Here is a 54,041-nt window from a genome sequence, read left to right as displayed (position 1 = left end):
AGGCCATGCACCAGCAATATTTCGGCCCGCCCGGCTGCTCGAACAGGTTCTCGAAATCGGTGCGCGTTGATCGCGTCACCTCAGTAAAGAGGATTTCGCCCCATTCAGCCTTTCCTGGCGAGCCGCTCAAGCGTTTTGGCATCGGAAAGCTCCCTTGCAGCGTCCTTGCCGATCCAGCGTGCCGTCTTGTCGGTCGAGGCAGCCAGCTTTTGTGCCAGCGCAAGGGCAGGGCCGTGCAGATCCATCGATCGCTTGCCGATCGAACGAAGCGCCCAGTTCACCGCCTTTTTCACGAAATTACGGCCGTCGGTGGCTTGCGCTTCAATGATCGACAGGAAGTCGAGGAAGGTGGCCTCTGGTTCGTTCTTCCGGTGGACCACCGACCAGGCCATCATGGCAAAAGCCGTACGTCGAACGAATTCCCGGTCGTCGACCGCGAATTCGACGATCAGTTCCCTCCAGCAATCCGTGTCGACAAAGAGATCGGAGACGCCGTCAACGATATCCCATGAGTCGAAAGTCGCCGCCCAACGTCTTGCATCCGCGACAGAAAACCGCGTCGGATCGGCCGTGACGGAAGCGATGAACTGCGCTTCCATGATGCCCGACTGCCACAGCTCGAACGCACGTTCATGGTTGCGCTTGATTTTCTTGGCAATCTGCCGCTGCACGCCGTGCGAGATACCGAGCGCACGTTCGATCTTGATGCCGTAGCGCAGCATGCCAAGGCGATTCTCCTCCGAGCCGATCGAGCGCAGATGGGCGACAATTTCCTCGGCGCTGGACTGAGGCGACAGCTCGGCCACGACAAAGCCTATTTTTCCAATCGCGCCAGCAGCGAAGACGTATCCCAGCGCTTGCCACCCATCCCCTGCACATCCTTATAGAACTGATCGATAAGTGCCGTCACCGGCAGCTTGGCGCCATTGCGGTCGGCCTCCGCCAGGCAGATGCCGAGATCCTTGCGCATCCAGTCGACAGCGAAGCCGAAGTCGTATTTGCCGGCATTCATCGTCTTGTGGCGATTCTCCATCTGCCACGAGCCGGCCGCGCCCTTGGAAATCACCTCGATGACCTTTTCGATGTCGAGTCCGGCTTTTTTGCCGAAATGGATACCCTCGGCCAGCCCTTGGACAAGACCGGCGATGCATATCTGGTTGATCATCTTGGTGAGCTGACCGGAGCCGGCCGGGCCCATCAGCCCGACCATGCGGGCATAGGCATCGATGACGGGCTTTGCTTTATCGAAGGCTTTCTGCTCGCCGCCGACCATAACCGTCAGCACGCCGTTTTCGGCGCCGGCCTGACCGCCGGAAACCGGTGCGTCGAGGAACGAGAACCCGCGCAGTTGCGCCTTCTCCGCCAGTTCGCGCGCGACTTCAGCCGACGCCGTGGTGTTGTCGATGAAGATAGCTCCCGTCTTCATCGTCTGGAACGCACCCTCGGCCCCGATCGTCACCGCACGCAGGTCGTCGTCATTGCCGACACAGGAAAAGACAAAATCCTTGCCGTCGGCCGCTTCGGCCGGCGTGTTGGCGACACTGCCGCCATGCTGGCCAACCCATTGCTCGGCCTTTAACTTGGTGCGGTTGTAGACGGCGACGTCGTGGCCGCCCTTGTTCCTGAGATGCCCGGCCATTGGATAGCCCATGACGCCAAGACCGAGAAATGCCACCGATGCCATGTTTTTCGAATCCCTTATAAGCCTGCTTCGGCCTTCTTAGCGGATCAGGCAGAGCTATGGGAGTCAGCGGTGCAGATGTATCGTGATGCGCCGTTCTATCCACTCGACCGCGTGGCGCAGTATCTCGACAATGATCAGATAGATGATCGCCGCCCAGACATAGGACTGGAAGTCGAAAGTGCGCGAATAGGTGAGCTTCGTGATGCCCATCAGATCATAGACGGTGATGATCGCGACAATCGCCGAGCCCTTGATCATCAGGATGATCTCGTTGCCGTAGGGTCGCAGCGCCACGATCAGTGCTTGCGGCAGTATGACCTTCCACATCGTCTGCAATTTGTGCAGGCCGAGCGAGGCGGCGCCCTCCCACTGGCCCCTGGGCACGCTTTGGATCGCGCCGCGCAGGATTTCCGCCTGATAGGCGGCAGTGTTGAGCGAGAAAGCGAAGATTGCGCAGTTGAACGCCTCGCGGAAAAAACCCCAGAGGCCGACCATCTCGAGTTGCGGCCTGAAGGAGCCTACGCCGTAATAGACAAGGAAGGTCTGGGCCAGCAGCGGCGTGCCGCGGAAGAAATAGACATAGGCATAGGCAAGACCTGAAAGAACCCGGTTCTTCGACATGCGGGCATAGGCGATCGGCACCGACAGGATCGCACCGAGCACGATCGAGATGGCGACAAGCAGCAGAGTGATGCCAAGTCCCGATACATAGCCGGGCGCGTATTTCGCGAAAAGCTCGCCGTTCCAGGCGAGAATGAGGTAGGCGGCGATCCCGGCGAGAAAAGCGATCCACAGACAGACCAGCGCGTAGCCGAGAATACGTTGCCGGGACCAGCCGCGTGGCAGAGCCGGCGGTCGGTCGATGGCGGCTACGCTCATCGCTGCACCTGCTGGCGGCTGACCGCACGTTCGATCGCGTTTATGCCGAAGGACGATATGATGGCGAGGAGCAGATAGATGAGGGCGGCGACACCGAAAAATAGGAAGGCGTGCTTGGTGACGCGGGCGGCGACGCCCGCTTGCCGCAATATGTCGGTAAGACCTATGGCGGACACCAGGGCCGTGTCCTTGAGCAGGATGAGCCACAGATTGGCAAGGCCCGGTAGCGCGATACGGATAAGCTGAGGTAGGACCACAAGTCGCATCGTCTGCCAGCCCGACAGGCCAACAGAATAGCCGCCCTCATACTGTCCCTTCGGGATGGCGCGGAATGCGGAGAGGAAGACCTCGCTGGCGTAGGACGAGAAGACGACGCCGAGCGCGATCATGCCGGAAACAAAAGCGTTCACTTCGACCGCGGCGGTAGGGTCATACAGGCGCATCACTTGCTGGATGCCGATTTGCGCGCCGTAAAAGATGATGAACAGCGTCAGCAGCTCGGGCAATCCGCGAAAGATCGTGGTGTAGATGTTGCCGGCCAGCCGCAGCGACGGCTCGTCGGATTGCTTGGCCAGTGCGACCAGAAAGCCGATCACCAGACCGACAGGCAGGGTCGCGGCTGCAAGCGAAACGGTGATGAAAACGCCATAGGCAATGTCGTCGAGCCAGCCTTCGGGGCCCCAACTGAGCAGCGTCCAAACGCTTTGCATCCGCCTGCCTGTTCTCCTTTATGGGCTCTTTGAGAGCAGCGCGGCGTCACCCTTCGTGCGCCGCCCCTTGTGCGAACGGCGGGAATGTCCCGCCGTTCGCTATCAGATCCATAAGGATCAGGACTCGCCGCCGTAGACGTCGTACTTGAAGTACTTGTCGTTGATTTCCTTGTACTTTCCGTTGGCGCGGATGGCGTCGATCGCCGCATTGAACTGGTTGACCAGCTCGGTCTCGCCCTTACGCACTGCGATGCCGGCGCCCGGACCATGGATCTTGATGTCAGGCGCGATCGCGCCGATCACCTTGCAGCAGGCGCCCTCCGGCGTGGCAAGCCAGCCTTCGAGAACAGTGATATCGTCGTTGACCGCATCAACGCGGCCATTGGCGAGATCGAGCTGGTATTCCTGCGCGGTTGGGTAAGGCTTGATCGTGCTGTCGGTATAGGTTGCGGTCGAATAGTTGAAATGCGTGGTCGAACCCTGCACGCCAATGGTCTTGTCGGCCAGGTCCTCCTTGGTCACGCCCTTGATGTCGCTGTCCTTGGGCGCGACGATTGCCGGTGGCGTGTTGTAGTATTTGTGGGTGAAGTCGACCTTCTCGGCACGCTCCGGGGTGATCGACATCGATGCTACGATTGCATCGAACTTGCCAGCCTGGAGCGCCGGGATGATGCCGTCCCAATCCTGCGCGACGAATGTGCACTTCACCTTCATCTCGTCGCAGAGTGCCTTGGCGATGTCGATGTCGAAGCCCACCAGCTGGCCGTCGGCGGTCAGGTTGTTGAACGGAGGGTAAGCGCCTTCAGTGCCGATCCTCAAAGTCTTTTCCTGAGCCTGGGCAACGCCCAGCGTCAGCAGCGCGGCCGATGCGGCGAGCGCTATACGCAATGCAATACGCATGATGGTCCTCTCTGTATGTCCCGGCCGTCGTTCCAAACGGCTCTGTGGGCGGTGCTTTTGACCGCCCGCTGGCGCGATACTCCCACTCTTTCCCCAAAAAAAGCAACTGCAAAAACCGTTGCTTCCGGGATTTGCATTCGTGGACAATGATGACGTTGGGGCAGGCATAATAGCGGCGAAAAAGGGCCCCTTCGCAAATGCCCTCAGCGCTTCAAGCCTGTCGCGCGCTCGATGAAGTCGGCTATCGATTTCGTGTCGTCGAGATCGAAGACAGGCAGGCTTTCGCCCGCTATGGCGAAGTCGGCGGCGATGGCGACGATATGCGGATCATTTGCCGAAAGCGGTGCCCGGTCCTTGGCCTCCAGCCGCCGTGTCTCGATCTTGCTGTGCGCCTCGCGCTTGTAGCCTTCGACCAGCACGATGTCGGAGGTGCCGAGCCGCGACAGGATCGTGTCCAGCGTCGGCTCGTCCTCGCCGCGCAATTCATGCATCAGGGCCCAGCGCCTGTCCGACACAATGGCGACTTCCGTGGCTCCGGCCTGCCGATGGCGAAAGCTGTCCGCTCCCGGCTTGTCGATGTCGAAATCATGATGGGCGTGTTTTACCGTCGAGACTTTCCAGCCACGCCGGACAAGTTCGGCGACCAGCTTTTCGGTCAGCGTCGTCTTGCCGGAATTCTTCCAGCCCGTGATGCCGAAGACGCGTCTCATCATGGCCTCATGGTCTGCAACAGACGTTCGGCTTCGGCAAGGTCGTCGGGCGTATTGATGTTGAAGAAAGGATCAATCTCGTGCCCACCGGAGTTCCACATCGGAAATTCGACATCGACAAAGCCGTGCCGCTCGATGAAGGCGAAAACCCGCCTATTGTCTTCATTGACCAGGAAACGTCGCAACGCGTCGTGCAGACCAAGCGGCCAGAGCGCGAACGTCGGATGCCGCTTGCCACCCGAACTGGCGACAGCGATCGCGCCGGGACGTTCCTTGACCACCGCGGCCAGCCGCCCGACCACATCCTCGGGAAAGAACGGCGTGTCGCCAGTGACAGTGACGACCACACTGCAAGCCATGGACGCCCACTCGAGGCCGGCAAGGATGCCGGCAAGCGGCCCCGCGTAACCCTCTACCGTATCGGCAAGCACCGGCAGTCCGAACTTGGCAAAGCGTGTCGGATCGCCGTTCGCGCTCAGCGCCAGCGGTCCGACTTGCGGGGCAAGGCGCGCGACGACATGGTCGAGCACGCGGCGGCCTCCCAGCGCAAGCAAGCTTTTGTCGCCACCACCCATTCGCCGCGACTGGCCACCGGCCAGAATGATCCCTGCAATATCTCGGTTCATCGTCTGCTGTCTTCTCGCCGGCCCCAAATCGTCAGGTTCCAGCGACCCTCGGGGCTCGTCTATATGCCGTCCGGCGCCATATCAGGTCCAGCGCTTTCGGCGGCTGTCTTTCGCCGGCCGACGATCCGTTCGCGGTAAAGTGTGTAGAGGCCGGAGCCGACGATGACGGTGGCGCCGAGTATCATCGGCAGGTCGGGGACGTCACCGAAGATGAACAGGCCAAGCAGGATCGACCAGAGCAGGGCTGTGTAGCGGAACGGCGCGACGAACGAGATGTCGCCCACCCGCATCGCCATGATGATGAACTGGTAACCGATGACCACGAGCACTGCCGCAGCGCTAGCAGCGCCGTGCTTTTTCCCGTCATCGGTGTCCACCCACCCATTGGCGAAAGCAGTGCCGCGCCCAGCACTGTCATGGCAAGTGCTGTGGCGGTAGACACCAGCAATGTCGGAACGGCCTGCGGTATTCGCGTGGTGGCGAGATCACGCACCGCGCAACAGGCGACGCAGGCCAGCGCCAGCAGCGAATAGATGCTGAACCCCTCGAGGCCGGGCCGCATAATGATCAGCACGCCGGCAAAGCCGATGGCGATGGCCAGCCAGCGCCGCCAGCCGACGCCTTCATTGAACACAAGTGCTGCGCCCATCGTCACCGCAAGCGGCAGCGCCTGCAGCACGGCCGAGACGTTGGCAATTGGCAGATGGGCAAGAGCAATGAGAAACGACACGGTAGCACCGGCTTCGCCGGCGACACGCACCGCAACCATCGGCTGCAACATCGAGCCGGGCAGGGCAAGCGCACCGCGTTGCCAGGCAAGCAGGCCTATAAAAAGCGAAGCGAAGGCGCCGCGGATCAGCATGACCTGCGCCATGTTCATGGATTCCGACGAGAATTTGCTGATCGCGTCGTTAAGGGTGAAGCCACTCATGGCCACCATCATGAACAACGCGCCGCGCAGGTTTGGCGAAAGAGGCAAGGGCATTACCGGTTGTGGTTCTGCATCAAGCCTCTAGCAGCCGGCTGCAAAACAGCAACGTCAAAGGGCTAGTCCACAGCCGTTCCGTGGCCCGTTACATCCTCCTCGCAAGAGCGGCAGGATTTATTTCGGCGGTGTGAGCGAGAAGATCAGCCGCCGGTGACGCTCATGTGCCGCGACACCGATGGACGGTTGGTGCGGCGGTCGATGATGAAATCATGGCCCTTCGGCTTGCGGCCAATGGCTTCATCGATGGCGTCGGCGACCAGCTCATTGCCTTCGGAGGCACGCAACGGCGCGCGCAGGTCGGCGGCATCTTCCTGGCCGAGGCACATATAGAGCGTGCCGGTGCAGGTCAGCCGGACGCGGTTGCAGCTTTCGCAGAAATTATGCGTCATCGGCGTGATGAAGCCGAGCTTGCCACCAGTCTCGGCGACGTGGACGTAGCGGGCCGGACCACCGGTCTTGTAAGGAATGTCGGTCAGCGTGAACTGCCGCTCCAGTGCTGCGCGCAGCAGCGACAGCGGCAGATACTGGTCGGTGCGGTCGGCATCGATCTCACCCATCGGCATGGTTTCGATGACCGTCAACTCCATGCCGCGGCCGTGCGCCCAGCGCAGCATTTCCGGCAGCTCGGCGTCATTGAAATCCTTCAGCGCCACCGCATTGAGCTTTACCTTCAGCCCCGCCGCCTGCGCAGCGTCGATGCCATCCATGACCTTGTCGAGATTGCCCCAGCGGGTGATCTGGCGGAATTTTTCCGGGTCCAGCGTATCCAGCGAGACATTGATGCGCTTGACCCCGCAATCGGCGAGCTCAGCGGCAAAGCGGGAAAGCTGCGAGCCATTGGTGGTCAGCGTCAGTTCTTCCAGCGCACCACTTTCGAGATGACGCGCAATCTGGCGCACGAGATGCATGATGTTCTTGCGCACCAGCGGCTCGCCGCCGGTAAGACGCAGTTTCCTCACACCCTTCTCGATGAAAACCGTGCACAGCCGGTCGAGCTCTTCCAGCGACAGCAGATCCTTCTTGGGAAGGAACGCCATATCTTCGGCCATGCAATAGGTGCAGCGGAAATCGCAGCGGTCGGTGACCGACACGCGCAGGTAGCTGATCGTGCGACCAAAAGGATCGATCATGTCCATGCTCGTGCGTTTCCCGTGGCTGCGAACGGCATCGTTATATATGGCTATGTGATACGATCCAACCTGCTATTCAAGATAAGAGGTCTCGATCTTTGGTAACATCGCGCCGCCGACAGATTGCGTCGGAAGTTTCGAAGCGGCCTTTTCCCGTTGCGCGAAGCGGCGTAGGGAAAGGACAGATGATGCGGAATCTATCACCATGACGGCGCCGAAGGAACTGAGGGTCTCGAAGGACCGCAAGCTGCTTACCGTGACCTTCCCTGACCATCAGCCGTTCGAATTGCCGGCGGAGTTTCTGCGTGTTGTCTCGCCATCGGCCGAAGTGCAGGGCCATTCGCCCGAACAGCGCGTGACCGTTCCCGGCAAGCGCAATGTTGCGATCCTGAAGATCGAGCCGGTCGGCAACTATGCCGTCCGCATCACCTTCGACGACTTCCACGATACCGGCATCTTCACCTGGAATTATCTGCATACGCTGGGCCATGAGAAGGAGGCACGCTGGGCCGCCTATCTCGCCGAGTTGGAAGACAAGGGGCTAAGCCGCGATCGTTGAATGGTTCCCGCACGACGCCCTGGTCAACGCAGGATCGCCAGTATTTCGCTGGTGTCGTGATAAAACGGCGTGCCTTCGATCAACCGGTCATCCTTGAAGCATAAACCTCTTTCAGGTCGAGCCAAATGCCATTCGCAACCAGTGCATAGTGAAACAAGAAAGATACGGTTTTCGGAGGAACTAATGCATTACACACTTTATGCTGCGCCAGGCTCATGCTCTTTTGCGCCTCACATCGTCATGGAGGAGATTGGACGACCATATTCGCTAGCGTTGATGTCTCCCGGCCATCCCGAAACCAAAACCGACGAATTCCGTCGATTCAATCCGAAAGGGCGAATCCCTGTTCTCATTGCCGAGAATTTCACTCTCACTGAAGCGCCGGCAATTTTGTTGCACCTGGGCCTGACGAACCCAGACACGGGCCTCCTGGGAGCGGATGCAGCAAATGTCGTCCGTTCCATCGAATGGTTTAACTGGCTATCCAGTGCGGTTCACGCGGTCGCCGTCCGAATGATCTGGCGCGCCGACTTTTTCTTACCGGATGAAACGATGTACGCTCCGTTGGTTGAAAGAGGAAAGGAGCATTTGGCCTCCGCATTTGCTCTTATAGATACCAAGATGAAGGACCGAGTTTGGGCAATAGGAGAGTGCTACTCAATCGTTGATCCATATTTGCTCGTATTCTATCGGTGGGGAAATCGTATGGCCATTGATATGCAAAATACTTATCCAGCTTGGACCACTCATACTCGTCGACTGGAGGAACGTGCGGCTGTGCAACGAGCTATAGCGCAAGAAGGAATATCCCTCTGGGAGTAGCTGTTGCATTGCCGAATCCAAAGATTGGCAAGGCCACCGATCAATACTCGCTCGTGCTTTAATCTGGTAGCGTTGTTTATCGGGAAACCAACGCTATGGCCTCGATAGGGCAAGGACTGCGGCTCATGCACGACAATCTCGGCATGAAATGCGCTAGCAAGCGTGTCGAGGCTCGCCGGCCCTGATTGCAGGAAGCGCATTTCAACCTCGAACATGTTTTCAAGAAGTTCCATGGCGGTGCGTCGCCGATCGAGTGGTTTATCCATTTCGGTCTCCGTGATCAGTATCGTACGGTTGACGCGACTTGCCCCTTATATCGTTGGTTCGACACCCGTTTCCAGACAACCGAAAAGACGTGCAGCACGTGTCGTCAAAACGTCACGGATATGGAGTAGCGGCGGCGGATACTCGGAGACGAAAACATGCCCGTTATCACCACGGTCGAACAGTTCGAAGCGCTCTATGGCCTGCCCGGCGAGACCTCGCTGGTCAAGGAACTCGACCATGTGATCCCTGAATACGCTGCCTTCATCGAAGCCTCGCCCTTTGTCGCGCTCGCGACCAGCGGGCCGGAAGGGCTGGATTGCTCACCGCGCGGCGATCTCGCCGGGTTTGTTCGCATCCACGATCCGAAAACCCTGATGATGCCGGACCGGCGCGGCAACAACCGTGCCGATTCACTGAAAAACATCATTCGCGATCCGCGCGTCGGCCTGTTGTTCCTGGTCCCAGGCTCCGGCACGACGCTGCGCGTCAACGGCCGCGCCCATATCACCACCGACGCCGCGCTCTGCGCCTCGTTCAGCGTCGACGGCAAGCCGGCGCGCTCAGTCACGGTCATCGATGTCGATTCGGTTTATTTCCAGTGCGCCCGCGCCATTGTCCGGTCGGAACTGTGGAACCCGGCGAGGCATGTCGATCCGAAATCGCTGCCGACACCTGGAACAATCCTGGAAATCACCAGCCGGAAAGGCATCGACGGCGAGGCCTACGACAAAGAGTGGCCGGAGCGCGCGAAAAAGTCGATGTGGTGAGCGGATCGCTACCGGCCCCGTCACGCTTCCTTGAGAACGTCGGCAATCTTGCGCATCTGCTCGCCGATCATGTCGCATTGCTCCGGCGTCGACTGGCTCATCGCTTTCTCGATCAGCGCCATATGGACCTTCAGCGCCTGCATCAGAAGTTCCGTGCCGGCTTCGGTCAAGGTAAGCCGCAGCACCCGCTTGTCCTTCTGGTCACCTTCGCGGCGCAGCAGGCCGCGTGTCTCGAGTTGCGGCAAAAGCATGGTGATGTTGGAACGGCCGACCAGCAGCCGGCGGGCGAGATCATGCTGCGACGTGCCGGGATGGCGGTAAAGGTTCATCAGCACGTCGAGTTGCGCCGGCTTGAGGTCAAGCGGCGCGAGCTTCACCGCCAGCGTGCGCTCCAGCACATGGCAAGCGCGCGCCACCGCGACCCAGTTGCGAAACCGCGGGTTGTCCCAGGGTAGCTCTTGTTTAATGTTCATGTTTGAACTATTATTATGTTCATGCTTGAACGAATGGATGGATCGCCACTATGGCATCATTTGGATTGAAGGTCATCCGGGGCGTGTTTGCTGCCGCCGAACATGTGGCTCCCCGCCTTACCGGGCGCGCGGCGTTCGAACTGTTCTGCCGCACGCCGAACGCCAAGATCCTCAGCGACGGCGAGCGACGCGCCGTCGACCGCGCCGCCGGCTTCATGGCCGAGGCGCGCCATCATCGGCTGAAGACCAAAAACGGGTGCGTCATGGTGCATGAATTCAGGCCAGAGCCGGGCAGGCGGGCCGCCGGCACGGTGCTCGTCATCCATGGCTGGCGTTCGCGCACCGAATATATGCGCACGCTGATCGAAGGCTATCGTGACGCCGGTTACAAGGTTGTCTCGCTCGACCTGCCGGGCCACGGCCAGTCGCAGGGCCGCCGACTCACACTGGTCAGTGCTGTCGAAGCCGCACGGCTGACCGGCGAATGGTTCGGCCCGTTCGTGGCGGTCGTCGGCCATTCCTTCGGCGGTGCCGTCGCCGCCAATGCCGTCGTCGGTTCGGTCAAGAACATTGCACCGCTGGCGGCCGAGCGGCTGGTGCTGATCGCGGCGCCGAGTTCCCTACCGGCGATCTTCAACGATTTCAGCCGCATGCTCAGTGTCGGCCCACGCTCGCAGGCCGCCATGGCCGACCGGGTCGAACGTATCGCCGGCCGGCCGCTGCACGAATTCGTCGGCGACCGCCAGCTCGCCCGCACGCCGGTGCCAACGCTGGTCATCCATGCGCCGGACGACCGCGAAGTGTCCGCCGACCATGCAAGGCTCTATGCCGGCGCCGGCGACCATGTCAGGCTTTACTGGGCGGACGGGCTCGGCCATCGCCGCATTCTCGCCGACAAGGGCGTGGTCGAGCGCGCGATCGGCTTCGTTGCCGAACACCGAGAACCGTCGCTGCTGCATTGACCTGAATATCTCGTTTTCTCCGTACCGGATCGGGAGTTCGGTCCCCATCGCGGTCGGCATTGTCACGCTGCGCCCGTGCCGGCCATCACCTTCCACGCGGCCATAGCCCCGGCCACCGTCGCCAAAAGGGCGGCGCGCGATGCGCCGTCGCGCGCCTGGATCGACATGCCGTGCTGCACGGTCGCATAGAACGTCGCAGCCATGCGGCAATCGAAGTCTGCCGGCAATTCGCCTTCCGCGACGCCACGTTCCAGCCGTCTCAGCAGGGCGGTGTGGCTTTCGGCGCGGCGGCCGCGCAGGTCATCGCAGATGGCGCCGCTGCTTGAGTCCTGGTGGAGCGCACCGAGCGCGATCAGGCAGCCTTGCGGACGATCGGTCTGCGAATAGGCCTTGGCCGTCTGGCGCAGAAAACGCTCGACCGCCTGGCGCGCCGTCGGCGCCTTTTCCAGTGCGGACCAGATATCGGTGCCTTCGACCTGCGTGTAGAGCTCGACCGCTTCAAGGAAGAGCGCCTCCTTGTTGCCGAAGGCGGCGTAGAGGCTTGGCGAGTTGATGCCCATCGCCGCGGTCAGGTCGCTCATCGATGCGCCCTCATAGCCCTTGGCCCAAAAGACCTCCATTGCGCGCCGGAGGGCAGTGGTTCGATCGAAGGTGCGGGGGCGGCCTCGTTCCGTCATGGCATCCTTTCTGTGTTGATTGATACATAAATCTGTTGACGCATCCGGGCAAGGCTGGCAGACATTTATGTATCGATCATTACAGAAAAGGAATAAACGAATGTCTCCCATCGACTTGAATGGCAAGGCCGCGCTCGTCACCGGCGGCAGCCGCGGCATCGGCGCGGCGATTGCGCGAAGGCTCGCGGCCGACGGCGCCAGCGTCGCGCTTACTTACGTGAATGGCGAGGAGCAGGCCCGTGCGGTCGTGGGAGAAATCCAGGCAGCCGGCGGTCGCGCCATTGCCCTCAAGGCCGACAATCGCGACGCTGCCGCAATCCAAGCGGCGGTCAGCGAGACAGTGAAGGCCTTCGGGCGGCTCGACATCCTCGTCAACAGCGCCGGCATCTGGCGCACCGCGCCGATCGATACATTGCCGCTCGCCGACTTTGATGAAACCATGGAGGTCAATGTCAGAGCCCCGTTCGTGGCCTCGAAGGCTGCGGCAGTGCATATGGGCGAGGGCGGCAGGATCATCTCGATCGGCAGCAATCTGGCCGAGCGTGTCACTGACACCAGCCTCAGCGCCTACTCGGCCAGCAAGGCGGCATTGGTCGGCTTGACCAAGGCATTGGCGCGCGACCTCGGTTCGCGCGGTATCACCGCCAACGTCGTTCATCCTGGCTCGACTGATACCGATATGAACCCGGCAAGTGGCCCGCACGCCGAGCATCAGCGACAGAAGATGGCGACGCCTCGCTTCGGCAAGGCTGAAGAGATCGCCGGCATGGTCGCCTGGCTGGCGGGTCCCGAAGGGCGCTTTGTGACAGGCGCCGCACTGACCATCGACGGCGGCGCCAACGCCTGACCCGTCACCGTTTCCCGGAACCGGAGCGAACCCAATTCGTTCCTGACGTCACGGTGTTGTGAAACTGTTCTGCAACAGACCTTCCGAAATTTATGGAAGCTTAACGAAATCGGTATGAATCGGTGTAGTCGCGTCTTACATCCGCCATGCGGTGGGCGAGACCGTCAAGCGATGCGGAACGGGAGCCGGTTGCAGCCGGAGCGGGTGATTCATGAAATTCCTCGGAAACAAAGCAACCGTGCTGCCGCTTGCGGCGGTCGCGGCAATGCTGGCCTTCGGCATGCCGCAGGCAGACGCGCAAGGGCTTTTCGAGAGGCTTTTCGGCGGTGGTATCAGGCGCACGCCGCAAGGTGATTTCCCCCCGCCGCCGTCAAGGCAGAAGCCACGATATAAGCCAAATGCAAAGGCGCCCGCTGCCTCTCGTATCAGCAGCCCGTCCTATTACACCTACAAGAGCGATCCACTCGTGCGCGTCGACTTCTCGACGCTGACGGCAACGCCGGAGCCGGCGATGCCACAGGATGCCGCCTTCCAGCCATCTTCCGCCACCGGCGCCGCCTTCCGCGAAGCGATCGCCGGGCTCGGTGACTACGAACTCTACGCCGAAAAAGACATCGCCAAGGCGCTCATCGCCTATTACTCGGCCAATCCGGATTTCATCTGGGTGACGGGAACCAGTGTCAACAGCCGTGCGCAAGATGCGGTGAGGGTGCTTGGCGAGGCGGCGAGCTATGGCCTCACACCTGCCGACTATACGGTAGAAGTGCCTGTCGCCAGCGCATCGACGACCGATGCCGATGCGCGGCTGAAGGAACTCGTCCGCTTCGAGATGGCACTGTCGGCGCGCGTCCTGCGCTACGTTCATGACGCGCAAAGCGGCCGTGTCGATCCCAATCGCATGACCGGCTATTATGATTTCCCGGCCAAGCCGCTCGACATGGAAGGCGTTCTGAAAACGCTGGCACGCACTCAGCAAGTGCGCACCTATCTCGAATCACGACACCCGCAGAATGTGGAATATCAGGCGCTGCGCGTCGAACTGGAATCGCTTCAGGCCAGCGCCGAAGACGAGATCGTCGTCGATCCCAAGCTGTTGCTGAAGCCAGGCGAGACCAGCCCCGAACTGCCGAAGCTTCTGGCGAAGATCGCGCGCAACCTCGACGACGAGATGGGCGGCGCCTATGGCGAGGTATTGGCCCGGCTCGCTACCAGCGAGGTCTATGACTTGGAACTGGTGCCGGTTATCAAGGCGGTGCAGAAGAAGGCCGGCATGAAGGGCGACGGCGTCATCGGTCCGCGCACCGTGGCGGCGCTGGCCGGAACGTCCAAGGTCGACAAGATCCAGAAGGTAAAGGTCGCGCTGGAAGAGTTGCGTTGGCTGCCATCCGATCTCGGCAGTCCGCGCGTCTTCATCAACCAGCCGGCTTTCACGGCGAGCTACATCGAAAATGGCGAGGAGAAGCTGAAGACCCGCGCCGTCATCGGCAAGACCACCAATCAGACATCCTTCTTCTACGATCAGGTAGAGCAGGTCGACTTCCATCCTTATTGGGGCGTGCCGCAGTCGATCCTCGTCAACGAGATGCTGCCCCGGTTACGCCGGGATCCCGGCTATCTCGACCGCGCCGGCTACGAAGTGGTCAATGCGCGCGGCAAGCGCATTCCCTCCTCCTCGGTCAACTGGGGCGCCTATGGCGCGAAGATACCTTATGGCGTGCGCCAGCTGCCGAGCGAGGCCAACGCGCTGGGCGAGCTGAAGATCCTGTTCCCCAACAAGCACGCAATCTACATGCACGACACGCCGCAAAAGTCGTTTTTCCAGCGTGACATGCGCGCACTCAGCCATGGCTGCGTTCGTCTGCAGGATCCGCGTGGCATGGCGGCTGCCGTGCTTGGCACCTCGGTCGACTATATCGCGGAGAAGCTGAAGCACGGACATTCGACCGAAAAGGTGGCGCGCACGATCCCGGTCTATGTCGCCTATTTCACCGCCTGGCCTGATATGTCCGGCAATGTCGAATACTTCCATGACGTCTACGACCGCGACACGCGGCTGCAGCAGGCGCTGGACAGCACGGAAGCGGTGCGCTCGCCGGCAAGCTGAGACTAAGCCTTGGTCGATCCGTCCCAACCTTGGGAGAGCGGGCGTCGGAAGCCGGCTTCGCGCCCGGCGATCAGCCAGTAGACCAGACCGGCGACAAGACCGGCGGCGGCGGCGATGCCGATATCGGCCCAGCGCTCGGGGCTGATGTCCTCCGGCGCGCTGGGCCAGATCAAGGCGAAGCCGGCACCCGCTGCTGCGGCGCCGAAGACCATATGCAGCAGGAAATTGCGCAGCGAAAACAATTCGGCGATCAGCGCGAAGATCAGCGTCTGCAGGCCGGTCAGCACGATCGTCAGGAAATAGATGAACATGCCGAGCGGCGGCACGACCAGCGCCGCGATCGGGGTGACCCCCATGAAATCGAAGTACGCCGGCGCATCGGGCAGCGAACTCAATGCACCATAGATCGTGGCCACAGCGATCAGCCCGACCAGCACCGCAACGAAATAGCCGGCGAGCATCATCAGAACGCGTTTCGCCACATGCTTTACCGTCGCCATGCCCACCCCCGTGCGGCTCAATGATAACGCTGCAGTCAGCCATCAAAGGCGCATCGGCGCAAGGGGACACCGAAAGGCGTGCAGGAACCCCTTCCGAGAGATCGTCGCGAGGATTCCTCAAGAGAAGCCGGCCGCGCATCGCCTGGAGGAAGATGGCCGCGATCTATTTCGGCTCGGCGGTCACGGGATCATAGGTGATTTCGACTTTCGCCTTGTCGGTCGTGTAATAAGTAACGGTGTAGGCGCCGCTGTCCCAGTCGACCTCGTCGACGTACCGAAAGTCGTCGCGCTGCTCGACCTTGGCGATTATTTCCGACAGTTTCCTGGCATTCTGGGGCGGCAGCGGGCTTTCGTCCGCCGCAAATGCCGATCCGCCGACAAGCAGCACGGCGGCCGCCAAAACAAATCTGGACATGGCTTTCCCTCACACTTCGACGAGTACAAACTCGCGTCCATGCAAGTTTGTTCCGGGGTTCTGGATGCACACTCGCGAATCGCGCCGATGCATCGCGTTGTCGTTGCTCACGTTACGGCGTCTGCAGCGCTCATCCCTCCTCGGGGAAGAGATGGGCCAAGGCCGTGTCGAATGCGAGTTCCAGAGTGTCACCCGGTTGAAAGATCTTGTCTTCATTGAAGGCCGCAATGAGCTCGCGATCGTCGCGAAGGGTCAGGTCCACAACCGTCTCGCTGCCCAACCGCTCGGCATGTGCTACCACGCCATGCAGCATGCCTTTTCCAGATTGCACCGCCCGGAGGTGCTGCGGACGGATGCCCAGGGTGGCTTTACCGTCTTTCCGGAAGGGGCGTCTTCTGGTCGCTACCCTGATCGGCTCCAGGGATCGGTTGCCGACAGTTGCCGCTTCGCCATCAAGGTCGAGGACGTCGACTTTCAGGAAATTCATCGACGGGGCTCCCAGAAAGCCGGCTACGAACCTGTTGGCCGGCTCGTGATAGAGTTCCATCGGCGCTCCGATCTGCATGACTTGACCGTCCTTCAGGACGACGATCCTGTCAGCCAGCGTCATCGCCTCGACCTGGTCGTGGGTGACATAGATCATCGTTGTGCCGAGTTGCCTGCGCAGCCGGCCGATTTCCATGCGCATGTCCATGCGCAGCGCGGCGTCGAGATTGGAAAGCGGCTCATCAAACAGGAATACGGCCGGTTTGCGCGTGATTGCGCGCCCGATAGCGACTCGCTGGCGCTGGCCGCCTGAAAGCTGACTTGGGCGGCGGTCGAGCAAATGTTCCATTTGTAGGATGCGCGCGGCCTCGGCGACCTTCTGCTGCTTTTCCTGCTTTGAAGCGCCTGCGATCGTAAGACCGAACGCGATATTCTCGCGCACGGTCATGTGCGGGAAGATGGCATAGCTCTGGAAGACCATCGCGACACCGCGCTCCTTGGGTGGGAGCTCGTTGACCACCCGGCCTCCGATCTCGAGGATGCCTTCGGTCATGTCCTCGAGCCCGGCGATCACGCGCAGCAAGGTGGACTTCCCACAGCCGGACGGTCCGACAAAGACGACGAACTCGCCATCGTTGATGTGGATATCGACGCCTTTGATGACGTCGACGCGGCCATAGGATTTCTTGATGCCCTTGAGCGAGACCTCAGCCATGAGCGATGGCTCCCGTTTCCTGGTTCATGTGTCGCAATTCGGGTCACCGGTCGTTTTTTCGTCCTTGAGGAAATAGCCGTGCCAGCGCTTGCCGTCATGGGCATACACGCTGTCCCAGACCCGCTGTCTTTAAGCGCGACACCCATGTATTCAGCCCTTCACGCCGGTAGAGGCGATCGATGCGATGAAGGCGCGCTGCAGGAAGAGATAGAAGATCAGCACCGGGACGGTGATAAGGGTGAGATAGGCCATGACCTCGCCCCAGGCGACGTTGAGTTGAAAGAAGTAGCCGAGACCGACCATGACCGGGCGATAGTTTTCCTGCTGCACCACGATGAGCGGCCAGAGATATTGGTTGTACATGACGAGGAACTTCAGGATGGCGGCAGTCGCCAGAACCGGTCCTGAAAGCGGCATGACAATGCGATAGTAGACCTGCCACCAGCTCGCGCCCTCCACCCGGCCCGCCTCGATCAACTCGCCCGGCAGCCCTTTGAAATACTGCACGAACAGGAAGATCGTCAGGCCCTCGGCGATCCAGGGGATGATCTGCACCCGGTAGGTATTCAGCCAGCCCCATTGCAGCCCCTCAAGCCCGATCCAGGGCAGTTTCGAGACCAGGAGCAGGAGCGGGATAGCGATGGTCTCGAAAGGGATGATCAGCGTGGCGATGACGATCGAGAACACCACGTCGCGCCCCTTCCACTGCAGGAAAGCGAAGGAGAATGCGGCCAGCGAACAGATCAGCAAGGAGAGAAGGACGGTCGCACCGGTGACCAGAACCGAGTTCAAGACGAACAGGCCGACCGGCGCTCGCCGAAACGCTCCAAAATAGTTGTCGAGGCTGATGTCCCCGACGGGAAGAAAGGCACGCAGGCTGGAGGTGTCCGCGAGGAGCTGATTGTCGGGCTTGAAGCTCGAGTTGATCATGAACACGAGCGGAAAGATGAAGATCAGCGCGATCAGGCACAGCACCAGGTAGCGGACGAAGAGCCTCAGGCCGTAATTGTCGGGATCAAAAGCCATCTTAACGCTCCCGAGTCAGCCAGCGCTGGATGAGTGAGATCGCGAGCACGATCGCGAAAAGGATGACCGAGATGGTCGAGCCGCCCGAGATGTCCTGCTTGCCATAACCGCGCTCGACCGCCTGGAAGACGAGGGTTTGGGTGCTGTCTCGCGGGCCGCCGTTGGTCATCACGTCAATCTGGGCGAAGAGCGCGAAGCCCTGCATGGTGATCACGACCAGGACGAGCACGGCGGTGTTGCGCAGGCCCGGCCAGGTGACATAGCGGAAGGTCTGCCATTTCGAAGCCCCCTCGATGGCGGCGGCCTCGTAGAGCGTGGGGCTGATCGTCTGCAACCCGGCCAGCCAGATGACCATATGGAAGCCGACGGCCTGCCAGATCGACATGGCCATGATCGCGGGTAGCGCAGTCGAGGAATCGCCCAGCCAGTCGACGGGCTGAAAGAGGCCGAAGCTGAGACCCTGGAGGATGCTGTTCAACAGCCCGTTCTGGCCGTCATAGATGAACCGCCAGAGAAGCGAGACCACGACGATGGAGACCACCACCGGCATGAAGTAGATGGTCCGGAATACGCTGATGCCCCTGAGCTTCTGGTTGATCAGCAAAGCAAGCATAAGCGCGAGGCCGCCCTGCACCGGCGCCACGACCAGGACGAACAGGAAGGTGTTTACCAGCGCCTTCATGAACACAACGTCGCTGGCGATGACGACCATGACGTTCTCGCCGGACTGCCAGCGAAACCACTCACGCATGCCGCGATATTGGGGATAGTCGTCGCTACGGGTGATCGCACGCAGGCGAGGGTACTGGAGTTCGCCGGCCTCGTCTCGGACCACTTCGCCAGCATCGTTGCGCTCTGGCTCGAGGGTCACCACTGCAAGGCCCAGGAGCTGACGATAGTTTTCCAACCCGACGAACTGGGTGGGGTTCGGTGACAGCAGCCGCTGATTTGTCAATGAGAGACCGATCGCGAAGAAAAACGGCAGGACGATGAATGTGAAGATGAGTGCGAAGCCCGGCAGGGCGAATGTCCAGCCCGTCCGGTTCGACAGGGTTAGTTTCGACGCCATTTGCGATATCCGCCCAGGAGGCCAGAAAGCGTGGAGTCCGCGGCCGGCGAGGACCCCGTCGCGACAGAATTACCGATGGCCGTAGTCGCCGTTGCTTTCGATGTCGGCGTCGATCTCGTCGACCGCCGCATCAAGCGTGTCGGCCACATCGGCACCATTGGCAATGTCGGCCAGTGCCTTGGTGAAGACTTTGGCCTGGACCACGTAGCCCGGGGTCACCGGGCGCACCAGAGCTTGTGCTTTAGAGAGGTCGAAGAACATCGCGAGCGGGCCGCCATCCTTGTAGTTCTTTGTCATCTGTGCCGCCGAGGGCGTGGGCGGGATCAGGCCGATGCCGTCGGAGAAGGCGGCCAGATATTTGTCCTGCGCGGCGAACTTGATGAACTCGGCAGCACCTTCCGGATGCTTGGATTTGGCCGAGACGCCGAACTGCCATGAGCCCGCGCCGATCTTGTTGCCCGCGCCGAAGTCGGGTGCTGGAAGGAAAACAACGTCATCCACGGCCGCCATCGTCGCCACCGCGCGCCAGTTGCCGTTCCACTGGAAGGCGAACTTGCCGTCGATGAAGCCGGTCTGCTGATCGGCGGGGTCCTCACTGGTGCCAGGCGCATAGCCTCCGCTGAACAGCGATTGCCACCACTTGCCAAAGGCCTGTGCAGCCTCGCCGTTCAGCGCGCCTTCCGCGGTCCGGTAGGTCGAACGGTCGACGATGTCCCCGCCGAAGCTCTGCAGGAACGGCGAGAAGGCATAGGAATACCACTCGGCTTGGTCGTTCATGCCGAGATCGAGGGCAAATTCATACTTGCCGGAGGCCTTGGCGGCATCGAGCGCGGCCATGAATTCCTCACTCGACCAGGGCTTGTCGACGCTCGGGGTACGCAGGCCCAACTCGTCCAGTGTCGATTGGCGTGCAAAAAGCGCCACCGCCGCGTCCCACAGACCGACCGAATAGAGCTTGCCGTTCCACACACCTTTGGTGCCGGGCAGGAAGTCGGCGAATTCGCTCTCGTCGATCGGCAGTGGCTGCAGATAGCCGGCCCAGGCCCAATTGGGCATGATGGGCCCGTCCACATCCAGGATGTCGGGCAGGTTGCCCGCCAGCGCCGCCGCCGCGACGGAATCGTTATAACTCTTCTCTGGGAAACTCTCGATGCTCACCGTCCAATCGGACTGGCTGGTGTTGAAGTCTGAGATGATCTGGTTGAGCGTTCGCGACTCCACCTCGTTGCCGGCGCCGTGATACCACATGGTCAACTTCGTCTGCGCCAGCGCGGGCATACACAGGCAGGCAGACGCGATCATCACACCGGCGAGGTGTTTTGTCAGGTTCATTGGCTATTCCTCCCTTTTGACGGACGCTGACTGAATTCAAGGTGCATCCCCGAGGCCCGCCAGGACACCGGGCCGGAAGCCAGCGTCTTGGTTTCGGGTCGGCCGCTACGGGCCCTTGATGGGATTCAGCAATGTTTGCGGAAGCCGGAAGCATTTGCAACTGCGCTGTTTCACCTGGTCGGAGCAGGAGGTCGACGGCGATTTCCTCTCGTCAATTCCCGGGATACCACTATTGAGATAGCAGCTCACCTAGGACGATTTCGTCGTCCGTCAACTTTCTCCTAGGCCGCGTTCAATATGCAGCTTGAGTGATTCCACAGGGTGGATAGCGCTTAGTGATGTGTACCCAGCTGCCTGGCGAATCGCATGAACCGGGTCGTGGCAAACCTGGCGATGAGGCGGAACTTCGGAGCGAAAGCGGTTGCGAAGCGGATGGAAGCTTTGTTCCGGAAGCGGATATTGGTGGGCGATGCAGGGATTGAACCTGCGACCCCACCCGTGTGAAGGGTGTGCTCTCCCGCTGAGCTAATCGCCCGCTCGTTACCCGAAGGCCAAGCGCGCCGCGATATAAGGGAGGCAGCCCGGGGAAGTCAAGGCGATGTCCTGGCGTTCCGACGAAGACCGAATGCAACCCCCGCCGGGAGCGGCCGGTCGCCATCGCTCAACGCCCCGCAGCGGCAATCAGGCGTTCTGCCAGGCCAAGCGTCAGCGCATCGAAATGCGAGATCACCGCTGACGGTTCGAATTCGCGCACATGGCGGTCGGTATAGCCGAAATCGACCGCCACCACGGGAATGCCGGCGGCTTTCGCTGTATCGATGTCGGTCTGCGAATCACCCACCATCAGCGCAAGATGTGGATTGCCGCCGGCCAGGGCGATGGTTTCGGTCAGATGGCGCGGGTCGGGCTTGCGGAACGCAAACGTGTCCTGACCGCAAATCGCTGCGAAATGCTTCGCCAGGCCGAGCGCCTCGATCAGTGCCACCGAGTTGGCTTCGTATTTGTTCGTGCAGACGGCCAAGAGATAACCGGCTGCCTCGAATCGGGCGATCGTCTCGACGACGCCGGGGTAGGGGCGTGATTTGCCCGGGATGTTATCGGTGTAATGATCGAGAAACAGTTTCAGCAGCCGATCATGCTCCTGGCTTTCCAGCGATCTCTGCTGCGCGGCATGGGCGCGCTCGATCATCACCCGTCCGCCATGGCCGACGAAGCGCCTGAAGCCGACCTCATCGACGGCTGCGAGTTCGCTGGCGGCAAGGCTGTGGTTGAGGCTGTCGAGCAGGTCCGGCGCTGTGTCGATCAGCGTCCCGTCGAGGTCGAACACGATGATCGGTCGGGTCATGGCCTGTCCTGTGGCGATTGCTTCGTTGGCAGGCGATAGCCGCTGCGATCCATTCAGGCAAGCCGGCTCAGTCAATCCACAGCCAAGGTCTTTGACCGGACTTGCAAAAATGCTAGGAGCGCCGAAACAAATTTTTTGGGGCGCGACACGCAGCATGGATGCGAGGCAACTGAAGGTCGAAGCCGCACGGGCAGCACTTGCCCATGTGAGCGACGGCATGCGGCTGGGCATCGGCACCGGCTCGACGGCGGAAGAGTTCGTGCGGCTGCTCGCCGAAAAGGTCGCTACCGGCCTCACTATTGTCGGCGTGCCGACCTCGGAGCGCACCGCCATCCTTTGCCGCGAGCTTGGCGTGCCGCTGTCGACGCTGGAGGAAACACCTGAACTCGACCTTACCGTCGACGGCGCCGACGAGATCGATCCGGCGCTGACATTGATCAAGGGCGGCGGCGGTGCGCTGCTGCGCGAAAAGATCGTGGCGGCGGCTTCCGCCCGCATGATCGTCATTGCCGACCGTTCGAAGATGGTCGAGACGCTCGGCCGTTTTCCGCTCCCCATCGAGGTCAACCCATTCGGCCTGCGTGCCACGGAAATCGCGGTCGCCGCGGCGGCCGGAAGGCTCGGCCTTTCCGGTCCCGTCACATTGAGGATGACGGAGCGCGAGCCTTTTGTTACAGACGGCGGCCATTTTATCCTCGATGCATCTTTTGGCCGCATTCCGGATACAAGAGCGCTTTCGAATGCTCTCCATGCCATTCCGGGCGTGGTCGAGCATGGTCTTTTCATCGGGCTGGCATCAACGGCTATCATCGCGGGCGACGGCACCCAAACCGTCTATGCCGCCCGAAAACCAGGGAGTTCTATCGATCATGATGTTGCATAACCGGGTTCGCCGTTTTTCTGCCGTTCTGGCAGCCTCAGCCGTCTTTGCGTTTTCATCGCCGGCGTTTTCGCAGGACGTCACCGACGGGCATCTGAAGGCGGCGCGCGCCGCGGTCGCGGCTATCCACGCCACGGACCCGTTCGACAACATCCTGCCGCAGGCCGCCGCCGCGCTTCAGCAGCAGCTTATCCAAAAGAATCCGGACATGCAGGAGCTGATCGGCAGGACCATCAGCGAAAAGGCGATGGCGCTGGCCTCGCGCCGCGCCGATCTCGAGAAAGAAGCAGCCATGGCCTATGCCAAGGTATTTTCCGAAAAAGAGCTTACCGAAATCGCCGCTTTCTACAATTCCGATTCCGGCAAGAAGCTGCTCGACAGCGGCCCGGCCGTGACGCGTGAACTGCTCAAGGCCGCCGATATCTGGCAGAACGGTGTCGCTCGCGATCTCGCCCAGCAGGTCGGCGAAACGCTGGCCGCGGCGGCAAAGGCCGCAGCACCGGCAAATGCCGCGGCTCCTGCTGACGGCACGCAGCCGGAAGCACCGAAGAACTGAGCATATTTTCCGGCGGCGTTATCGCTGCTGGACCGGAAGCCCGGCCGCCGTTGCGCACATCCGACAGCATGCGTGGCGTGGTGGTCCGGGCTTTTCTTTTGATGGTTTGCAGCCTACCTGTCTCAGACATTTTGAAGGGCAAGGAGCCGCACCATGGCCGGTTACGACTACGATCTTTTCGTTATCGGCGGCGGCTCCGGCGGGGTGAGGGCGGCGCGCATTGCGGCAGCACTCGGCAAGCGCGTCGGCATTGCCGAGGAATACCGCTATGGCGGCACCTGCGTCATTCGCGGCTGCGTGCCGAAGAAGCTCTATGTCTATGCCTCCCAGTTTCCCGAACACTTTGCCGACGCCGTCGGTTATGGCTGGACCGTGCCGCAGGCGAGCTTCGACTGGCAAACACTGGTTGCCAACAAGGATCGCGAGATCAGCCGGCTGGAGGCTATCTACAGGAAGAATGTGCAAGGCGCCGGCGGCGAGACGTTTCAGTCGCGCGCCATGCTGGTCGATCCCCATGTGGTGCATCTTCTCGGCGAGGACCGCACCGTCACCGCCGACCAGATTCTTATCGCCACCGGCGGCCGCCCGGCACCGCACCCCGCTCTGCCCGGCCATGAGCACTGCATCTTTTCCAACGAGGCCTTCGACCTGAAGGAATTGCCGAAGGCAATCATGATCGAAGGCGGCGGCTATATTGCCGTCGAATTCGCCAACATCTTTCACGGCCTCGGCGTCGACACCACGCTTGTCTATCGCGGCAAGGAGATCCTCTCCCGCTTCGACATTGATCTGCGGCGCATGCTGCACGAGACGATGGAAAAGAAGGGGATAAGGATCCTTTGCCATGCTGTATCCGAATGGGTGAGGAAGCGCCCGGACGGACGGCTAGACGCCGTCGTCACTGGGGGCGAGGTGCTGACGATCGATCAGGTCATGCTCGCCATCGGGCGTCTGCCCAACACCGAGAACATGGGTCTGGAAGGTGTCGGCATTGAATTGTCGAAGACCGGCGCGATCCATGTCGACAAATACTCCCGCACTAATATCGACAACATCTGGGCGATCGGCGACGTCACCAACCGCGTGCAGTTGACGCCAGTGGCGATCCACGAGGCGATGTGTTTCGTCGAGACCGTCTTCAAGGGCAACCCGACCGCGCCCGACCACGATACGATCGCCACCGCTGTCTTTTCGCAGCCCGAGATCGGTACGGTCGGCCTGTCGGAAGACGAGGCCATAAAGCGTTTTTCCGACATCGAGGTCTACCGCGTCACCTTCCGCCCGATGCGGCATACACTGTCCGGTCGCGACGAAAAGATGCTGATGAAGCTGGTGGTCGACGGCGCCTCGAAAAAGGTGCTCGGCGCCCATATCCTCGGGCCGGATGCCGGCGAAATGGCGCAGCTTCTCGGCATTCCGCTGAAGGCGGGGCTGACCAAGGATGACTTCGACCGCACGATGGCCGTGCATCCGACCGCGGCGGAAGAACTCGTCACCATGTACAAGCCGACCTACCGGGTGAAGGACGGCGATCGCGTCTGACGCGCCAAGAACCCATCGCGGCAGCGAGATTGCCGCGATGGAAGCGCGAGAGTTGTTACAGCAGCGTGCCGCGCAGGATCACCAGCGCCACCGAAAAATAGATCACCAATCCGGTGACATCGACAAGCGTGGCGACGAACGGGGCCGACGCGCTGGCCGGATCGAAGCCGATCCGCTTCAGGGCGAACGGCAGCATCGATCCCGACAGCGAGCCGAAGGTGACGATCCCGACCAGTGCAGCACCGACGGTTGCGGCGATCAGTTGCCAGTGCGGGCCGTAATCATAGAGGCCTAGATACTGCCACAACGTGATGCGGCAGACGCCGACGACGCCGAGGATCGATCCAAGCACCAGTCCGGCCGGCAGTTCGCGCAGGGCCACCCGCCACCAGTCGTCAAGGCCGATCTCGCGTAACGCCAGCGCTCTGATGACCAGAGAGGTCGCCTGCGAGCCGGAATTGCCGCCGGAGCTCATGATCAGCGGAATGAACAGGGTCAGCACAACAGCCTTCTCCAACTCGCCTTCATAGCTCTGCATCGCATTGGCCGTCAGCATCTCGCTGATGAACAGCGCGCACAACCAGCCGGCGCGTTTCTGGATCATGGCGAGAAAACTCATCTTCATGTAGGGCTCTTCCAGAGCCTCCATGCCGCCGAAACGATGGACGTCCTGCGTCGTCTCTTCGATCATCGTGTCGATGATGTCGTCGACGGTGACGATGCCGAGTATCTCCCCGTTCTCGACGACCGGGACAGCGAGCAGGTCATATTTGGAGATGAGGTGCGCAACCTTTTCGCGGTCGGTCAGCGGCGAAACGGTCACCGGCAAGCGATCTGGAGCGATCGCCACGATCGGATCGTCCGGCTCGCCGGTGATCAGCCGGCGCAGCCCGGTCGAGCGCACGAGGACGTGCGTCCGCGGGTCGACGACATAGATCGCGTAGACGGTCTCGCGGGTCCGCTCCACTTTGCGGATATGGTCCAGCGTACGGCCCACGGTCCAGTCCGAGGGCACGCTGACATATTCCGTCGTCATGATGGAGGCGGCGCTGCCTTCGGGATAGCCAAGAATCGTTAGCAGCGTCGCGCGCAACGGCGGCGCGAGGCCGTCGAGCAGCTCGCTACGTGCCGGCTCCGCCAGATCGCGCGATATGTCGGCGGCGCGGTCGACCGACATGGCGGCGAGGAGTCTACCCGCTTTGACACGAGGCAGCGCCTCGACGAGCTCGGACGCGCCATCAAGCTCGGGCTGGTCGAATATCTCGACCAGCCGCTCGAAGGGCACTTCACAGAGCAGTTCCGTCGCTGTTTCGCGAGGCTCCCGGTTCAGTGCCTCGACAATGTCGGCGACATGATCGTTTGCGAGGATACGGGCGATCGCGGTGGCATCGCCGCGCGCTACGAGGGAAGATTCGTTCATGGCTCACTCCTTGCCGCCCGGCAGGACGTGAACCGGTCAGGTCACGTTCAGGCGGACGGCGGTTGCGTTCGACTGTGACTGTCGCCAGGCATGGCGCGGTGACCTTTCTGCTCGCGGGTCAAGGCATGACCCCGAAAATCGAATTCGGCTTTCGGAAGAGGATCATGCCCAAAATCAAAAGTGCTACAGCGTCATTTGCGCTGCAAGCTGGCGGAACATAGGAGGGCGCCCGGCCGAGTCAATCGCAATGGCGGCTGAAAACGGCTGCGGATGGGTCAGATGGCAAGACTGTGATCGCTGTCGGATGCGCTGCGGCGAGGCAGGACCCGACAATGGGCATCAATCGTCATGTCGCCGCTATTTCTGCCTGATGCGGCGAGGGAAGCGCAGCCATTTTTCCTCGACCGGCCTTGGGTGCGCGAGGATGGTGGTGAGCTCGACCGGCAGGCTTGGCGCCAACGGCTTCTTGGTCGCGACACCGTCCGCGATGGTAACGATGCTGTGGTAGAATTCGGCGCCCGAAAGCGACCTTGGCGGCACGGCCTCGTGCATGATTGAGATCACCGTGACGTCTGGACAATTGTCCTTGATCGCCTGATGGAAAGCGATCTTCCCTTCGGGATCGAGCGCGCCGGTCGCTTCGTCGAGGAACAGCAGGCCCGGCTGTTGCAGGACGATACGAGCGACAACCAGCTTCTGTTTCTGGCCACCCGAAAGCACCTGGTCCCAGTTCATTCCCTCGCGGCTTTCATCAGCCATGTGTTCGATGAAATCGCCAAGGCCCGCTCTGTGCAGAGCCGACGCAACCTGCGCGTCGGTGTGATCGTGCTCTGAGCCGGGCAGGCAGACCAGTTGCTTCAGCGAGACCTGCTGCAGCTTGACCTCCTGGGCGGCATAGAAACTTTCGACCCCTTCCGGGAATACGATGGTACCGCGGCCATAGGGCCACAAGCCGTTGATCGCCTTGATCAGCGATGTCTTGCCGCAGCCTGATTCACCCTTCAGGAACGTCCACTCGCCGCGTCGGAAGCGCAAATTCGCGGCGCTCAGGAAGGGCGAGGCGTCCTCGCCCTGATGGGTCAGCTCCAGCTTCTGGATGGTCAAGCCGAAAACCGGGTTTTGGCGGTCGTAGCGGAAATCGGAGTAGCCGGTGAGACTGTAGAATTCCTGCGGATGCTGGACATTTTCGATCGCGTTGGCGAGTTCAGTCACGCGTTGGCTGTTAGCCCGCAGCGCCGCGATGGAAGGCATGACATGGATGAACCACGAGCATTGACTGATCAGCGAGTTGACCATCTCTGAGCCGGTTATGTAGCCCTTGAGGTCGAAACGGTTGTGGATGTAAGGCACGAGGCCCGGCCCATAGGCGACAATGCGGGCGCCGATGAAATTGTAGATCAGCTCGAACGAACGGTAGCCGGTGTTGACGATGTTCAGCCGCGCCCAGGTGCGGTCGATGTCGACATAAAGCCGGTCGTGCATCGTCTTTTGCACATTTTCGCCCTGTGACGCGGCGACGTGGAAACTACGGCGCAGGAACGTGGTCAGCTCGCCGCGATAACTGCCTTCGGACTGCTGCATCCTGATATTGAGCCGTTCCAGCAGTCTGCCGACCTTCACCGCGATCCAGGTGTTCAGTGGCACGTATATGGCGACCGCCAGGAAAGCCAGGACCGCGCTGCCATAGCTGCCGAGGAACTCAAGCCCTTTCACCTCTACCGAGGTTTCAAGCAGTTTCTGGCCGACGAAATAAAGCGATGTGGCGACAGCCATGACCCCAATGGCGAGGCCGATGGCTCCGCCGGTCATGTCCTTGATCGATTCCTGGACGCGCTGGTCGATGTTGTCGGGAGCGGCGGCGCCGGAGGACCCATGCTGGGCGTGGAAATGCGTATGGTTGGTGTCGAGAAGCGCTTCGTTGAAACGGCTGTCCAGCCAGCCGCGCCATTTGCGATGCAGCGTCGCCGAGACAAAGGTGCGGATGCCGGTAAAGCCCGCGTCCTTGAGCACGACCAGAAGGATGAGCATGCCGGCGTTGGTAAGCAGCGATGCGAGCGGCGTGGTGTTCGCGGCATCGTGATAAAAGGCAATCGAGTTGACCAGTTCCCCGGATGCTTCGGCGAACCAGACGCCAGCCTTGCTGGAGAGCGCGGTGAATAGCGCGATGACCAGCGTTAGCGTCCAGGCCTCCACCCAGCGGTCCGAGAACCAGTAGGCCCGCATCAGTCCCCAGAAGCTGCGCATCGAGGAAACCGGTGTCAGGAGCGGCGGCCTTGCGGCACCGCGGAGCCATTTTTCCGATATTGAATGTCGCTCTGGTCTACCGACCCGAATCACTATCCGCCCAAACCTCTTTTAGTTTTGTTACAGACAGTAACACCAATTGATCATTTTCCATTATCTTTTCTCGGCCTACCGGTGGATTGACCCACTCGGCGTTGCCATCAAGCAACAGAATTCAGGACCGCCATGTCATGCGGTCTCGTTCCCGAAGGCATATTGTCCCTATAATTTCAATGGCTTGTCGGCCCACATATGCGAACGCGAGCACTTTCCCTTAGGGAAGCCCTTCACACAGCTTTGTGAAAAGTCGATCAGCCGATTTTATGCTGCGGAAGACAGAGGCGCGCAAAAACGTGCCGTCTTCGACACGTCTTTGTTGGCATGTCGACCTGGCGGCGGCCGAAAAAGTGACCGGAAATGGCGCTGGCTGAAGCGCTGCTGCAGCGATGTCGCCAAGCTCGCCCACGGAAACAGCCGGAGCTAGGGGCCGTTTCCTGCAAGTCAGCCAGCCAAGGGATTGACCCGCACCAGCAGCAACGGCCACCGATTTTTAAGGTGACGGTGTATTCAGTTCGCCTTCTCCATCTCACCCCGCGCCTTGGCCGCCGCAACCTGGCGAATGGCGTCGGTGAGCGTATCGATGTCTTGCGCGCCCATCACCGCATACTTGCCTTCAAGCAGGAAGCACGGCACGCCCGTAATGCCCATGTGCGAAGCGGTGGCGATTTCGGTGCGCACCGCCTCGACATCGGCGTCCGTCGGCAAAAGCGTCTCGACCACGGATGCATCCATGCCGGCCTCGCGGGCGGCGTTGATCAGCACGAGATGGTCGCCGAGATTGGCGCCTTCCTCGAAATTCAACTGGAACAGACGTCGCACCAGCCGGTTCTGCACGACCTCGCCGACGGCACCAGCCCAGCGGATGACACGGTGCGCGTCCAGCGTGTTGGGCGCGACCTTGATGGCGGCGAAGGCGAAGTTGATCCCCTCGGCTTCGCCCAGTGGCTCGATGCGGGCGTGGATCTCGCGGATGCGTTCGTCGCTGCCGAACTTGGCCACCATGTATTCGCGGCGATCCTTGCCTTCGGGGGGGATGGTCGGGTCGAGCTGGAACGGCCGCCAGCGTATATGCACGTCGATATCGCTTGCCGCGGCAATCGCCTTGTCGAGCCGCTTCTGGCCGATGAAGCACCACGGGCAGACGACGTCGGACACGACGTCGACGGTGATGGAGTTCAGTTCGCTCATCATGATCTCCTGTCAGGAGGGGAAGCTTTTCTTTTGGGCATGACCTCATCCGGAGGTCGGCAAGCAGAACCGGGGGTCTAGTTTTCGCTGACGCGGACCTTCGGTTCGGATTGTGTTCAGTTCGCCTTGCGCCACCACGTCGGCAGTCGATAGCCTGATATGGGCGTCTTTTCAGGATGTTCCAGGTAGCTCCAGTAGGCAAGCCATTGCTGCGTGTTGTGCTGCATCGGAACCATGTAGTTGCCGGAGATCAGCAACCTGTCGAGAACCCGGACGGCGGCAACATAATCTTCGCGGCTGCGGGCGTCGAGCATCGCCGTAAGTGCGGCATCTATTGCCGGATCGGCGACGCCGGCGAGGTTGAATGACCCTTCGGCATTGGCGGCAGCGGATCCCCAGCGCCCGACCTGCTCGATGCCGGGCGACAGCGAGTTCTCGAAGCCGCTGGTGCCGATCAGCACCTCGAAATCGAAACGTTGCTTGCGCGACTGGATCTGGTCGCCGTCAAGGCTGCGGATGGTGACATCGATGCCGATCTTCGCCAGCGTGCGCTGGTAGATGGCGGCAAGACGCTCCTCGTTCTGCGAGGCGGTCAGGATCTCGAAGCCGAAGGGTTTCCCCTCTGGATCGTGCATCGCTCCATCCTGCAAGGTATAACCCGCGCCTTTCAATATATCGAACGCGGCCTTCAGCACCTTGCGGTCCTGACCCGAGCCGTCGGCGACGGGTGGCCGCCAGGTACCGTCCATGACATCGGCCGGCACACGGCCCGGGTAGGGTGCCAGAAGCGCCTTTTCCCTATCGTCGGCCGGATGGCCGAGCGCGGAAAGCTCGGAATTCTGCCAATAGCTCATGGTGCGCATGTACTTGCCGCCGAACAAGTTCTTGTTGGCCCATTCGAAGTCGTAGAGCATGCCGAGCGCGCGTCGAACGACCGGACTGGAAAACTTCGGCAGCCGTGTATTGAACAGGAACCCCGTCACCACTGGCGGGATGCCGGTGTCGAACGTTTCGGCGATCACGTCGCCCTTGTGGAAGGCCGGGAAGTTGAGATCGCGCTCGCGCTTGACCGGATCGCTGTCGTCATCGATGGCGCAAATGCCTTTCTTGAAAGCTTCCAGCTTGGCGTTGGCGTTGAGGAAATATTCGATGGTGATCTGGTCGTAATTATCGAAACCGCGCTTGGTGGGGATGTCCTTGCCCCAATAATCTGGGTTGCGCTTGAACACGATCCGCTGGCCGGGCGCCACCTGCGCCACGGTGTACGGGCCACTGCCGATCACAGGTTTCAGCGTGGTCCTGTCGAACGTCTCCTTGTTGAAAGCGTGCTTCGGCAGAATTGGCGTCAGCGCGATAATCAACGGAGTCTCGCGGTTGGCCTTGTCGTTGAATGTAAAGCGCACGCTGCGGTCGTCGATTTTTTCGAGTTTGGCGACCATGCTCATACGGGCGCTGTAGGGTGGCCGGCCTTTTTCGGTAAAGACGTCGTAAGTGAATAGCACGTCTTCCGCAGTCACCGGCTGGCCATCCGACCACTTGGCCCTGGGATCCAGGTGGAATTCGATGCTCTTGCGCTCTGGATCCATGTCGGCAGTGTCGGCAAGCAGGCCGTAAAGACTGAACGCTTCATCGTCATTGCGCTGCATCAGCGGCTCGAAGACGAGATTACCGAAGATCTTATCCATCATTCCGCGCGCCGTCGTGCGCAGGCTCTTCAAGATGAACGGGTTGAGATTGTCGAAGCTGCCGACGACGCAATAGGTGATGCTGCCGCCTTTGGGCGCATCGGGATTGACGTAGTTGAAATGCGTATAGTCGGCCGGCAGCGCCGGCTCGCCTTGCATGGCAATCGCGTGTTTCGGCTCCGACAGAGCTGGCTGAAGCGAAAGGGTGATAGACGAGATCGCGGCGATCAGCCAAACAAGAACGCGGCCCATGACCGTCTCCTTACTGGGTCGGCTTGATGATTCGGAGCGCACCCTAACATGAGCCGGCCACCTGGCGGCCAATCGCGAGTTCAAGAATTGCGAGTATCGGGCTGGATTCGGCACCACTTGCGGTGTAACACGCCGTCCGAGTCATTCTGTTGCCTCATTTTGGCAACAGGTAGCTGGACCACACGGCGCGAAGAAGCCGGCCCTGGGATTATTTGAGAGGAAGTTCACGATATGACGAGCCTGAACAGCAACGCGTACCGCCTGTCGGTCCTGGCCGCTGGCGTGGTCGGCTTTTTGGGCGCACAACTTCCTGCTGCTTTTGCGCAGCAGCAACAGCAGATTCCGCAGGGCTGGTTCAAAGCCTGCACCAAGCAGGAAGACGTCGACATCTGCAATGTCCAAAACATCACCACTGCCGGCAACGGCCAGCTCGTCACCGGCGTCAGCCTGATCGAGTTGAAGGGCAAGGTAAACCGCAAGGTGTTTCAGGTGACGGTTCCGACCGGTCGCCTGGTTCCTCCCGGCATTGGCCTTCAGATCGATACCGGGAAGGCGCAGAAGCTCGATTATGTGATCTGCTTCCCCGACCGCTGCGTGGCGGAAGTGCCGCTGACCGACCAGCTCGTCGCCTCCTTCAAGAAGGGTTCGAACCTGACGCTGACCTCGGTCAATTTCCAGAACCAGCCGAACCCGATCAAGATCGCGCTGACCGGCTTCAGCGGCGCCTTCGACGGGCCGCCGCTGCAGCAGTCGGATATCGAGGATCGGCAGAAGAAGCTTCAGGATTTTGTTGCCAAGAACAACCAGGACTTCGCCAAGAAGCTCAAGGAAGAGCAGGACAAGGCGAAGACCGCCAACTGATCGCGCTCAAGCGAACAAGAAAAAAGCGGGGTCATGCCCCGCTTTTTTCGTTCCGGCCGGCCATTTCTGATCCCGGTCAGGCGCGCAATCTCGTCATGTCAATGTCTTGACTGGCGTCTCGGCGCGTAGCGCCCGTCCGGTCTCTTGTCGAACATCTCGCCGATCTGCGGATGCCGCACCGGTTCGCCAGACTGATCCTCGAGCAGGTTCTGCTCAGACACATAGGCGATGTATTCCGTTTCCGAATTCTCGGCGAGCAAATGGTAGAAGGGCTGGTCCTTGCGCGGCCGCACATCCGCGGGGATCGCCTCGTACCATTCGTCGGTGTTGGCGAACTGAGGGTCGACATCGAAAATGATGCCGCGGAACGGAAACAGCCGGTGGCGAACCACCTGTCCGATCGAGAATTTGGCTGTCTTCATCGTACTCACCACTAAGTCCCGGGAATGCCGTGCGGCCTTGGAATGCGCAGACTCCCTAAGACCTTGAATTTACGCATTACGCTACAAAAATCGAGCCCGACTTTAGGGCTGATGCCTGGCTCTATTTGGCGCAGACGCCGCGTCAATTCAATGCCGAAGCGCTTGACGCCCCGTCAATCTACGGGCTAGCCCCGCCCGAGGGCGTGCTACCGCCGGATTTGTTTCCTTAATCCGCCGGCGAGCGCCGCAAAACCACTGCCGGGCAGCAAGCCCTCGCGCATGAAAAAGGCGCGCAGCGGCGCGAAGCCGCCGAGCACGCCGAGGCCGGCACTTCGGGCCATCTGTGCCGGCAGCATGTCCGAGAGCAGCGACTTGTTGAGCAGGTTGACCGCGCTGCTGCGTGCCACAATGTCGGGCCGACGCCTGAAATCATAAGCTGCAAGTGCCTTGACGGCGCCTGGATCGGGCCTGTTTTCGCAAGCAATTCCAATCAGATCGTCGATGTCCCTGATACCAAGGTTGAGACCTTGCGCGCCAATCGGCGGGAACACATGGGCGGCTTCGCCGACAAGCGCCACCCGGTTACGCGCGAAGCACCGCGGCGTCACGCCCGAAAGCGGGTAGATCTGCCGGCCGGGCTCGACAGACACCCGGCCCAGCATCGATTGCATCCGCAGTTCGACCCGCGTCGAAAGCGTCGCGTCGTCCAATGCGGCGAGTTCCTTCGCTGTTTCCGGTTCTACCACCCAGACAAGGCTGGACCGGTTGCCGGGCAGGGGAACCTGGGTGAACGGACCGGTCTCGGTGTGGAATTCGGTCGAGGTGAAAGCGTGATCGCTGCGGTGGCCGAAATTGAGAACCAATGCCGCCTGCGGGTAGGAACGGGCGGATGTCGAGATGCCGGCAGCCTCGCGGGCCGGCGACAGACGCCCGTCGGCAGCGACCGCCAGCGATGCCGCGATCTCACTGCCGTCAGACAGGACCGCATGGGCATGATCGGCGTCGAGGCGCCAGCTCTCCACCATCAATTTTCGCCATTCGATGCCGGAATGCGCGGCAACAGCCCCGGCAAGCGCGGGGTTGAGCGCGCTGTTGGGTAAATTCAGCCCGAACTGCTCCTCGCCGATTTCGCTGGCGCGAAAAATGACCACCGGGCTGCGGATCAGCCGGCTGGTTGCATCGACGATGCGCATCACCTTCAGCGCTGCGGCCTGGGATCTCACCTCGTCGAGGACGCCCAACCGCTCAAGCATCTTCAGGGCCGGGTTCATCAAGGCCGTCGTTCTGCCGTCTTGGCTATTTGCCTCAGGTCCGACGAGCGTCACCGGAAAGCCGGCATCTGCGAAGCCAAGCGCCGCAATCAGCCCTGCCGGGCCGCTGCCGGCAACCAGTATCCGTGCTGTCTCCCGATGGTCCAAATTCGGCTTCCCGGTTGCGAGGCGAGGCGGTCGGTCCGACCTGATAGGCATATAGGTCAGATCATGCGGCTTGATCAACGCGGCGATTCGGCCCATTCGATTTGCCATGACCGGCCAAGACCATGATTTCAGCCATCTCGACCGTGTCGGCCGTGCCACGGCAAGCGTCTCGCGCAATCCTCGACTGACGGTGAACATCGTCTTGGGGGCAGGCGTCCTCCTGGCATGGCTGCTTCTTGGCGCCATGGCGATACGTGGCGCCGAAAGCCGGGTTCCCGGCATCGATGCACCCGGCGACACGATGCTCAGATATCTGCCGGAGCTGCCGCTGCCGGATTTTCTCGAGCGCTTCTTCACCCTTTGTCTCGCACCCGCGCCGCTCGACGGAGGCGTCGGCGCGCAGGCCGGAGCGCTCATCGTCATGTGGTTCCTGATGGCGATCGCCACCATGCTGCCCTCGGCGGCGCCGATGATCCGTACCTATTGCGAGATCGCCGATACTGCGCGGATCAAGGGCGAACCGGTCGTCCATCCGCTGGTCCTGGTCGCCGGTTACCTCAGCGTGTGGTTGGCTGCGTCGGTAGTGTTTGCGGCGCTGACGCTCGCCGTCCACACCTTCGCCTCATCTGTGCAGATGCTCGATCCAGTGGTCGGAGCGACCGGAGCAGCCGCGCTTTTGGTTGCCGGCCTCTACCAGTTCAGCGGCCTGAAGGAAGCCTGCCTGACAAAATGCAAAAACCCGTTCTCGATCCTGTTTTCGAACTGGAGCGCGAGGCCCGACCGCATTTTCCGGCTCGGCATGGAGCAAGGCGTCTGGTGCCTCGGCTGCTGCTGGGCGCTGATGCTGGTGATGTTCGCTGTCGGTGTGATGAACGTGTTCTGGATGGCGCTGATCGGCCTGTTCACCTTGATCGAAAAACAGACGGCGGGCAGGCTGCCAACCCGGGTCGCCGGTGCGATACTGCTTGTCTGGGCAACCGCCCTGCTAGTAGTCTCGGCATAAGGGGAGAGAATTCGATGGCAGATCAAAGCTGGGCAATGAAAGGAGAGCTGGTGCTCTCCTGCAATTGCACGGTTTTTTGCCCTTGCGTGCTGTCTCTCGGCAATCATCCGCCGACCGAGGGCTATTGTCAGACCTGGGCAGGGTTCCGCATCGATGCCGGCCATTTCGGCGAGGTCGACCTGTCCGGTCTCAACCTTGGGCTGGTCATGGAAATCCCCGGCTATATGAGCCGCGGCAACTGGACGGCCGGACTGTTCATCGACAAGCGCGCCTCGGTCTATGCGGTCAAGGCATTGACGAAAATTTTCACCGGCAAGGCCGGCGGAACCACCTCACTGCTCTCCATCTTGGTCGGAAAGTTCCTCGGCGTCGAGCAAGCGCCGATCACTTATGAGACGCGCGACAGGACGCGGGTCTTCCAGATACCGAAAATCATCGATGGGGCGGTGACGCCGATTGCCGGCAAGGACCGCGACAAGGATACGGTGATCAGCAATTCGGAGTACTGGATCGCACCGGAAATCATCGTGGCCAGGTCCGACAAGAGCAAGATGCGGGCCTTCGGCCGCAACTGGAATTTTGCCGGCCGCTCGGCCGAAATCTGCAAGCTGGACTGGCGGGGCCCGTGAGTAAAAAAATAACGGCCAGGAAAATCACGGACAGGATTCCAAGGCCGAAAAAGAAAGTCACGTGGCCGCAGGCACGCGCGTTTTCGGTCCACCTGCTGACCGCGTCGGGGTCGTTCCTGGCATTCCTGTCGCTGGTGGCTGCGAGCGAGCAGCGCTGGACAGCGATGTTCTGGTGGCTGGGACTGGCGCTATTCGTCGACGGTATCGACGGGCCAATCGCCAGGAAACTCGAGGTCAAGGAAATCCTGCCGACGTGGTCGGGCGAACTCCTCGACAACATCATCGACTACGTGACCTACGTGCTGATACCGGCCTTCGCGCTTTATCAGCGTGGCTTCATGGGCGAGGGCCTGTCGTTCCTGTCGGCGGCGATCATCGTGGTATCGAGCGCGATCTACTATGCCGACACCGGCATGAAGACGAAGGAAAATTTTTTCAAGGGGTTTCCGGTGGTCTGGAACATGGTGGTGTTCACGCTGTTCGTCATCGATCCGGGACAATGGGTTTCCTTCGCCGTGGTCGTGGTGGCCGGCATCCTGACCTTCATGCCGATCTATTTCATCCACCCGGTGCGGGTGGTGCGGCTGCGCCCGATCAACCTTGGCATGACGCTGCTATGGTGCGCTTTCGGAGCGCTGGCCCTGGCGCAGGCGGCTCTTGCCGCCTTCTACGACCAGATCGGCGTTTTGGGCGAGCAGGTGAGTGTCTTCACCAAGATCGGCATCACGGTCACCGGGCTTTACCTCGCTTGCATCGGCGGTATCATGCAGCTCTTTCCAAATCTCGGCGCCAAGCCGGATGACAAGAAAGCCTGATCCCCAAGAGCGCCTAATCCCGAGAGAGCCAGAAAATGTCCAAAGCGATCCGTATCCACGCCAATGGCGGTCCGGAGGTTCTGACCTATGAGGACGCCGAGCCGGGCCAACCCGGCTCGGGGCAAATCCTGGTCAGACACACGGCGATCGGCCTCAATTTCATCGACGTCTATCATCGCTCCGGCCTTTATCCGCCGCCAGGCGGTTTCCCGCTTATACCCGGCAGCGAGGCGGCCGGATTGGTGTTGGAAGTGGGCGCGGATATCGACTGGCTGAAGCCGGGCGATCGCATCGCCTACGCCGTGACGACTGGCGCCTATGCCGAGCAGCGCGTGATCGCCGCCGACCGCGTCGTGAAGGTGCCGGACGGCATCAGCGACGAACAGGCGGCCGCCATGATGCTGAAAGGGATGACGGCGGAGTATCTGCTGCGCCGTACCTTCAAGGTGAAAGCGGGCGACACGATCCTGTTTCACGCGGCGGCCGGCGGTGTCGGGCTGATCCTCGGCCAATGGGCAAAGCATCTTGGCGCAACCGTGATCGGCACCGCCAGCTCTACCGACAAGATCGAGCTCGCCAAGGCGCATGGCTTCGACCATGTCATCAACTACCGCGAGCAGGATTTCGTCGCCGGCGTCCTCGCCATCACCGGCGGCAAGAAGTGCGACGTCGTCTATGATTCGGTCGGCAACGACACCTTTCCTGCCTCGCTCGATTGCCTGAAGCCGCTCGGCATGTTCGCCAGCTTCGGTCAATCGTCAGGCCCGGTCCCGCCGTTCAGCATGTCGTTGCTGGCGCAGAAAGGTTCGCTGTTCGCAACCCGTCCGACGCTGTTCGTCTACAACGCCAAACGCGAAGACCTGGAAGCATCCGCCGCCGCGTTGTTCGAAATCGTGCTCAGCGGTGCGGTCAAGATCAAGATCAATCAGCGCTACGCGCTTAGGGATGCCGGCAGGGCGCATTCCGACCTTGAAGGTCGCAGGACGACCGGAACAACCATTCTTACCCCATGAGCCTACGCATGGTGCTTTTCCGAAAATCGATTTCGATTTTCGGGCCGATGCGCTAGGTTTCCGCTGAAATTCTTGAAGCTCTTTCAAGACGGGTGCCGCTTTGCGACGACAGCAGGCCGCGCATACCATGCCTGCGGGAACACAGAACATATCTGGCAAACCAGATGGGAGGCACTGTGAGTGCAAATCAGGACGGCGCAACCCTGCTTGAGGTTCGTGGCCTCACCAAGACGTTCGGCACGCTTACAGCGTGCGACCATGTCGATCTCAACGTCGCGAAAGGCGAAATCCACGCGCTGCTCGGCGAGAACGGCGCCGGCAAGTCGACGCTCGTAAAAATGCTGTTCGGAACACTGGAGCCCAATTCGGGCGAGATTTTCTGGAACGGTCAGGCGGTCACGATCACCAATCCCGGCTTTGCGAAGAAGCTTGGCATCGGCATGGTGTTCCAGCATTTTTCGCTGTTCGAGGCACTGACGGCGGCCGAGAACATCGCCCTGTCATTGGACGACGGTTCGCCGATCAGCACGATTGCCGCGAAGGCGAGGGCGCTTTCCTACAGCTATGGCCTGCCGCTCGACCCGCAATCGCTGGTCGGCGACCTGTCTGTCGGTGAGCGCCAGCGTATCGAGATCATCCGCTGCCTTCTGCAGACGCCGCAGCTCATCATCCTCGACGAGCCGACTTCGGTGCTGACGCCGCAGGAAGCCGACAAACTGTTCGAGACGCTCGAACGGCTGCGCTCGGAAGGAAAGTCCATCCTCTACATTTCGCACCGCCTTGAAGAGGTCAAGCGCATCTGCGACCGCGCCACCGTGCTGCGCCACGGCAAGGTGGTTGGCCATTGCAACCCGCGCAAGGAAACCGCAGCATCACTGGCGCGCATGATGGTCGGCAACGACGTGCAGGCCGTGGTGCGCGCGCCGGCCCAGGGTATCGAGACCGCGCAGCCGCTGCTTGAAATCCGCGCGCTCAGCCGCAAGCCGGCAACGCCGTTCTCGATCCCGCTCAGGAACATCAACTTGACGGTGCGCGCCGGCGAAGTGATCGGCATTGCAGGCGTCGCCGGCAACGGCCAGGGCGAGTTCTTCGAATCCGTTTCCGGCGAGGTGCCGCAGCAGGATACCGCTTCGGTGCGCATCCGCGGCAAGGATGCCGGCGGCCTCAGCATCACCGGCAGGCGGTTGATGGGCGCTGCCTTCGTGCCGGAAGAGCGGCTCGGCCACGGTGCGGCGCCGCGAATGAAGCTCTCGGAAAACCTGCTTCTGTCGCGCCATGCCACCGATGGAAAGGTGTTTGTCGGCGCCGGTGGAATGGTCAAAAGCGATGCAATCTATGCCGCTGCCCAGCGCATCATCAAAGCGATGGATGTGCGCAAGAGCGCTCCGGATCCAGAGGCGGCAGCGCTTTCAGGCGGCAATCTGCAGAAATTCATCGTCGGCCGTGAACTCGACCGCAGGCCAAGCGTGATGGTCGTCAATCAGCCGACATGGGGCGTCGACGCCGGTGCTGCCGCCCACATTCGCCAGACGCTGATCGAACTGGCGCGCAGCGGCTCGGCAGTGCTGGTCATCAGCCAGGATCTCGACGAATTGTTCGAAATATCCGACGCGATCGCGGTGATGCACAATGGCGAATTGTCGAAGCCTTTGCTGATCGCTGAGGCCACGTTCGAAAAGATAGGACTGCTGATGGGCGGGGCCGAGCCCGGCCACGCCGAACACGCTGTGGAGACGTCATGATGCGCCTCGAACTCGTCAAACGGCCACAGCGCTCGATGCTGTTCTCGGCGCTGTCGCCCTTCATTGCATTCGTGTTGACGATCGTTGCCGGCGCCATCCTGTTCGCGCTGCTTGGCGTCAATCCTTTGAAGGCGTTCCAAATTTACTTCATCGAGCCGGTCAGTCAGGTCTGGCAGCTGCATGAGCTGGCGATCAAGGCGGCACCGCTCATTCTGATCGGGGTCGGCCTGTCGGTCTGCTACAGGGCCAATATCTGGAACATCGGCGCGGAAGGCCAATTCATCCTGGGCGGCATCGTCGGCTCGAGCATTCCGGTGCTGTTTCCGCAGTTTGAAGGCCCGCTGGTGCTGCCGCTGATGCTGCTGTTCGGCATGATCGGCGGCGCCGCCTACGCCGCCATTCCGGCTCTGCTCAAAGCGCGCTTCAACACCAACGAGATCCTGACCAGCCTGATGCTGGTCTATGTCGCGCAGCTGTTTCTCGACTGGCTGGTGCGTGGTCCCTGGCGCGATCCGAAGGGTTTCAATTTCCCGCAGACGATACAGTTCAACGACTCGGCCATCTTGCCGGAACTGATGCCGGCCTCTGGCCGCGCCAATTGGGGTTTCGTCTTTGCGCTGGTCGCGGCGGTGCTGGTCTGGATCCTGATGAGCCGCATGCTGAAAGGCTTCGAGGTCCGCGTGCTCGGCTCAAGTCCCAGGGCAGGGCGCTTCGCTGGCTTCGGCATCAACCGGATGGTGTTCTTCGCCTTCATGCTGTCGGGTGCGCTGGCCGGACTTGCCGGCATCTCGGAAGTCTCCGGCGCCATCGGCCAGTTGCAGCCGGTCATTTCGCCCGGCTACGGCTTCACCGCCATCATCGTGGCGTTCCTCGGCCGGCTCAATCCACTAGGCATCGTCGCGGCGGGCCTGGTGCTGGCGCTGACCTATCTCGGCGGCGAGGCGGTGCAAAGCGCGCTCGGCATCTCCGACAAGGTGGCGCGCGTGTTCCAGGGCATGCTCCTGTTCTTCGTGCTCGGCTGCGACACGCTCATTCACTACCGCATTCGTCTGATTGGCTTTGCCGCGCCGAAGCTTGAATCCGCACCGAAGCTGGAGGAGGCCCGCTGATGGACATCACCGTCAACATTCTTTTGACCATCGCAACCGCGGCGACGCCTTTGCTGATCGCGGCGATCGGCGAGCTGGTGGTCGAACGTTCCGGCGTGCTCAATCTCGGTGTCGAAGGCATGATGATCATGGGGGCGGTCGGCGGTTTCGGCGCCGGCTATCTCACCGGATCGCCGTGGATCGGGTTGTTGGCGGCGATCGCCTTGGGTGCGGTGTTTTCGCTGCTGTTCGCCGTCATGACGCTGTCGCTGGCCACGAACCAGGTGGCGACCGGTCTGTCGCTGACATTGCTCGGCCTCGGCCTTTCCGGCATGATGGGCACCAGCTTTGTCGGCCAGCCCGGCGCGAGGCTGCCAAACCTCGACATTCCCGGCCTGACAGCGATCCCGGTCATCGGCAGGTTGTTGTTCGGCCAGGACCCGATCTTCTACATCTCGATCGCATTGACCGCCGCCGTCATGTGGTTCCTGTTCAAGACCCGCACCGGACTCACGCTGCGCTCGATCGGCGACAGCCACACATCGGCCCATGCACTTGGCATCCAGGTCATCCGCTACCGCTATCTCTCAGTGATCTTCGGCGGCGCCTGTGCAGGCCTTGCCGGGGGCCACCTGTCGTTGGTCTATACGCCGCAATGGGTAGAGAACATGACCGCCGGGCGCGGCTGGATCGCGCTGGCGCTGGTCGTGTTCGCATCATGGCGGCCATGGCGGGTGCTGGCCGGCGCCTATATCTTCGGCGCGGTATGGATCGGCCAGCTTCATGCACAGGCTTTTGGCATTCCGGTTCCTTCGCAACTGCTTTCTTCGTTGCCCTATCTGGCAACCATCGTGGTTCTCGTTCTAATCTCGCGCAACAAGCGTTTGACGATGATGAACACACCGGCTTCCTTGGGGCAGCCATTCGTTCCGGATCGTTGATAATAAAAGACAGCCGGGAAGCTCCAGGGCTTAACTCAGAGAGGTAACACGATGAAAAAACTGCTTATTGCGCTGATGGCCACGGCGGCAGCATTGTCGCTGGCGGCGACCGCCGAAGCACAGGAAAAGCTGAAAGCCTGTTGGGTCTATACCGGCCCGATCGGCGATTTCGGCTATTCGTACCAGCATGACCAGGGCCGCCTGGACGTAGAGAAGGCACTCGGCGACAAGGTCGAGACCGCATACCTGGAGAACGTCTCCGAGGGTCCCGATGCCGATCGTGCTTTCGAGCGCCTGGCGCGCGAAGGATGCAAGATCATCTTCGGCACTTCCTTCGGCTTCATGGATCCCGAAGTGAAGGTCGCCAAGAAATTCCCCGACGTTAAGTTCGAGCACGCGACCGGCTACAAGACGTCGGACAATCTCGGCATCTACAATGCGCGCTTCTACGAAGGCCGCTACATCCTCGGCCAGATCGCCGCCAAGCAATCGAAGTCGGGCGTCGCCGGCTACATCGTTTCGTTCCCGATCCCCGAAGTGGTGATGGGCATCAATTCCTTCATGCTTGGCGCCCAGTCGGTCAACCCGGACTTCAAGGCGAAGATCGTCTGGGTCAATTCATGGTTCGATCCGGGCAAGGAAGCCGATGCCGCCAAGGCTCTGTTCGACCAGGGTGCCGACATCATCGTCCAGCACACCGACTCGACCGCTGCCCTGCAAGTCGCCGAAGAGCGCGGCCTGCAGGGGTTCGGCCAGTCTTCGGACATGATCAAGTTTGCCCCCAAGGCGCAGTTGACCTCGATCGTCGACGATTGGGGACCCTATTATATCAGCCGGGTGAAGGCCGTGCTCGACGGCACATGGAAGCCCGGCAACGTCTGGCTGGGCATCAAGGACGGCGCCGTTAAAATGGCCGCTTACACCAACATGCCCGATGACGTGAAGGCGATGGCGCAAGCCACCGAGAAGAAGATCGTCGAGGGCTGGAACCCCTTCACCGGGCCGATTGCCAAGCAGGACGGCACGCCATGGCTCAAGGACGGCGAAGTCGCCGACGACGCTACGCTGCTCGGCATGAACTTCTACGTCAAAGGCGTCGATGACAAGCTGCCGCAGTAAGCGCAAGCACTGGGGAGGGCGCCTTCGGGCGTCCTCTTTTCATGCGCAGAGTTTCGAAGGTTAACCTGCCCGACTGCGAGTCCCACTCACGAAAGTTCAGCGGGCGATTATCGTATGGACGCCCGCGGGCAGCCTGATGCGATCCGATGTGGGAGCGAGCGCCGGGCGCCCTTCCGTCGTGATCTGCCATATCTCGACGGCGCCGCCAAGGGGCGCTTCGTCATTGCGGTAACGGTTCACGCCGACGAAGAGCTTTTGTCCCGTGCGATCAAAAGCGAGTCCTTGCGGCAGCACACCTTCGAGCGGCCATTCGCCGTGCGGTGACAGCCGTCCTGTTTCAGTGTCCAGCTGATAGAGGCTGAGCGACGCGTGCTCCGTCCAGTCGCGCGAGCCGTCTGGCTTGCCGGTGCCGCGAAGGTTGGACGTGACAAGAAAGCGGCCGTCGGGGCTGAAGGCGATCGTCTCGGCGCCCCAGCCACCAAGCGCGATGTGAGGCACGGTGTGCCTTGCCGCGTCGCCCGTCGCGCCGACATCGGCAAGCCGGACTGTGGTGAGAATGCCCTCCTGAACGCCATAGAAGCCAGTTGTATCGATTCCCCATTGAACATCGGAGGTGATGTAGTAGCGGCCGTCGGGCGAAAAGCGGCCGATAAAGGGGAACTTGTTCGTCTGGACGCGATTGCCCCAGGGACGAATAGCAGAAACCGCCCCGTCCTTTCCGCGCAGCACCTCATAGAAGGCAACCTGACCACGGTCGACGAGATTGACCCCGATATACCGGCCGCTTGGATGCCACTGCACCCAGGTCGCCTTCAATGGAATGAAACCCGTTGACGGCTCAAGATCGAGACCGAAGCTGGATACGGGCCCGAACCGACCCTCCCTGACCGGTACGAAAGTGAGTTCGTGTTCGGCGTCGACAGTAATCGCCGCGATAAGATCGCCTGCAGGATTGAGATGAATCGCCTGGGGCTGGATTCCGATCCTCACGCTGTCGACCGCCGACGAGTGGCCCCCATCGAGCCGGAGCGATCTGATCGTGTCGCCTTGCTGCAACTCGTCGAGGCGGGTCGCCCGTTCGGGCCGTTGACGGAAAGTTTCGGCGACGAAAACGAACCGGCCATCCAGGGAGACGTCTAGTGCTCCGGGCGGCCCATAGGTTGAATTCGAAACCTCCATCATCGCGACAGAGCGAGACCGCTCCGTCGGCGAGGTGATGATGGACAGCGTATCCAGATAGTGAGGGTCTGGAGGCCCGAGCTCGCCCGTCTCGTAGACGGTCGGCACCATATCGAGATCCGACAACACGAAGACGGCCCCTCCGTGACCTTCGGCCGGCTGAGCACTTGAGAGGCTCGGCATCAGGAATAGAACGATAGCAGCGAGAGAACAGCGTCGCATCCATGTCTCCATATCTATTGGAAGGCGCCTATCTTCCGGGTTCGCTTTCAGTCGTCCAATCGATATTTGACATCTCAATATTCCCTTCAGTAATAAACTGTCGGAGGCCCAGTGTGAATCTAGCTGCCGTCGATCTGAACCTGCTTGTCGCCTTCGACGCCCTCCTCAGTGAAGGGAGCGTGAGCGCGGCGGCAGCCCGCATCGGACTCAGCCAGCCTGCGATGAGCAAGCGCCTCGCCCATCTGCGTCGGCTTTTCGCCGATGATCTCTTCGTTCGTCATGCCGATGGCGTGCGGCCGACCGAAAAGGCGCTCGATCTCGCCGATCCGATCCGGGCCGCGCTACGCCAGATCCAGGATGCGTTGGGAGGATTCGGCCAGTTCTCGCCTGAGCGATCGGGTCGCATCTTCAGGATCGCGACCACCGATCACATCGCGGCGACTTTGATGCCCAGACTGATGCCGGTGCTTCGTTCAGCGGCGCCTAGAGTTTCGATCGTCTTGCGCAGCTTACATCGCCAGGAGATCGTTGATTGTCTCGAGAAGGGCTCGATAGACCTTGCGATCACCATCCTGCCCGATGCGCCGACGACGATCAAACGTGCATCGCTCTTCCACGTGAACTGGATATCGATCGTCTCGGCCGAGCATCCTGAGATCCGCGACGCGCTGACGCTCGAGCTCTTTCTGAAGTATCCGCACTTGCTGGTCACTCATGTCGGCGATCTGAAGGGCTACATCGATCGTCTGCTGGACGACCGCGGCCTGAAGCGGACCGTTGCAATGAGCCTGCCTTATGCGCTCGCCGTGCCGGCGATCATCGCCGAGACGGACATGATCTGCACCTTGTCGGCAAACGTGATCCGGCTTACGAATTGGCCGCGCGTGCGCTCTTTTCCGCTGCCCTTCGACTATTTCGGTTATCAGGAAACTCTGCTGTGGCATCGGAGGAACGACAGCGATCCCGGTCACGCCTGGCTCAGGCGGATGCTTATCCGTGTAAGCGAAACGGTCACGTCCTAGAGCCCTTTGTGTTTGGTCGAACCAACACCGCGCTCTAACTCTTTATTTTAACGCATTTTGTCGGACGCCAAACGAAGACGTTTGGCTGCAAAATGCTCTAGCAGGAGAGGTCTTCACCCCGCCCAGCTATCAAACCGCCGAGCCATAGAGATCGTAGGCGTCGGCGCGGTCGATCTTGACGGTGACGATGTCGCCGGCGCGCAACGGGCGCCGCGACTGGATATGCACCGAGCCGTCGATTTCGGGCGCGTCGTATTTGGTGCGGCCCTTGGCCGAGGTGCCATGCGCCTCGTCAACCAGGACAGGCAGGCGCTTGCCGACCTTCCTGGCGAGCTGCGTCGCCGAGATCTTCTGCTGGCGCTGCATAAAGCGGTGCCAACGCGCTTCCTTGATCTCCTGCGGCACCTGTTCGAGGCCGAGGTCGTTGGAGCGGGCGCCTCGGACCGGCTCGTATTTGAAACAGCCGGCGCGGTCGATCTTGGCTTCGTCCAGCCAGTCGAGCAGCATCTCGAAATCGTCGTCCGTCTCGCCGGGGAAGCCGACGATGAAGGTGGAGCGGATGGCCAGATCCGGACAGATTTCGCGCCAGCCGCGAATGCGGTCGATAGTCTTTTCGCCATGGGCGGGACGGCGCATGTTCTTCAGCACCTGCGGCGAGGCGTGCTGGAACGGGATGTCCAAATAGGGAAGGATCTTTCCTTCGGCCATCAGCGGGATGACATCGGCAACATGCGGGTAGGGGTAGACATAGTGCATGCGCACCCAGATGCCGAGCTTGCCGAGTTCCTCCGACAGATCGAGGAACTTTGCCCGCACTTCGCGATCGCCGAACATGCTGGTCTGGTATTTGATGTCGATGCCATAGGCGCTGGTGTCCTGCGAAATGACCAGGATCTCCTTGACGCCGGCCTTGGCCAGTTTCTCGGCTTCGCGCAACACGTCGGCCGCCGGCCGCGAGACGAGATCGCCGCGCAGCGCGGGGATGATGCAGAAGGTGCAGCGATTGTTGCAGCCTTCCGAAATCTTGAGATAGGCATAGTGGCGCGGCGTGAGCTTGACGCCTTGCGGCGGCAAAAGGTCGACATAAGGATCGTGGCTCGGCGGCGCGGCCTCATGCACGGCAGCCATCACGCTCTCGTAGGCCTGCGGACCGGTGATGGCGAGAACGCTAGGATGTTTTTCGCGGATGACGTCCGGTTCGGCGCCGAGGCAACCGGTGACGATGACCCTGCCATTCTCCGATAGGGCGGAGCCGATGGCATTGAGCGATTCATCGCGAGCCGAATCGAGGAAGCCGCAGGTGTTGACGACGACCAGATCGGCGCCGTCATGCTTGCGCGCGATCTCATAGCCTTCGGCGCGCAGGCGCGTGATGATGCGCTCCGAATCCACGAGGGCTTTCGGGCATCCAAGGCTGACGAAACTGACGCGAGGGGCAGACATAGAGGTTTTCCGGCTTTTCAGGATTGGCGGCGCAGTACCACACTTATTGCGGCATTGGTATGGGCCCGCGGCAACCGCGACGAAACGCACGATGAATGTATCGGTGCCGACGACGGAAACGGCGGGACAGGCGGCGTCAGCTCACCGCGTTGTTCACATGCGGCCAGACTTCCAGCGCGCCTCGATAGACCATGTCGAGCGCGACATACAGAATGATCAGCAGGCCGATATAGGCAATCCAGCGGTGGCGGTGCAGCAGCTTGGCGATAAAGGTCGCGGCCAGACCCATCAGCGCGATCGAGAGAACGAGGCCGATGATCAGCACGGAGAAATGATCGCGCGCCGCACCAGCGACCGCCAGCACATTGTCGAGCGACATCGACACGTCGGCGACGACGATCTGCAGTGCGGCCTGGCCCAGTGTCTTGCGCGGCGACTTGCCAGCCACGGCATCGTCCTTGTCGAGATCGGCATTTGACAGCGCCTCGGTCGCTTCCAGCTCGTCGGCATGGGAGGTGCGCAGTTCGCGCCACATCTTCCAGCAAACCCACAAAAGCAGGATACCACCGGCCAGCAGCAGACCGACGATCAAGAGCAGTTGAACGGTTACTGCTGCAAAACATATGCGCAGCACGGTCGCGGCCAGCACGCCGATGAGGATGGCCTTCTTGCGCTGCTCGGCCGGCAGGCCGGCCGCGGCAAGGCCGATGACGATGGCGTTGTCGCCTGCAAGTACGAGGTCGATGGCGATAACCTGGAGCAGGGCGGAGAAGCCTGCGGCGGTAAAAATTTCCATCAACTGGAAGTTCCTTGCTTGTTTGTCGATCGTCGGCGCCGAGTATTCGGACGCCTAACGTGTATGGTTCCCGCGCGTCAAGAGATCGCTTGAGGACAAGGCCGGCAAACCGCCTGATCGCGGCGGAAATCGCCAGCAGCCGGTGAAAGCTAGATACGCTGGCGCATGACCCGGAAACCGGAATTCGGTCTCCGAAAAGGATTATGCGCCGATTCAAACTGCTGGAGTGTCCATTGCGCGTCCAGTTGGACGCGCAACGCTCTAATTGTAGAGGTTGTATTCCGACCAATCGGTTTCCGGAATCTCCTCGCCGATCCGATAGCGAAAATCCAGAACCTGCATGTGGTCCGGCGCCGTCCGGCATTTGAATTTCAGCCGGTACCATTGTCCCTTGCTGCGAAAGGCAGCCCCAGGGCTTGTGATTGCGTCGGTCTCCATTTCGGGCGTCGCAAAAGCGTAGGCGACCACGCGATCGGCTTTGTATTTGTGGTCATCATGGGTGATCCGGTCGAGCACTTCAGCATCGCATCGCTGTTCGAGCCGGGTTTGCGGGTCGAGCTTCAACAAGCCGGTGCGCAATGCGCTATCCATCGCGTTAGCCGGCAACGCCAGCGCCACCAACGCCAGAACCGTAAGACAGAGCTTCTTCATGGGCGGGAGGAGCATCATATTTGGGCGGAGAAATCAACCGGACGGTCACCTTTCGCCGCGGACTTTCCCGACTCCATTGGCGGTTGTCGTGACCGCCTCCACCGCTTAGAGTTCGCCGAGAGGGGCAATCATATGAACACGCAGAGTCGGCCTTTGGCCGCTAGGATGCCGCAGACGTTCGTCCGCGCGCTGGAAGAAATGCGGTGAAGACACAAATGCATGCGCGCATTTTCACGGACAGTGTCAGCTTCATGGATATTTCCATGTTCCGCGTGGAAGGCATGCAGGTAACGGTTACGCCTGGTTGGAAGTATAAACCTTGCGACGTCGCGGTGATGTATGGGCTTGCCAATCCGCCTCGACGCTCCCAGCAGGGGCGTCTCAGGAACGCCATCTATCGGGAACACAACGGACCCATCGTCGTCATCGAAAGCTCGCTGATCGGCCGGAGTTTCAATCAGCGCCTGCCCGGTTGGCTCGCAGCGTTGCGCCGGCGGCCGCTGCGCCCGCGGCAAGTGCACCCGTACTGCCGCGTGGCCGTAGGCGGAGCGTTGGGCGACGACGCCGATTTTTGTGCAGAAAACAGCCCGCCGGATCGCTGGGAAAGGGCAAAGGCCGAATTTGGGATCAGGCTGAAGCCCTACCGGGCCGAGGGAGATTACATACTCCTGGTCGGTCAGGTGCCCAAGGATGCCTCGCTACGGGGCATCGACATGGTGAGGTGGCTACACGAGACCGCGGCGGCGATCAGGAAGATCAGCGATCGTTCAATCCTGATCCGGCTGCACCCCAGCACGCGATGGCGAGATCAAGAAGCCGTTGTCGATGCTTGCTCGACCGTGCCCAGGGTCACCATCTCGCGCGGCAGGCGGCCGTTCGCTGACGAGGTGGCAAATGCGTGGGTGTGCGTAACCTTGTCATCCGGTGCCGCAATCGATGCGTTGATCGCGGGCGTCCCGCCGATATGTCTATCTCCGGCGAGCCTTGCATACCGCCTTTGTTCCAACAGTCTCGATGATATCGAGCATCCGAAGCAACCGGAGCGGGAGCAGTTCATGCGCGACCTCTGTTACAGTCAGTGGACGCCGCGTGAGATGTCCGACGGAACCGCATGGAGACATATTTTTCCAGCGGTCGAACGAGAGATGGCGCGAACCGGCGGTGATTCCGGCGAGCATGGTGCAGGGCGTTCCCGGGTCATTTGGGCGGTACAGGCCGACCACCAGGGCCATCATCGACCAGAGACTGTCCTGTCGACGTCGGAGAAGCAACGTTGGGCGAGGTCGCTTGCGCTTTGGACAGTCGCCGCCCGTATTCTCCCAGGCAAGCGAAAGAGATATCTGCATAGGCGGGCCACGGCCCTATTCATGCTCGGCCGCTACGGCGAGGCCGAGCTGGTGTTCGAGGAGCTTCGCAGCCGCAATCCAGACTTTCCAGGCGGACATGAAGGAGCAGCCCGTTCGGCAGAGAAGCTGGGCCACTGGGGTATCGCGGCGGAGGCTTGGGCGGCGGCAAGCAGGCTCGCGCCTGGCCGCAAGGCACTCGCCGGACATGCCGCGGCCCTGCTGAAACTTGGAAGGCTGGCGGAAGCCGAAGCGGTTTTTGGCCTGCTGTGCGAACGCTTTCCGGCGGAAATCGCCGGATATCGGGGCCTGGAGCGGATCGCTTCCGAACGCGGCGACTGGCCACTCGCACTGCAAATGCAGGATGTCATATGGAAGACATTGAGCGACCCCGACGCAATGCGGCGCAAGGTTCTGTTGCTTGTGCGGCTACAGCGAATTGCCGAGGCTGAGAAGATCGTCAAGGAGTTGGAAGCGGGGAGCTCGCCACTTGCTTACCTGCTTGCCTCGATGCCACTTCTGGAAGCCACGCACGACTGGGCCACAATGGGCCAGCTTTTAGGCACGAACGAAGCGCTGCTCCTCGGGAATTGGCAGCTGCTGCATTCCTATCTAGGCGTGCTGGGAAGGCTCGGCCGGGCAAATGAGGCACTGGAAGTGCTTGACCGCAGCCGCGCGGGTAAGGAGGCAGCCCGCAAGAAGCTTCGGATCAACTGCCTTATACAGGCGCACCGGTACTTTGAGGCCGGTGAATGCTTGCGGCAGACTTGGGAGCACGGGAGTATCGACGAGTTCTCGCCTGAACTCCTGTCGCCGATGGTGAGTGCAGCCTGGGAGGTCGGCGGGGCTGGTCTCGCGAACGTCGTTTTGGATCGCGTAGACGCGGAAGCTCCCCATACCGTAGCGGGGGAATTGCTGAGGCTGTCTGCAATTTTTCAGCGTACGAGACTGCGCTCCCTTAATTGTCTGGTTTCCTCATCTGAAAGCGCCTTCGATCAGGGGCCTCACATTGAGCAACTGGTTCGGGATCATCTCGCGCACAGCCCGGGATCGGTGGGGGCTGAAAATCGACGAGATGCAGTTCGCGACATCTGCGAGATTTTTGTCCGGCTTCGTTCTGGGCATACGGACTTCTTCCCAGATCCCTCCTTCGTCCTGAATGAAGCACTTGAAGTTGCAACGTGCATTGCTGAGGCATTGGATGAACTGAAGCCTCTTTCGCTGATCAGGTTGGGCGATGGGGAAGGGTGCATGCTTCCCTACAGACCCGAACTGGAGGTGTTTCGCGAGACGGACAGGGAAGCGACCCAGCAGACCTGGTGGGGGCGCGCTGCCCAAGTGGATGACGCGCTGGAGTGGCAGCTGAAAGAAGCGATACGTTCCGCCGATGTCGTTGGGCTTCCTGATCTCGATCGCACTAGTCGCGGTATTTTGAGCAACTCCCTGGAGGCGTTGGGAGACGGCGGCAGAAATGCCCGCGGCCTCCTTGCATCGATCGATTTCGCTGCCGGAAACACCAACAAGCAAGCCGTGCTGACCTCCTGCCATATCCACCAATCCCTATCCTTCTGGGGAATTTGGGACCTGCTGCTCCCCAGGCTTGGAGCCGTGTCCCTGATCACATGTCATGCCAAGCTCGGCGGCGTTCTGGCGCAGCGACACGGGATAACTATCGAGACCGTCCACCTGGTTCCGCCGGAACACAAATACGCCGCAGGCTTCGCCAGCATAGCCGGCGATGCACACTATCCACACGCCTTCACAAGGCTGAGGGATCGATTGTCGGGACAGCTGCGCGGTCGTGTTTTTCTCATTTCAGCCGGCATGCTGGGTAAAATCTACTGCATGTGGATCAGGCAAGCGGGGGGTATTGCCATCGACATCGGAAGTGCGGCGGATTTCTGGTGCGGATACGACACGCGCAGCGTCGCGGATATCGTGACCTACAGGAGTCCTGCCGGTGTGGCGGAACAGGTCCGGGATCTAGCGTCGGAGCATTCCCGATTCGCCCGGTTGCTGCCGCTCGATACCTCGGCAAAGTTGTTGCTTGGAAATCCCGCTTGAGCGAGGCATCTCCCGAACTTGCCGTGGTGGTCCTTTCCGTTGGTGCACCGGTGGAATTGAAGACGGCAGTGGACTCGCTGCTGGCGCAACCAATTCCGCTCGAGATCGTCGTCGTCAACTCAGGCGGAGGCAATCCCCGCTCCGTTCTTTCGAGTGAAGCCTCCGGTATCAGCGTCATTTCCACCCCGCAACTGCTGTGGCCAGGGGCCGCGCGAAACGTTGGCATCAGATCCACTCGCGCACCCTGGGTCGCATTTCTCGCCTCCGATCTCGTCGCCAGTCCGGGCTGGGCGGCCAACCGGCTCCTGCTTCACAAGAAAGGCCGCAACTCCGTAGCCTCGGCCTTGGTCAACAGCCATCCGCGGAACCTCTATGCATGGGCAAGCCATCTCTCGGTTTTGGTTCGCCGGATGCCCGGTGTGCCCAAGAGGAAGGCGCTCCGCTACGGCGCAAGCTATGCCCGAACGCTCTTCGAAAAATATGGCGGGTTCCGGGAGGACCTTCGGGTCGGGGAGGATACGGAGTTCCACCGCCGGATGAAGCGTGCCGATCGTCCGGTCTGGGCCCCTTCGGTTCAGGCATCGCACCTGAACCCAACCAGCTTCCGGCAGATGATCCAGGATCAGCTTGCCCGTGGCAAGCGCGCCGCAATCCACTGGCCTGCGCTCGACGAGAGCTCGCTGCTGAGGCGAGGCTTCAGCCGGTTCATGCTCATCGCGCCGCTTTCTTTCAGATCGGTTCGAGGGCTGGATCGCCTGTTCGTTGTCGCATCATGGCCGCTCGTCCTGGCGTGCACCTTCGCCTACGAGCGCGGCGTCGACAGAGGTAAGCGCGAATTGGCGCGGGCGGACGGAGCAGGGGCCGCGCGCGTGACGGTAGTGGCAATCCTCGACCGGGATGACTGGCAAGCGAACACGGATATCATGGTGGTTGTCGATCCGACCTACAGGCATCTCACCTGGATTCCCCGTGATCTTTGGGTACCCAGCCTCAACGATCGCATCAATGCGGCATTTGCGACCGGTGGCGGCGATCTTCTCCTGAAAGCGGTTCGAGAACTGGGGTTTCGAGCTGAGAGCCTGCTGTGTGTCAGGCGCGCCGCGACCGAGGCTGCGCTCGAGGCGGTCAGCGTCACTGTGCCAGTGAGCGAACCTCTCGACTTCTGGTATCCCTTGCATCCTACGCGCCCGATCGAGGAGGGACGCAAGGCCATCTCGTTCCGCCCCCCAGAAGAGCTTCTTTCAGGCGAGCGACTTCACCAGTGGATGGGGGCCCGGAGCATGATCAATCGCAGCGGGTCGGACCTGTTGCGGCTGGATCGTCAGCAGTTGTTGCTGAGAGCTCTGCTCGCAGCCGACTTTGATTTCCAGCGTGTGCTTCGGGACCCGAGCTTATACCGGACTTCCGGAAAGAATCCCCTGGCGGCACTGTCCAGGGTGAGGCCTGATTGGTACTTTTCCACTCTCGGTCCCCTCAAAGATGCGACGACTGATGGAAAGGCTGTTCTCGTAAAGGGGTAAACATCCCTGGTGCGAGACTCAAGATGGCGCGAGCCGAGCGCGGGCGTCGCGGGCCTCAGCTTACGACCGCTTCCGTGGTCATGCCGGCCATTCCACGATCTCTTGGTGGAATACTCGACAACTGCCTGGTTCTTCCTGACGTGGCATCACACCAGACGGAGCTTGATTGAGAACGACAACAGGGGTTGAAGCAAGCCGCCATCGCAATAGATTTCGGGACCGAAGAGTACGATGCCTGCGAAAGTGTTCCTCACAGGAGAGGCGCGTGACGCCCGACGACAACCCACCCGTCCTTTCCGGGGCGCCCATCCTTTCCGGGGCGCCCGTGCTTTCCGGGGCAATCGGGGAATACCGCGAGTTTAATCCTCCGGCCGCACTCGAAGGGCATTTCCAGTGTGTCTGGTCCAATACATTGCGACCGGACGCGGGGAGCTTATCGGCCGTGGTTCCCGACGGCTGCGTCGACATCACCTGGATCGACGGCGATCTGGTCGTAGCAGGCCCCGACGTGGCCGTTGCCCTCTCTACGCTGACACCCGGCTCTACTGTGATCGGCGCCCGCTTCCGACCGGGTGCGGCAAGCCGATGGCTCGGCCCGCCGATGTCGGAGATCGTTGGCGGCCGGGTGGCGCTCAGCCACTTCTTGGGAGCGCTGGCGCGCGAAATCGCCCAGAGAATTGGCGATGCACCCTCCACGGCGGAGCGGGTGCGGGCGATGCAAGCGGCACTCTCCAGGCTTGCGCCCGACGTCGAGCCGCCGCCTCCGGACATGGGATTTGTCTTCAACGCGCTGAAAACGGAATCCGCCGGTCCGGGCATGGCGGTGATCCTCGACCGGCTCGACGTCAGCCCGCGAACACTTCGCCGCCGCTGCCAGGAGGCTTTCGGGTA

49 protein-coding genes, 1 tRNA gene and 1 pseudogene are annotated in these 54,041 nt (G+C 61.1%); 22 read left to right on the top strand and 29 right to left on the bottom strand.

All coding sequences use genetic code 11. From position 1 onward, the window contains the following. Positions 1-104 precede the first annotated feature (104 nt). From EOC93_RS10330 to moaA, 9 genes and pseudogenes are all read right to left on the bottom strand, one after another. Entirely contained in the window at positions 105-806 is a 702-nt protein-coding gene (locus tag EOC93_RS10330) for a DNA alkylation repair protein (protein ID WP_095486857.1), read from the bottom strand. A gap of 8 nt (positions 807-814) precedes the next feature. After that, a complete protein-coding gene (locus EOC93_RS10325) occupies positions 815-1,684 on the bottom strand; it encodes an NAD(P)-dependent oxidoreductase (RefSeq protein WP_127204552.1) in 870 nt (289 codons plus the stop codon). Positions 1,685-1,747: 63 nt separating this feature from the next. Further along, positions 1,748-2,563: an ABC transporter permease gene (locus EOC93_RS10320; RefSeq protein WP_127204551.1), complete on the bottom strand. Its 816-nt coding sequence runs from the start codon at positions 2,561-2,563 to the stop codon at positions 1,748-1,750. Beyond that, a complete protein-coding gene (locus EOC93_RS10315; RefSeq protein ID WP_095486851.1) occupies positions 2,560-3,273 on the bottom strand; it encodes an ABC transporter permease in 714 nt (237 codons plus the stop codon). The genes EOC93_RS10320 and EOC93_RS10315 overlap by 4 nt, the downstream gene beginning before the upstream one ends. A gap of 117 nt (positions 3,274-3,390) precedes the next feature. Beyond that, positions 3,391-4,173 carry an ABC transporter substrate-binding protein gene (locus tag EOC93_RS10310; protein WP_127204550.1) on the bottom strand — a complete coding sequence of 261 codons (783 nt, stop codon included), beginning with the start codon at positions 4,171-4,173 and terminating at the stop codon, positions 3,391-3,393. Between the two features lie 203 nt (positions 4,174-4,376). Then, positions 4,377-4,886: a molybdopterin-guanine dinucleotide biosynthesis protein B gene (gene mobB / locus EOC93_RS10305; RefSeq protein ID WP_127204549.1), complete on the bottom strand. Its 510-nt coding sequence runs from the start codon at positions 4,884-4,886 to the stop codon at positions 4,377-4,379. Further along, the gene (gene mobA, locus EOC93_RS10300) at positions 4,883-5,509 is read right to left on the bottom strand and encodes a molybdenum cofactor guanylyltransferase MobA (RefSeq protein WP_127204548.1); all 627 of its coding nucleotides are present in this window, start codon (positions 5,507-5,509) and stop codon (positions 4,883-4,885) included. Before mobA ends, mobB begins: the two co-directional genes overlap by 4 nt. A 59-nt stretch (positions 5,510-5,568) precedes the next feature. Next, positions 5,569-6,488: pseudogene (locus EOC93_RS10295) on the bottom strand (DMT family transporter). Between the two features lie 149 nt (positions 6,489-6,637). After that, on the bottom strand, positions 6,638-7,633 hold the full coding sequence (gene moaA / locus EOC93_RS10290) for a GTP 3',8-cyclase MoaA (protein WP_127204547.1): 996 nt from the start codon (positions 7,631-7,633) through the stop codon (positions 6,638-6,640). 193 nt (positions 7,634-7,826) lie between these two features. On the opposite strand from moaA, the gene EOC93_RS10285 reads away from it, so the two are divergent. The 3 genes from EOC93_RS10285 to EOC93_RS10270 all read left to right on the top strand — a co-directional run bounded on the left by EOC93_RS10285 (position 7,827) and on the right by EOC93_RS10270 (position 10,042). After that, positions 7,827-8,186, top strand: coding sequence for a DUF971 domain-containing protein (locus EOC93_RS10285; RefSeq protein ID WP_185928347.1), 360 nt, complete (start codon positions 7,827-7,829; stop codon positions 8,184-8,186). Positions 8,187-8,369: 183 nt separating this feature from the next. Then, positions 8,370-9,008 (top strand): glutathione binding-like protein, encoded by a 639-nt coding sequence (locus tag EOC93_RS10280; protein ID WP_127204546.1) that lies wholly within the window; start codon positions 8,370-8,372, stop codon positions 9,006-9,008. Between the two features lie 422 nt (positions 9,009-9,430). Beyond that, a complete protein-coding gene (locus EOC93_RS10270; RefSeq protein ID WP_127204545.1) occupies positions 9,431-10,042 on the top strand; it encodes a pyridoxamine 5'-phosphate oxidase family protein in 612 nt (203 codons plus the stop codon). A 20-nt stretch (positions 10,043-10,062) separates the two neighbouring features. Here EOC93_RS10270 and EOC93_RS10265 read toward each other — a convergent pair whose 3' ends face one another. Continuing rightward, positions 10,063-10,515, bottom strand: coding sequence for a MarR family transcriptional regulator (locus EOC93_RS10265; protein WP_127204544.1), 453 nt, complete (start codon positions 10,513-10,515; stop codon positions 10,063-10,065). Between the two features lie 50 nt (positions 10,516-10,565). Here EOC93_RS10265 and EOC93_RS10260 point away from each other — a divergent pair, with 50 nt between their 5' ends. Then, positions 10,566-11,477: an alpha/beta fold hydrolase gene (locus EOC93_RS10260; RefSeq protein ID WP_127204543.1), complete on the top strand. Its 912-nt coding sequence runs from the start codon at positions 10,566-10,568 to the stop codon at positions 11,475-11,477. A 62-nt stretch (positions 11,478-11,539) separates the two neighbouring features. On the opposite strand, the gene EOC93_RS10255 is transcribed toward EOC93_RS10260, so the two are convergent. After that, positions 11,540-12,154, bottom strand: a complete 615-nt coding sequence (locus tag EOC93_RS10255; protein ID WP_127204542.1) for a TetR/AcrR family transcriptional regulator — start codon at positions 12,152-12,154, stop codon at positions 11,540-11,542. A 100-nt stretch (positions 12,155-12,254) separates the two neighbouring features. On the opposite strand from EOC93_RS10255, the gene EOC93_RS10250 reads away from it, so the two are divergent. After that, entirely contained in the window at positions 12,255-13,001 is a 747-nt protein-coding gene (locus tag EOC93_RS10250; protein WP_127204541.1) for a 3-oxoacyl-ACP reductase family protein, read from the top strand. 211 nt (positions 13,002-13,212) lie between these two features. Next, positions 13,213-15,105, top strand: a complete 1,893-nt coding sequence (locus EOC93_RS10245) for a murein L,D-transpeptidase (RefSeq protein ID WP_127204540.1) — start codon at positions 13,213-13,215, stop codon at positions 15,103-15,105. A 2-nt stretch (positions 15,106-15,107) separates the two neighbouring features. On the opposite strand, the gene EOC93_RS10240 is transcribed toward EOC93_RS10245, so the two are convergent. From EOC93_RS10240 to EOC93_RS10205, 8 genes are all read right to left on the bottom strand, one after another. Continuing rightward, positions 15,108-15,605 (bottom strand): hypothetical protein, encoded by a 498-nt coding sequence (locus tag EOC93_RS10240; RefSeq protein ID WP_127204539.1) that lies wholly within the window; start codon positions 15,603-15,605, stop codon positions 15,108-15,110. Positions 15,606-15,768: 163 nt separating this feature from the next. After that, positions 15,769-16,020: a PepSY domain-containing protein gene (locus tag EOC93_RS10235; RefSeq protein ID WP_126106572.1), complete on the bottom strand. Its 252-nt coding sequence runs from the start codon at positions 16,018-16,020 to the stop codon at positions 15,769-15,771. A 130-nt stretch (positions 16,021-16,150) separates the two neighbouring features. Beyond that, entirely contained in the window at positions 16,151-17,221 is a 1,071-nt protein-coding gene (ugpC, locus tag EOC93_RS10230) for a sn-glycerol-3-phosphate ABC transporter ATP-binding protein UgpC (RefSeq protein ID WP_127204538.1), read from the bottom strand. A 150-nt stretch (positions 17,222-17,371) separates the two neighbouring features. Further along, complete coding sequence (locus EOC93_RS10225) at positions 17,372-18,247, bottom strand: carbohydrate ABC transporter permease (RefSeq protein WP_127204537.1); 876 nt, start codon at positions 18,245-18,247, stop codon at positions 17,372-17,374. A gap of 1 nt (position 18,248) precedes the next feature. Continuing rightward, positions 18,249-19,316, bottom strand: coding sequence for a sugar ABC transporter permease (locus tag EOC93_RS10220; protein ID WP_127204536.1), 1,068 nt, complete (start codon positions 19,314-19,316; stop codon positions 18,249-18,251). A gap of 69 nt (positions 19,317-19,385) precedes the next feature. Next, complete coding sequence (locus EOC93_RS10215; RefSeq protein WP_127204535.1) at positions 19,386-20,648, bottom strand: sugar ABC transporter substrate-binding protein; 1,263 nt, start codon at positions 20,646-20,648, stop codon at positions 19,386-19,388. 460 nt (positions 20,649-21,108) lie between these two features. Further along, positions 21,109-21,183: transfer RNA gene (locus EOC93_RS10210), tRNA-Val, on the bottom strand. A 126-nt stretch (positions 21,184-21,309) separates the two neighbouring features. Further along, positions 21,310-21,993, bottom strand: coding sequence for a phosphoglycolate phosphatase (locus tag EOC93_RS10205; RefSeq protein WP_095486814.1), 684 nt, complete (start codon positions 21,991-21,993; stop codon positions 21,310-21,312). Positions 21,994-22,147: 154 nt separating this feature from the next. Between EOC93_RS10205 and rpiA the strand changes: the two genes are divergently transcribed. The 3 genes from rpiA (at position 22,148) to gor (ending at position 24,971) form a co-directional block, all read left to right on the top strand. Next, entirely contained in the window at positions 22,148-22,876 is a 729-nt protein-coding gene (gene rpiA / locus EOC93_RS10200; protein WP_126106582.1) for a ribose-5-phosphate isomerase RpiA, read from the top strand. Further along, positions 22,863-23,429, top strand: a complete 567-nt coding sequence (locus EOC93_RS10195; protein ID WP_127204534.1) for a DUF2059 domain-containing protein — start codon at positions 22,863-22,865, stop codon at positions 23,427-23,429. Before rpiA ends, EOC93_RS10195 begins: the two co-directional genes overlap by 14 nt. 153 nt (positions 23,430-23,582) lie before the next feature. After that, entirely contained in the window at positions 23,583-24,971 is a 1,389-nt protein-coding gene (gene gor / locus EOC93_RS10190) for a glutathione-disulfide reductase (protein ID WP_127204533.1), read from the top strand. Positions 24,972-25,026: 55 nt separating this feature from the next. Here the strand turns inward: gor and mgtE are convergent, their stop codons facing one another. The 4 genes from mgtE to EOC93_RS10170 all read right to left on the bottom strand — a co-directional run bounded on the left by mgtE (position 25,027) and on the right by EOC93_RS10170 (position 31,859). After that, a complete protein-coding gene (gene mgtE / locus EOC93_RS10185; RefSeq protein WP_127204532.1) occupies positions 25,027-26,391 on the bottom strand; it encodes a magnesium transporter in 1,365 nt (454 codons plus the stop codon). 357 nt (positions 26,392-26,748) lie between these two features. Next, on the bottom strand, positions 26,749-28,635 hold the full coding sequence (locus EOC93_RS10180; RefSeq protein WP_164759105.1) for an ABC transporter ATP-binding protein/permease: 1,887 nt from the start codon (positions 28,633-28,635) through the stop codon (positions 26,749-26,751). 606 nt (positions 28,636-29,241) lie between these two features. Next, on the bottom strand, positions 29,242-29,922 hold the full coding sequence (locus EOC93_RS10175; RefSeq protein WP_127204530.1) for a DsbA family protein: 681 nt from the start codon (positions 29,920-29,922) through the stop codon (positions 29,242-29,244). Positions 29,923-30,038: 116 nt separating this feature from the next. Continuing rightward, positions 30,039-31,859, bottom strand: coding sequence for an extracellular solute-binding protein (locus EOC93_RS10170; protein WP_127204529.1), 1,821 nt, complete (start codon positions 31,857-31,859; stop codon positions 30,039-30,041). Positions 31,860-32,090: 231 nt separating this feature from the next. Here EOC93_RS10170 and EOC93_RS10165 point away from each other — a divergent pair, with 231 nt between their 5' ends. After that, positions 32,091-32,720: an invasion associated locus B family protein gene (locus EOC93_RS10165; RefSeq protein WP_095486806.1), complete on the top strand. Its 630-nt coding sequence runs from the start codon at positions 32,091-32,093 to the stop codon at positions 32,718-32,720. Between the two features lie 98 nt (positions 32,721-32,818). On the opposite strand, the gene hspQ is transcribed toward EOC93_RS10165, so the two are convergent. Together hspQ and EOC93_RS10155 are read right to left on the bottom strand one after the other, a co-directional pair. Then, a complete protein-coding gene (gene hspQ / locus EOC93_RS10160; RefSeq protein WP_164547210.1) occupies positions 32,819-33,142 on the bottom strand; it encodes a heat shock protein HspQ in 324 nt (107 codons plus the stop codon). Between the two features lie 206 nt (positions 33,143-33,348). Beyond that, on the bottom strand, positions 33,349-34,560 hold the full coding sequence (locus EOC93_RS10155) for a UbiH/UbiF family hydroxylase (protein ID WP_127204528.1): 1,212 nt from the start codon (positions 34,558-34,560) through the stop codon (positions 33,349-33,351). Between the two features lie 106 nt (positions 34,561-34,666). Here EOC93_RS10155 and EOC93_RS10150 point away from each other — a divergent pair, with 106 nt between their 5' ends. The 8 genes from EOC93_RS10150 to EOC93_RS10115 all read left to right on the top strand — a co-directional run bounded on the left by EOC93_RS10150 (position 34,667) and on the right by EOC93_RS10115 (position 42,910). Next, complete coding sequence (locus tag EOC93_RS10150) at positions 34,667-35,563, top strand: DUF2182 domain-containing protein (RefSeq protein ID WP_127204527.1); 897 nt, start codon at positions 34,667-34,669, stop codon at positions 35,561-35,563. Positions 35,564-35,577: 14 nt separating this feature from the next. Then, complete coding sequence (locus EOC93_RS10145) at positions 35,578-36,192, top strand: DUF1326 domain-containing protein (RefSeq protein WP_095486803.1); 615 nt, start codon at positions 35,578-35,580, stop codon at positions 36,190-36,192. After that, entirely contained in the window at positions 36,189-37,007 is an 819-nt protein-coding gene (pcsA, locus tag EOC93_RS10140; protein WP_164547211.1) for a phosphatidylcholine synthase, read from the top strand. Before EOC93_RS10145 ends, pcsA begins: the two co-directional genes overlap by 4 nt. A 35-nt stretch (positions 37,008-37,042) precedes the next feature. Beyond that, the gene (locus EOC93_RS10135) at positions 37,043-38,020 is read left to right on the top strand and encodes a quinone oxidoreductase (protein WP_126106589.1); all 978 of its coding nucleotides are present in this window, start codon (positions 37,043-37,045) and stop codon (positions 38,018-38,020) included. A 164-nt stretch (positions 38,021-38,184) separates the two neighbouring features. Next, complete coding sequence (locus EOC93_RS10130) at positions 38,185-39,762, top strand: ABC transporter ATP-binding protein (protein WP_164547212.1); 1,578 nt, start codon at positions 38,185-38,187, stop codon at positions 39,760-39,762. Next, on the top strand, positions 39,759-40,871 hold the full coding sequence (locus tag EOC93_RS10125; protein ID WP_126106591.1) for an ABC transporter permease: 1,113 nt from the start codon (positions 39,759-39,761) through the stop codon (positions 40,869-40,871). Before EOC93_RS10130 ends, EOC93_RS10125 begins: the two co-directional genes overlap by 4 nt. Then, positions 40,871-41,791: an ABC transporter permease gene (locus EOC93_RS10120; protein WP_095486799.1), complete on the top strand. Its 921-nt coding sequence runs from the start codon at positions 40,871-40,873 to the stop codon at positions 41,789-41,791. Before EOC93_RS10125 ends, EOC93_RS10120 begins: the two co-directional genes overlap by 1 nt. A gap of 51 nt (positions 41,792-41,842) precedes the next feature. Beyond that, the gene (locus EOC93_RS10115; protein WP_095486798.1) at positions 41,843-42,910 is read left to right on the top strand and encodes a BMP family ABC transporter substrate-binding protein; all 1,068 of its coding nucleotides are present in this window, start codon (positions 41,843-41,845) and stop codon (positions 42,908-42,910) included. Positions 42,911-43,006: 96 nt separating this feature from the next. Here EOC93_RS10115 and EOC93_RS10110 read toward each other — a convergent pair whose 3' ends face one another. Further along, the gene (locus EOC93_RS10110) at positions 43,007-44,218 is read right to left on the bottom strand and encodes a beta-propeller fold lactonase family protein (RefSeq protein ID WP_164759104.1); all 1,212 of its coding nucleotides are present in this window, start codon (positions 44,216-44,218) and stop codon (positions 43,007-43,009) included. Positions 44,219-44,328: 110 nt separating this feature from the next. Between EOC93_RS10110 and EOC93_RS10105 the strand changes: the two genes are divergently transcribed. Beyond that, complete coding sequence (locus EOC93_RS10105) at positions 44,329-45,333, top strand: LysR family transcriptional regulator (RefSeq protein ID WP_164759103.1); 1,005 nt, start codon at positions 44,329-44,331, stop codon at positions 45,331-45,333. Between the two features lie 129 nt (positions 45,334-45,462). Here EOC93_RS10105 and rimO read toward each other — a convergent pair whose 3' ends face one another. The 3 genes from rimO to EOC93_RS10090 all read right to left on the bottom strand — a co-directional run bounded on the left by rimO (position 45,463) and on the right by EOC93_RS10090 (position 48,241). After that, the gene (gene rimO / locus EOC93_RS10100) at positions 45,463-46,776 is read right to left on the bottom strand and encodes a 30S ribosomal protein S12 methylthiotransferase RimO (protein ID WP_127204524.1); all 1,314 of its coding nucleotides are present in this window, start codon (positions 46,774-46,776) and stop codon (positions 45,463-45,465) included. A gap of 136 nt (positions 46,777-46,912) precedes the next feature. Continuing rightward, complete coding sequence (locus EOC93_RS10095; protein ID WP_095486794.1) at positions 46,913-47,572, bottom strand: TerC family protein; 660 nt, start codon at positions 47,570-47,572, stop codon at positions 46,913-46,915. A gap of 261 nt (positions 47,573-47,833) precedes the next feature. Continuing rightward, positions 47,834-48,241 carry a DUF930 domain-containing protein gene (locus EOC93_RS10090; protein ID WP_127204523.1) on the bottom strand — a complete coding sequence of 136 codons (408 nt, stop codon included), beginning with the start codon at positions 48,239-48,241 and terminating at the stop codon, positions 47,834-47,836. A gap of 185 nt (positions 48,242-48,426) precedes the next feature. Here EOC93_RS10090 and EOC93_RS10085 point away from each other — a divergent pair, with 185 nt between their 5' ends. The 3 genes from EOC93_RS10085 to EOC93_RS10075 all read left to right on the top strand — a co-directional run. Then, a complete protein-coding gene (locus EOC93_RS10085) occupies positions 48,427-51,630 on the top strand; it encodes a hypothetical protein (protein ID WP_127204522.1) in 3,204 nt (1,067 codons plus the stop codon). Next, the gene (locus EOC93_RS10080; RefSeq protein ID WP_127204521.1) at positions 51,627-53,150 is read left to right on the top strand and encodes a glycosyltransferase family A protein; all 1,524 of its coding nucleotides are present in this window, start codon (positions 51,627-51,629) and stop codon (positions 53,148-53,150) included. Before EOC93_RS10085 ends, EOC93_RS10080 begins: the two co-directional genes overlap by 4 nt. A gap of 265 nt (positions 53,151-53,415) precedes the next feature. Next, on the top strand, positions 53,416-54,041 hold a 626-nt coding region (locus tag EOC93_RS10075), incomplete at its 3' end, for a DUF6597 domain-containing transcriptional factor (RefSeq protein WP_245461425.1).

The sequence above is a fragment of the Mesorhizobium sp. M6A.T.Ce.TU.002.03.1.1 genome (genome assembly GCF_003997275.1).
Lineage (GTDB): Bacteria > Pseudomonadota > Alphaproteobacteria > Rhizobiales > Rhizobiaceae > Mesorhizobium > Mesorhizobium mediterraneum.
This window is presented reverse-complemented; position numbering and strand designations above follow the sequence as displayed.

Excerpts from the sequence above, each read along its gene's own strand:
- EOC93_RS10265 (WP_127204544.1), bottom strand. The coding sequence starts at position 10,515 with ATGAACATTAAACAAGAGCTACCCTGGGACAACCCGCGGTTTCGCAAC.
- mobB (WP_127204549.1), bottom strand. The coding sequence starts at position 4,886 with ATGATGAGACGCGTCTTCGGCATCACGGGCTGGAAGAATTCCGGCAAG.
- gor (WP_127204533.1), top strand. The coding sequence starts at position 23,583 with ATGGCCGGTTACGACTACGATCTTTTCGTTATCGGCGGCGGCTCCGGC.
- EOC93_RS10250 (WP_127204541.1), top strand. The coding sequence starts at position 12,255 with ATGTCTCCCATCGACTTGAATGGCAAGGCCGCGCTCGTCACCGGCGGC.
- EOC93_RS10270 (WP_127204545.1), top strand. The coding sequence starts at position 9,431 with ATGCCCGTTATCACCACGGTCGAACAGTTCGAAGCGCTCTATGGCCTG.
- EOC93_RS10150 (WP_127204527.1), top strand. The coding sequence starts at position 34,667 with ATGACCGGCCAAGACCATGATTTCAGCCATCTCGACCGTGTCGGCCGT.
- EOC93_RS10220 (WP_127204536.1), bottom strand. The coding sequence starts at position 19,316 with ATGGCGTCGAAACTAACCCTGTCGAACCGGACGGGCTGGACATTCGCC.
- EOC93_RS10095 (WP_095486794.1), bottom strand. The coding sequence starts at position 47,572 with ATGGAAATTTTTACCGCCGCAGGCTTCTCCGCCCTGCTCCAGGTTATC.
- ugpC (WP_127204538.1), bottom strand. The coding sequence starts at position 17,221 with ATGGCTGAGGTCTCGCTCAAGGGCATCAAGAAATCCTATGGCCGCGTC.
- EOC93_RS10225 (WP_127204537.1), bottom strand. The coding sequence starts at position 18,247 with ATGGCTTTTGATCCCGACAATTACGGCCTGAGGCTCTTCGTCCGCTAC.
- EOC93_RS10315 (WP_095486851.1), bottom strand. The coding sequence starts at position 3,273 with ATGCAAAGCGTTTGGACGCTGCTCAGTTGGGGCCCCGAAGGCTGGCTC.
- EOC93_RS10175 (WP_127204530.1), bottom strand. The coding sequence starts at position 29,922 with ATGAGCGAACTGAACTCCATCACCGTCGACGTCGTGTCCGACGTCGTC.
- EOC93_RS10125 (WP_126106591.1), top strand. The coding sequence starts at position 39,759 with ATGATGCGCCTCGAACTCGTCAAACGGCCACAGCGCTCGATGCTGTTC.
- EOC93_RS10235 (WP_126106572.1), bottom strand. The coding sequence starts at position 16,020 with ATGTCCAGATTTGTTTTGGCGGCCGCCGTGCTGCTTGTCGGCGGATCG.
- mobA (WP_127204548.1), bottom strand. The coding sequence starts at position 5,509 with ATGAACCGAGATATTGCAGGGATCATTCTGGCCGGTGGCCAGTCGCGG.
- EOC93_RS10240 (WP_127204539.1), bottom strand. The coding sequence starts at position 15,605 with ATGGCGACGGTAAAGCATGTGGCGAAACGCGTTCTGATGATGCTCGCC.
- EOC93_RS10310 (WP_127204550.1), bottom strand. The coding sequence starts at position 4,173 with ATGCGTATTGCATTGCGTATAGCGCTCGCCGCATCGGCCGCGCTGCTG.
- EOC93_RS10245 (WP_127204540.1), top strand. The coding sequence starts at position 13,213 with ATGAAATTCCTCGGAAACAAAGCAACCGTGCTGCCGCTTGCGGCGGTC.
- mgtE (WP_127204532.1), bottom strand. The coding sequence starts at position 26,391 with ATGAACGAATCTTCCCTCGTAGCGCGCGGCGATGCCACCGCGATCGCC.
- EOC93_RS10260 (WP_127204543.1), top strand. The coding sequence starts at position 10,566 with ATGGCATCATTTGGATTGAAGGTCATCCGGGGCGTGTTTGCTGCCGCC.
- EOC93_RS10145 (WP_095486803.1), top strand. The coding sequence starts at position 35,578 with ATGGCAGATCAAAGCTGGGCAATGAAAGGAGAGCTGGTGCTCTCCTGC.
- EOC93_RS10090 (WP_127204523.1), bottom strand. The coding sequence starts at position 48,241 with ATGATGCTCCTCCCGCCCATGAAGAAGCTCTGTCTTACGGTTCTGGCG.
- EOC93_RS10255 (WP_127204542.1), bottom strand. The coding sequence starts at position 12,154 with ATGACGGAACGAGGCCGCCCCCGCACCTTCGATCGAACCACTGCCCTC.
- EOC93_RS10115 (WP_095486798.1), top strand. The coding sequence starts at position 41,843 with ATGAAAAAACTGCTTATTGCGCTGATGGCCACGGCGGCAGCATTGTCG.
- EOC93_RS10165 (WP_095486806.1), top strand. The coding sequence starts at position 32,091 with ATGACGAGCCTGAACAGCAACGCGTACCGCCTGTCGGTCCTGGCCGCT.
- EOC93_RS10280 (WP_127204546.1), top strand. The coding sequence starts at position 8,370 with ATGCATTACACACTTTATGCTGCGCCAGGCTCATGCTCTTTTGCGCCT.
- rpiA (WP_126106582.1), top strand. The coding sequence starts at position 22,148 with ATGGATGCGAGGCAACTGAAGGTCGAAGCCGCACGGGCAGCACTTGCC.
- EOC93_RS10325 (WP_127204552.1), bottom strand. The coding sequence starts at position 1,684 with ATGGCATCGGTGGCATTTCTCGGTCTTGGCGTCATGGGCTATCCAATG.
- moaA (WP_127204547.1), bottom strand. The coding sequence starts at position 7,633 with ATGGACATGATCGATCCTTTTGGTCGCACGATCAGCTACCTGCGCGTG.
- EOC93_RS10130 (WP_164547212.1), top strand. The coding sequence starts at position 38,185 with ATGGGAGGCACTGTGAGTGCAAATCAGGACGGCGCAACCCTGCTTGAG.
- EOC93_RS10120 (WP_095486799.1), top strand. The coding sequence starts at position 40,871 with ATGGACATCACCGTCAACATTCTTTTGACCATCGCAACCGCGGCGACG.
- rimO (WP_127204524.1), bottom strand. The coding sequence starts at position 46,776 with ATGTCTGCCCCTCGCGTCAGTTTCGTCAGCCTTGGATGCCCGAAAGCC.
- EOC93_RS10195 (WP_127204534.1), top strand. The coding sequence starts at position 22,863 with ATGATGTTGCATAACCGGGTTCGCCGTTTTTCTGCCGTTCTGGCAGCC.
- EOC93_RS10215 (WP_127204535.1), bottom strand. The coding sequence starts at position 20,648 with ATGAACCTGACAAAACACCTCGCCGGTGTGATGATCGCGTCTGCCTGC.
- EOC93_RS10135 (WP_126106589.1), top strand. The coding sequence starts at position 37,043 with ATGTCCAAAGCGATCCGTATCCACGCCAATGGCGGTCCGGAGGTTCTG.
- EOC93_RS10170 (WP_127204529.1), bottom strand. The coding sequence starts at position 31,859 with ATGGGCCGCGTTCTTGTTTGGCTGATCGCCGCGATCTCGTCTATCACC.
- EOC93_RS10205 (WP_095486814.1), bottom strand. The coding sequence starts at position 21,993 with ATGACCCGACCGATCATCGTGTTCGACCTCGACGGGACGCTGATCGAC.
- EOC93_RS10180 (WP_164759105.1), bottom strand. The coding sequence starts at position 28,635 with ATGCGCAGCTTCTGGGGACTGATGCGGGCCTACTGGTTCTCGGACCGC.
- hspQ (WP_164547210.1), bottom strand. The coding sequence starts at position 33,142 with ATGAAGACAGCCAAATTCTCGATCGGACAGGTGGTTCGCCACCGGCTG.
- EOC93_RS10320 (WP_127204551.1), bottom strand. The coding sequence starts at position 2,563 with ATGAGCGTAGCCGCCATCGACCGACCGCCGGCTCTGCCACGCGGCTGG.